36 protein-coding genes and 1 pseudogene are annotated in these 47300 nt (G+C 46.7%); 8 read left to right on the top strand and 29 right to left on the bottom strand.

The window, feature by feature from the left end:
* From AAGC78_RS17865 to AAGC78_RS17845, 5 genes are all read right to left on the bottom strand, one after another.
* A partial coding sequence (locus tag AAGC78_RS17865) for a TonB-dependent receptor (protein ID WP_435785463.1) occupies nt 1–2594 on the bottom strand: 2594 nt, incomplete at its 3' end.
* Nucleotides 2595–3145: 551 nt separating this feature from the next.
* Entirely contained in the window at nt 3146–3676 is a 531-nt protein-coding gene (locus AAGC78_RS17860) for a hypothetical protein (protein ID WP_435785462.1), read from the bottom strand.
* Between the two features lie 242 nt (nt 3677–3918).
* On the bottom strand, nt 3919–5106 hold the full coding sequence (locus AAGC78_RS17855; protein ID WP_435785461.1) for a tetratricopeptide repeat protein: 1188 nt from the start codon (nt 5104–5106) through the stop codon (nt 3919–3921).
* A 40-nt stretch (nt 5107–5146) separates the two neighbouring features.
* A complete protein-coding gene (locus AAGC78_RS17850) occupies nt 5147–5566 on the bottom strand; it encodes an HIT family protein (protein WP_435785460.1) in 420 nt (139 codons plus the stop codon).
* Nucleotides 5567–5608: 42 nt separating this feature from the next.
* Nucleotides 5609–6451, bottom strand: a complete 843-nt coding sequence (locus tag AAGC78_RS17845; RefSeq protein ID WP_435785459.1) for a 4-alpha-glucanotransferase — start codon at nt 6449–6451, stop codon at nt 5609–5611.
* Between the two features lie 684 nt (nt 6452–7135).
* Between AAGC78_RS17845 and AAGC78_RS17840 the strand changes: the two genes are divergently transcribed.
* Nucleotides 7136–8977 (top strand): DEAD/DEAH box helicase, encoded by a 1842-nt coding sequence (locus AAGC78_RS17840; protein WP_435785458.1) that lies wholly within the window; start codon nt 7136–7138, stop codon nt 8975–8977.
* A 116-nt stretch (nt 8978–9093) separates the two neighbouring features.
* Here the strand turns inward: AAGC78_RS17840 and AAGC78_RS17835 are convergent, their stop codons facing one another.
* The 4 genes from AAGC78_RS17835 to rapA form a co-directional block, all read right to left on the bottom strand.
* On the bottom strand, nt 9094–10281 hold the full coding sequence (locus AAGC78_RS17835) for an acyltransferase family protein (protein WP_435785457.1): 1188 nt from the start codon (nt 10279–10281) through the stop codon (nt 9094–9096).
* 332 nt (nt 10282–10613) lie between these two features.
* Nucleotides 10614–11306, bottom strand: a complete 693-nt coding sequence (locus tag AAGC78_RS17830) for a hypothetical protein (protein WP_435785456.1) — start codon at nt 11304–11306, stop codon at nt 10614–10616.
* A gap of 127 nt (nt 11307–11433) precedes the next feature.
* Nucleotides 11434–11715: a hypothetical protein gene (locus AAGC78_RS17825; RefSeq protein WP_435785455.1), complete on the bottom strand. Its 282-nt coding sequence runs from the start codon at nt 11713–11715 to the stop codon at nt 11434–11436.
* Between the two features lie 88 nt (nt 11716–11803).
* Nucleotides 11804–14755 carry an RNA polymerase-associated protein RapA gene (gene rapA / locus AAGC78_RS17820; RefSeq protein ID WP_435785454.1) on the bottom strand — a complete coding sequence of 984 codons (2952 nt, stop codon included), beginning with the start codon at nt 14753–14755 and terminating at the stop codon, nt 11804–11806.
* Between the two features lie 168 nt (nt 14756–14923).
* On the opposite strand from rapA, the gene AAGC78_RS17815 reads away from it, so the two are divergent.
* Nucleotides 14924–15853, top strand: a complete 930-nt coding sequence (locus AAGC78_RS17815; protein ID WP_435785453.1) for a D-hexose-6-phosphate mutarotase — start codon at nt 14924–14926, stop codon at nt 15851–15853.
* 65 nt (nt 15854–15918) lie between these two features.
* Here AAGC78_RS17815 and AAGC78_RS17810 read toward each other — a convergent pair whose 3' ends face one another.
* The 7 genes from AAGC78_RS17810 to AAGC78_RS17780 form a co-directional block, all read right to left on the bottom strand.
* A complete protein-coding gene (locus AAGC78_RS17810; RefSeq protein ID WP_435785452.1) occupies nt 15919–16902 on the bottom strand; it encodes a malate dehydrogenase in 984 nt (327 codons plus the stop codon).
* Nucleotides 16903–17117: 215 nt separating this feature from the next.
* Nucleotides 17118–18584, bottom strand: a complete 1467-nt coding sequence (locus AAGC78_RS17805; protein WP_435785451.1) for a dihydrolipoyl dehydrogenase — start codon at nt 18582–18584, stop codon at nt 17118–17120.
* An 84-nt stretch (nt 18585–18668) separates the two neighbouring features.
* Nucleotides 18669–19766 carry a hypothetical protein gene (locus tag AAGC78_RS17800; RefSeq protein ID WP_435785450.1) on the bottom strand — a complete coding sequence of 366 codons (1098 nt, stop codon included), beginning with the start codon at nt 19764–19766 and terminating at the stop codon, nt 18669–18671.
* 37 nt (nt 19767–19803) lie between these two features.
* A complete protein-coding gene (locus AAGC78_RS17795) occupies nt 19804–20421 on the bottom strand; it encodes a dUTP diphosphatase (protein WP_435785449.1) in 618 nt (205 codons plus the stop codon).
* A gap of 81 nt (nt 20422–20502) precedes the next feature.
* Entirely contained in the window at nt 20503–21294 is a 792-nt protein-coding gene (locus AAGC78_RS17790; protein ID WP_435785448.1) for a TatD family hydrolase, read from the bottom strand.
* A 91-nt stretch (nt 21295–21385) separates the two neighbouring features.
* Entirely contained in the window at nt 21386–21739 is a 354-nt protein-coding gene (locus AAGC78_RS17785) for a PilZ domain-containing protein (protein WP_310070574.1), read from the bottom strand.
* 68 nt (nt 21740–21807) lie between these two features.
* A complete protein-coding gene (locus AAGC78_RS17780) occupies nt 21808–22833 on the bottom strand; it encodes a DNA polymerase III subunit delta' (RefSeq protein ID WP_435785447.1) in 1026 nt (341 codons plus the stop codon).
* 96 nt (nt 22834–22929) lie between these two features.
* Here AAGC78_RS17780 and AAGC78_RS17775 point away from each other — a divergent pair, with 96 nt between their 5' ends.
* Nucleotides 22930–23568, top strand: a complete 639-nt coding sequence (locus AAGC78_RS17775; RefSeq protein ID WP_435785446.1) for a pseudouridine synthase — start codon at nt 22930–22932, stop codon at nt 23566–23568.
* Here the strand turns inward: AAGC78_RS17775 and tmk are convergent.
* Nucleotides 23565–24188 carry a dTMP kinase gene (gene tmk, locus AAGC78_RS17770; protein WP_435785464.1) on the bottom strand — a complete coding sequence of 208 codons (624 nt, stop codon included), beginning with the start codon at nt 24186–24188 and terminating at the stop codon, nt 23565–23567. The two genes, AAGC78_RS17775 and tmk, sit on opposite strands and share 4 nt — an antisense overlap.
* Nucleotides 24189–24299: 111 nt before the next feature.
* Between tmk and AAGC78_RS17765 the strand changes: the two genes are divergently transcribed.
* From AAGC78_RS17765 to AAGC78_RS17755, 3 genes are read left to right on the top strand one after another with little or no spacing between them, the layout of a single operon-like run.
* The gene (locus AAGC78_RS17765; RefSeq protein ID WP_435785445.1) at nt 24300–24794 is read left to right on the top strand and encodes a peptidylprolyl isomerase; all 495 of its coding nucleotides are present in this window, start codon (nt 24300–24302) and stop codon (nt 24792–24794) included.
* 1 nt (nt 24795) lies between these two features.
* On the top strand, nt 24796–25518 hold the full coding sequence (locus tag AAGC78_RS17760; RefSeq protein ID WP_435785444.1) for a UDP-2,3-diacylglucosamine diphosphatase: 723 nt from the start codon (nt 24796–24798) through the stop codon (nt 25516–25518).
* A 52-nt stretch (nt 25519–25570) separates the two neighbouring features.
* Nucleotides 25571–27373 carry a methyltransferase domain-containing protein gene (locus AAGC78_RS17755; protein WP_435785443.1) on the top strand — a complete coding sequence of 601 codons (1803 nt, stop codon included), beginning with the start codon at nt 25571–25573 and terminating at the stop codon, nt 27371–27373.
* Nucleotides 27374–27438: 65 nt separating this feature from the next.
* Here AAGC78_RS17755 and AAGC78_RS17750 read toward each other — a convergent pair whose 3' ends face one another.
* The 7 genes from AAGC78_RS17750 to AAGC78_RS17720 form a co-directional block, all read right to left on the bottom strand.
* Nucleotides 27439–27825, bottom strand: a complete 387-nt coding sequence (locus tag AAGC78_RS17750) for a LiaF transmembrane domain-containing protein (RefSeq protein ID WP_435785442.1) — start codon at nt 27823–27825, stop codon at nt 27439–27441.
* A gap of 69 nt (nt 27826–27894) precedes the next feature.
* The gene (locus AAGC78_RS17745) at nt 27895–30369 is read right to left on the bottom strand and encodes a glycoside hydrolase family 9 protein (protein WP_435785441.1); all 2475 of its coding nucleotides are present in this window, start codon (nt 30367–30369) and stop codon (nt 27895–27897) included.
* Between the two features lie 226 nt (nt 30370–30595).
* The gene (locus AAGC78_RS17740; protein WP_435785440.1) at nt 30596–32491 is read right to left on the bottom strand and encodes a hypothetical protein; all 1896 of its coding nucleotides are present in this window, start codon (nt 32489–32491) and stop codon (nt 30596–30598) included.
* 193 nt (nt 32492–32684) lie between these two features.
* Nucleotides 32685–33428 (bottom strand): hypothetical protein, encoded by a 744-nt coding sequence (locus AAGC78_RS17735; RefSeq protein WP_435785439.1) that lies wholly within the window; start codon nt 33426–33428, stop codon nt 32685–32687.
* A gap of 30 nt (nt 33429–33458) precedes the next feature.
* Nucleotides 33459–34064 (bottom strand): tRNA-(ms[2]io[6]A)-hydroxylase, encoded by a 606-nt coding sequence (locus tag AAGC78_RS17730; RefSeq protein ID WP_435785438.1) that lies wholly within the window; start codon nt 34062–34064, stop codon nt 33459–33461.
* 10 nt (nt 34065–34074) lie between these two features.
* Nucleotides 34075–34557 carry a DUF1289 domain-containing protein gene (locus AAGC78_RS17725; protein ID WP_435785437.1) on the bottom strand — a complete coding sequence of 161 codons (483 nt, stop codon included), beginning with the start codon at nt 34555–34557 and terminating at the stop codon, nt 34075–34077.
* Between the two features lie 62 nt (nt 34558–34619).
* Nucleotides 34620–35750, bottom strand: a complete 1131-nt coding sequence (locus AAGC78_RS17720) for an SMP-30/gluconolactonase/LRE family protein (protein WP_435785436.1) — start codon at nt 35748–35750, stop codon at nt 34620–34622.
* Between the two features lie 209 nt (nt 35751–35959).
* On the opposite strand from AAGC78_RS17720, the gene acnB reads away from it, so the two are divergent.
* On the top strand, nt 35960–38578 hold the full coding sequence (acnB, locus tag AAGC78_RS17715) for a bifunctional aconitate hydratase 2/2-methylisocitrate dehydratase (RefSeq protein WP_435785435.1): 2619 nt from the start codon (nt 35960–35962) through the stop codon (nt 38576–38578).
* 99 nt (nt 38579–38677) lie between these two features.
* On the opposite strand, the gene AAGC78_RS17710 is transcribed toward acnB, so the two are convergent.
* From AAGC78_RS17710 to AAGC78_RS17690, 5 genes are all read right to left on the bottom strand, one after another.
* The gene (locus AAGC78_RS17710; RefSeq protein ID WP_435785434.1) at nt 38678–42202 is read right to left on the bottom strand and encodes a ThuA domain-containing protein; all 3525 of its coding nucleotides are present in this window, start codon (nt 42200–42202) and stop codon (nt 38678–38680) included.
* 226 nt (nt 42203–42428) lie between these two features.
* Complete coding sequence (locus AAGC78_RS17705; RefSeq protein WP_435785433.1) at nt 42429–44621, bottom strand: response regulator; 2193 nt, start codon at nt 44619–44621, stop codon at nt 42429–42431.
* Between the two features lie 45 nt (nt 44622–44666).
* Nucleotides 44667–44864, bottom strand: a complete 198-nt coding sequence (locus AAGC78_RS17700) for a DUF2788 domain-containing protein (protein ID WP_435785432.1) — start codon at nt 44862–44864, stop codon at nt 44667–44669.
* A 170-nt stretch (nt 44865–45034) separates the two neighbouring features.
* Nucleotides 45035–46003, bottom strand: a complete 969-nt coding sequence (locus tag AAGC78_RS17695; protein ID WP_435785431.1) for an FAD-binding protein — start codon at nt 46001–46003, stop codon at nt 45035–45037.
* Nucleotides 46000–46749 carry an electron transfer flavoprotein subunit beta/FixA family protein gene (locus AAGC78_RS17690; RefSeq protein ID WP_435785430.1) on the bottom strand — a complete coding sequence of 250 codons (750 nt, stop codon included), beginning with the start codon at nt 46747–46749 and terminating at the stop codon, nt 46000–46002. Before AAGC78_RS17690 ends, AAGC78_RS17695 begins: the two co-directional genes overlap by 4 nt.
* A gap of 246 nt (nt 46750–46995) precedes the next feature.
* Here AAGC78_RS17690 and AAGC78_RS17685 point away from each other — a divergent pair.
* A pseudogene (locus tag AAGC78_RS17685) lies at nt 46996–47300 on the top strand (hypothetical protein); the annotation flags it as partial.

The following is a 47300-nucleotide window of genomic DNA, read 5'->3' as shown; positions in this document are numbered from 1 at the left end:
GTCCGGTAGTTATAGGCCACACGTAATTGCAGGCCATCTTTATCATAGAAAACGGTTGCGTTTCCGGTGTCACTAATACCTGGTAGCGCAAATCTTTTGACTGAGCCAGCAGCACTAAGAGACGCATCGGTATTCACAAAGGTGTAGTTAGCAGAGAAACCAAAACCATTATGAAACACGTGGGTCCAGTTTATTTCCGCGCCTTCAATAGAGGCCGTCTCACCATTTTGTGGACGACTCACAGTGAAGTTTTTCCATTCAGGATCTTCCACGTCAACAATGCTGTCTAGTGTTTCAGGCAAGCTCATAACCACGATGTAGTCATCGATTTCTTTTTTGTACAGAGCCAACGCAAGCATGTTCGTATCGTCGTAGTAGTACTCAAAAGAGAGATCCAGGTTTTGCGATAAAAATGGCTTGAGATTTGGGTTAGTACCACGCGCAGTACGGACAGAAGTAGTCGTTGTTTGATACGAGGTGTATGGAGCCAAAGCAGTCAATGTTGGACGAGTCAAAGTCTCACTGAATGCAGCGCGAACATAAAAATTATCAGTAACCTCAAGACGTGCATTGAGTGATGGCAACCAATTGTCGTAATCATTTTTCACCTGAATTGCGGTACCAGCTTCATCCGCAAATTGTTGTACCAACCAAGGTGATGGCGGTTTGCCAGGCTCAGCAAGTTCACGCTCAAGACCTACCAATACTTGCGTAGTACCGGATGATGTCAAAGCAGTATCGGTGTAACGAACACCACCGGACAAATGCAATGGCATTGAGAATACTTCAGTATCTGCTGCCGCTTCCAAATAGAAAGAAGTAACATCTTCTTCAACGACAGAAGAGTCGTTAGATTTAACCGCATCCCAACTACTTCCATTTGCGAGGAACGCTGCTTTCGATGCAATACCTGCTGGAGTATCAGCGCGAGTACGACCATCAATGTTTTCTGCCATCCAATTGCGATAAGCAACTGGGTCAATCATATAAACATCACCGTTCAGGCCACCAAATACATTGCCCGGTTTTAAAACACCTTTAATTACAGAGTCAGTATCCATTACTTGCTGGGTTGCAAGACCGTGGTACATACGACGAATTAAATCAGGTGTAGACCAGTATTCAGTTGCTTTTTCTGCAACAGCGTTGCTACCACCAAACTTCACTTTCGACAGGAATGAATCGATTGGAGCCCATTCAAAATCAACTTTAAACTCATGGTTCTTGGCTTTGTTGTAAACACCATCATTTGAATTAATACGCGCGCGCAAATCTTTCATATTTGCGCTGCCCATTTCGGGCGTAATAGCCGCAGGATCTGCATATTCCAAAGAAGGAATTCCACCATTGGAAGTCATGATGTAGCCAGGTCTGTCCAAAAACTCCACAATGTATAAACGATCCAGACCACGGTTATCGTGAATCGCATCAGACATGGAAATATCGGCGATCATTTTCCATTCGTCAGAAATATCCCAAGCCGCGTTAAATCCACCCACGTTTGATTCAGTTGGACGTTCAGTGGTGGTCAACAAATGCGCGTAACCGGTGATGTTGTAACCAGCGTCGTAACCATGGTTGATCACATTGTAGAAACCGTTTTGATCCACCTGATTAACGGGAGACAAGGTCGGCGCCCACATGTAAGAACCTGTGGAGTATTGTGTGGTAGAGGTGTCGTATTTGGAGTGGATGATATCGGCGGTCAGTACAAGATCATCAGTCGCTTGTAATTGCAGCACTAAATTGCCGCCAATACGCTCGCGTGTTTCGTTGGTGATACCGGCGTACAAACTTTGGATACGGTAAGTATCTTCTTCCAAGCCATCACCCGAGTAAGCGTAACCACCTGCCCAGCCTTGTGAAGGATTGGTGAAATTTAAAAAAGGTTCTTCGACGGTTTTAGAGATATGTTCGTTATCAACGCTGAATTTAGCACTGGAACGCTCTTGATAGGTCAACGATGCCAATACACCCAATTTAGCGTCATTAAACGTATTGCTGATAATAAAGGAACCCTGTGGACTGGCGTCCTCGCTATTCTCTTCATACATGCCTTTAAGGCTACCCGCTGCGTGGAAGCCATCAAAATCAAAAGGACGTGCAGTTGCGATATTGATAGTGCCGCCCAAACCGCCCTCTTTCAGGTTGGCACTGGAGGTTTTGAACACATCAACTGTACGCACCAACTCAGAAGCAAGAGTATCAAAGCTGAATGCACGGTCTTCGTTTTCAGTCGCGGGCGAGCGACCGTTGATTAATACCGCAGTAAAGTCTGGGCCAAGGCCACGAACACTTACAAAACGACCTTCACCACCGGAGCGATCAATCGATACACCGGGGATACGCTGTAAGGAGTCAGCGATGTTGTTGTCGGGGAACTTACCTAAATCTTCCGCAGTGATGCTATCGGTCACCAGATCCGAATTACGCTTTTTATCGATAGAGCGCCCCAAGCTCGCCGCGATACCGGTAACGACCACCTCTTCCAACTGTTCATCGGCATCTGTTTCTGCCGCTTGTGCGCTACCCAGCATCAGGGTCGAGGTCATGGCTGCAACCACTGCCAACGACATTTTTGATTTTATGAACATAACAACGTCCTCCTCGGACCTTTTCTTTCTATCTGGTTATATTTTTCTCGTGGGCAGCGTGGTCTTGTATCTGAACCCCTCAACCAAACATCCGGATCTCTCTTTCCAGTGTAGATTGGCTCATCCAGTGAGGTGGGTCAGCTCGATTCTTCCTTCGTAGATCTCTCTAAACCAGCTCGTTTCTCGTGTAATAAACGACCTGATTGAATATCTTTTCAGATACCAGTGGAGCAATAGTCGCCCAAGCCAAATACACCGTCGCTTCACTTTGGCGCGACACCTAAAATGCTCCGGCTCAGTTTCGACATAAAAGCGACCCGTTTTTAATTCATTGATTTATATAGACTTTAATAGGATAAACATAATGAACATGGAGGAAATGAACCTTACTCTTTACGTTTTTTAATGATGGGAGAGCACATCAAGAGGGATAGAGGAATGTGAAAATACCTGAGCTACCAAAAGTCGTACCCGATCTGGAAGCTTCCTTGAGGGAAAAGAGAATTGATGAAAGAAAAAGAGAGGTAGGAATAACAGCTAGCGGATAAAAATTAGTCTTTTAAATACCAGTCATCGCGGTAGGTTTTAACCATATCGGGATAGAGAACCGTCATCACCGTAGCGATTAGCCCATTCACAAAGCCTTCCGGAAAGGTCATCAACACGAACACAATGAAATGCTCTTGCGTTGTCGCTAGCTGGATATCGCTGCCAGTAATGGCAAATAACAGCATTGCGGTTAATCCCAACCACAGGCAACTTACCATCGCACCAAAGAAACCCACACCCCAAAAGTAGGTAAACGGATTTTTAAATTTCCAGCGATCCACCAACCAAAGCACACACCAGGCCCAACCTACCGGTACAGCAACACTCAAACAAAAATCGACAGGTAATGTGCTCAGGTTAAATTGTGCCAGCGCAACATCCCAATCAAGGGTGATGGCATGGAGCGGCACTTGGTAGATCTCCAATGCAAACAGAGCCATAGCACCGATCAAAATAGCCAGGCTCCAGCCAAATACCATAGTTGTTACGGTCATCAGCAACGGGTGGATTGCCAGGGTATCGCGTATCGACACCTGCAACAGCCATAAAAGGGCGAGCGAAAGGATTGTTGCGAATAAAGCATGCTGACGGGGCTGGCTGACCAAAACCTGCCCCCAAGGCGCGTGGCGTATTGCCAACAATAAAGTCGGTACCGCAATACAAATCGCGAACCAAAAAAGAGCCGGAGCCGGAGGGAGTAGTAAATTCATACAGATAGTGTAATCGAGTTTACAGGCCGCCCATTTAAATATGGCGGCCTGTAAACCCTGAGCGATTATTGAGCACCCTTCTCTTTCATGCGCTGAATAGCCGTGTCATAAACTGGGTTATCTTTAAATTGTTTTGCGTAGTTATATTCACGCGCTGCATCGCTCCATTGTCCAGCTGCTTCGTAAATTCTGCCGTTATTGTAATGTGAGCTTGCGCGTACAGTATTTGCCGTACTGCCACTTGCCAAGGCGATAGCTTTACGATTCGCCCAGAGCGCTTCAGCAACGCGATCCGCCTTTTGAAAGGTCAGGCCAAGATTGCTGTATGCCTGGCCATAATTACCGTTAAGTTCGATTGCGGCCTGAAAGTAGCTGATAGCTTCATCGTAATTTTTAGCTTGATAGGCCAATTCACCTTTTGTATTTAACTTTTTGGCAGTCGCTTGGCTAGCTGCATCAGATGTCAGGTTTTGTACGCTGGTGGTGTTAATAACGCCCTGGAATTCTGCAGTCTGCAATCTTTCATGGGAGAGGACTGTTTTAATCGTATTAAAGTCCTGGAATTCACCACCTTCAGTAATAGCGAAAACCGTCCATAAATTTCCAACTTGATTCGTTGGCACATAGTAAGTGCGAATCAATGTTTGGCCGACATACACAAATACCTTTGCACTGCTCTTTGACAGAAACAGACCAGGATTATCGCCATTGGTGTAATCATGCACGGCATAAACATACCGCTCACCATCGTGCTTGCGCTCAAGCGTAATGGTTTCCGGGCCGTAGCTGGTTGTGTCATCTACATCCAGTTGAGCATCTGCTCCGGTCATATTATCAAAGTAAATATGATTGCCTGGATAAACGATATGAGAGTCCAAATCTTCCGGCGATGCGCCCCAGTTAAGCACGATACGCATACCATCAAGATTGGTCATCACCGGACTTACCGCATAGGTCATTCCAGCACAGGGGCATTTCACCACCAAATTCGAATAGCCCGGCGTTTTGACAATTAATAACGCATCAGATGTATCTGCGAATGCAGTGGCCAGTTTTGCCTGACCTTGGGCGTTGGTGGTAGCCGTTACCGATTGCTCCCCATTTTTTTGCAAAATTATTGTTGCGTTAGCAATCTTTTTATCTTTTACCGTCGCACTTAAAATTTGTACATCAACGTCAGCGGCCAACAGGTTACAGGCAGCGCCCATTGTTAAAACCAAAGTAATAGAGCGCAAGAAACTCATTTTTTTCATTGTTATATCCTTAGATAACATTACATTTAAAACACGCAGATTAAACCTGAGCCTCACTGAACCCCTGACCTTGCAGCACGCCGCGGATTTTTTCAGCGGTTTGCTTTAACACATCACCATCAGCATTTTTCGCAAACGCAAAACTCAAATCATCCATTGAGTCCATCGGCACCAAGTGAATGTGGGTGTGCGGAACTTCAAGACCGGCAATCATCAAACCAACGCGGGTAGCCGGATAAGCAACCTTTAATGCATTGCCAATCTTATGGCTGACTTGCATCAGGTGTGATGCTAAATCCAACGGCAAGTCGCTCCACTGGTCAATTTCCTCGCGCGGGATTACCAATACGTGACCTTGACGAATAGGTTGAATCGTCAAGATGGCAACGGCTTTATCATCCTTCCACACAAAATTACCGGGAATCTTTCCTTCCATAATCAACGTAAACACACTTGCCATCACACAATCCTCATTACTGTTAAAACGTTATTGATGAAGAGATTAATAAACTGCAACACCACGCCGCAATAATTCACGCGCAAGTATTTCATCAACTTGATGAATATTTTCATCGCGAAATTCGATATACGCAACCTTGTGCTTTTTGTAGAGTGCATTTTTTTCCAGCTCACCACTTAATACCGCTGCGCGATTAGTATCTTGCGCCAATTGGTCAGCCCAGCATTCAATACACAACTCTGCTTCAGGCACGTAAAAATCCGCCGTTGCGGAATCAAGATCCCACAACAATCGATAATCACGCGCATGCACTACCCGAGCAAGATACAACCAATTATTAATTCGCCGCTGCACGGCATTATTAACGGAATGACCATCGAGCGCCGCTTGCCCGCTCAATCCTTCATCACCCGAGATTTGCAGCAGGGAATTAATCACATCAGGCTCGTCGAGAATGGTTTCAGGCCAGGTCACAAAAGGAATTCCGGATTCTGCCTCTTGTTGCTGCCCACCTAAACCTTTCCCTTTCGCGGTGAGTAACCATCCGCGAATGTGTCTTTTAATCAGTCCCTTCTCTGCTAGTAATAAATTCACCAAGCGCGCAGGGATATCCCATTTGTGCGCGAGATTTGTTGCACTCAGTGGAGCTTCGGGTAACAACTTCAATAAATGGTGATGCTGGATAGACTCAGGCCAGGCAATGTATTCGCCAAATTTGGGATGATTAACATAAACCCCTCCCTCAAATTTGCCCTTCTCGGTCAGCTGCCAATGATTGTCTACCTTCACAATCCAGCCGCCCGTAGTGAGCAAAATAAATAGCTCTTTGCTCTCTTTATTTATCAGACGCGCCAGCGCAGTGGTGGAGATGTGTCGTTCGGCCATATAAGAATCCTTATTAATTGCGCGAGTTTACTCCCCGCCATTCGTTGCGAACAGTCTGTAGATTCATTGCAAGCTTATTCAATTTTATAGCGGAGATGAGGATGGCTTAGTACAAATTTGCGATCAAGATCAAATTTATCTGGCCTTAAAAGTCACAAGCCCCTATAATTCGCGCACTTTCAGTAACCCCTTCTTTGATCGTGAATGTCTTGCGGGGTCATGCTGAACAGACTGGATGTCTGAGGGCTGCCCGACCAATTGTTAGTTCTTGAAGCAGTTGGTAGATATTGACGCTGATCGATTCTGTTTATCAAATCTCTTCAGCTTGCCCCCTAGTATGCAATCGGTTATACGATATGGAGTTTGTGGATTGCATAAACGTCTGCTTGGCAGATGACGCGGGAATTCGTTGACTAAATCGCTTTTTACGCTTGCACTCGTGCCCTGACTCACTGAGTTATTTTCACGCGCAACCGAATTATCTACACACTTAGCGATCCAATCATCGCCCCATTTTTATGTGTTTGCACATTCACTATTGCCGCCATTTTATTGGCAATACTTTTCGCAAATACCCATTAAAAGACTAATAAAAATCGATAACGTAAATAACCCGGTGCGGCACCTTAATTGCTCACGGTAATTGTTTGCGCGCGATTTTTATGACTAAACACAGGTTATTACATGTCTGACCAAATTATGTTTACCGATTTAAACCTTGCTGCGCCCGTATTAAAAGCCATTCAAGCAGTTGGCTACGAAGTGCCCTCCCCCATTCAAGCAGCTGCGATTCCTGTACTGCTTGCTGGTGGCGATATTCTGGGTATGGCGCAAACAGGTACCGGTAAAACTGCAGCCTTCGCGCTGCCATTGCTCTCTAAATTGGATTTGAGCCAAAACGATCCACAAATCCTGGTGCTTGCACCTACCCGTGAATTAGCAATCCAGGTTGCTGAAGCTTTCCAAAAATACGCCGCTGAAATGCCCGGCTTCCATGTACTGCCAATTTATGGCGGTCAGGATATGACTAGCCAGTTGCGTCAATTAAAGCGCGGTGTACACGTTGTTGTAGGTACACCAGGCCGCGTGATGGATCACCTCCGTCGCGGCAGTTTGAATTTGAACAATTTGAAAAGCCTTGTACTCGACGAAGCCGATGAAATGTTGCGCATGGGCTTTATCGATGACGTTGAGTGGATTCTTGAACATACTCCGGCAACACGTCAAACCGCACTTTTCTCAGCGACTATGCCGCGCGAAATTCGCAAAGTGTGCGACAACTATTTGCGCGATGCCAAAGAAATTAAAATCGCCAGCACCCAATCTACCGGCGACAATATTGAACAAGTTTACTGGATGGTTAGCGGCACCAATAAACTGGATGCATTAACACGCATTTTGGAAGTTGAACCCTTCGACGGCATGATTATTTTCGTGCGCACTAAAACTGCCACCGTTGAACTCGCCGAAAAATTGGAAGCACGCGGTTACTCTGCATCTGCATTGAACGGTGATATGAACCAACAATTGCGTGAACGCGCAATTGATCGTTTAAAAACGGGCAAGCTTGATATCGTTATTGCGACTGATGTCGCAGCGCGCGGTATCGACGTAGAGCGTGTGAGCCACGTTGTTAACTACGATATTCCTTACGACAGCGAAGCTTATGTTCACCGTATTGGTCGTACCGGCCGTGCGGGTCGTAGCGGTAAAGCAATTCTGTTTGTTGCGCCACGTGAAAAACGTTTGCTGTACACCATCGAAAAGGCAACTAAAAAGCCAATTACCTTGATGGAATTGCCAAGCGGCGCAACCGTTACCAAGCACCGTATCGATCAGTTTACCCAACAAATTACTGATACCCTGAAAGAACAGGCAGATCTGTCTTTCTTTAATGATTTGCTTGCTGAATACAGCCACGCAAATGATGTATCGCCAGAAGAAATTGCATCTGCCCTTGCCTTCTTATTACAGCGCGAGCGTCCATTGCAAGTGAAATTTACCGATGTAAAACCCGAGCGCGAGCGCAGCAGTCGTGATGACCGTGGTGGTCGTGACCGCGATGATCGTGGCGGCCGTGACGGAGGTCGTGATCGCGGCTCACGTGAAGATCGTCCACGCCGTGAGCGCAATGACGAGAATATGGATCGTTATCGCATTGAGGTGGGTCGCAATCACGAAGCCCGCCCTGGTGATATCGTAGGTGCAATTGCCAACGAAGCTGGTATCGAAAGCCGTTACATCGGCCATATCAAACTGCATGACGAGTTTTCTACTGTTGATCTGCCAACCGGCATTTCAAAAGACGTTCTCGCAAAACTGAAGAAGGTGCGCGTTCGCAATCGTCCATTGGAAATTTCTTTGGATACCGGTCCACGCGGCGGTGATGATTTCCCTGGTCGCGGAAAACCAAAACGCGAATACGGCCCGAGAGACGGCGGTTACAGAGATGGGGGCCGTGACAAGCCACGCTTCGGTGAGCGCGACGGTAAAAAAACCAGCTTCCGCCCGAAAAAGACTGATTAATTAATATGTTTTCTTGTTAAGTGACCAGCTGATTTAGCCAGTCACTTAAACTCCCTTGTCGCCATAGCACGAAAGTGTTTATGGCGATTTTTTTGCCTGAAATTTAATACGTAGAATCAATCCAACGAGGGCTTACGACCCACGTTATCAATCTCAACCACATCTTTTGATGTTTTTGATTCCACTTTCTTTTTCGTTGCCAACAATCTACCCAGCTGAATAAATGGCTTCTCTATATATTTGTAAGTGAATATCGAGAACACAAAGCTACCCACAAACGATAACGCCAATACAAACAGCAGCTTCTCTGTACCGCCGGTGATTCCAAGGTGAATAACCAAAAGTACGGCAGCACCAACAAACATCATGTGAAATAAATAAACGCTGTAGGAGATTTCACCGTAAAAGGATAGAAAATCAAGCACCGGATTTTTGACCGTCCGCTCTTCGGCAAACAAAGCAAAGAAAACGCACACGACTGCCGCGAGACCAAAAAAATTCCATTTATCGGCCACAAACGGTAGCGAAGGAGGAATCTCAATAATCGCGACCTGGACCAAACCCACTGCAAGTATGGTTAGCACAATTGATAACAGGCTCCCCCACAATGGAATACGGTAGCTGTAAAGCTGATAAAGTTTAGCCAGAACCACTCCACCAAAAAATGAAAAACCCATTTTGAAAAGACTGGAATCATTAAACGAAAGCAAATCAGTCTTATAAAGTGCGTAGAGAACGGCACTGAATAGCGCGGGGACAAAAAAGGAGCTAAGCACCCCTCTCATCAAATACACGCAGAAAGGCAGCATTAGGTAATATTGAAATTCAACCGGTAGCGACCAATAAGGTCCCTGGAATAAATATTTAGGGCCAGTGATATTAAAGGTGAGACTTAGATACTGGAGGATATTGATAAAGTTGTATTCTTTTAAAAAATTCGATATCCAGTAGGTCATATCTGAATTGTAATAGTTTCTAAAAATCTCAATAAAAACCATGTAAAACAGCATTGAGATAGCGAATAGCGGCCATATGCGCATAAAGCGTTTAATAAAAAAATCACCAAAGCTACCAAGCGATTTCAAGTTTTGGCTGTTACTGATAAACAAGGTGCAACCACTCAGCGCGAAAAATAAGTAGACAGCAAAATCACCTAAATCCAGCAAGCTTATTGCAAATGAATAGCTTGGCTCATCATTCGCAGAGTAAGCAACGTAAGTCGCACTTTTAACATGTGTAACAATAACCAACATGGCAGCAATAGCACGCAACCACGTTAAAACATTCAAATGGTGTTTAACCATATCTGCACCTACAAATCCCTGCGAGTGAACGCAATTAATTCAGCCGATAAGCTGCATAAAGCAACCATCCAGTTGTTATTACACCTTTAATGTTTCCGTTTTAACACGCCATAGTGATCAGGATCAGGGCACCACGCACCACGCTCGCACACTATTTTGAAATAGAGAGCCAGAAAGATTGTGTATGTGTGATTTGATACAGGCATAAGACGTGAGGCATATAACGAGCCAACTATAACTTAACAACAGATACAATAAAGCTACAAATGCGAGCTGATGATTTAATTGTGAAAGACTAGACGCGCATCTGTCGCGCAAGACGACTTATATGTTTAGTTAGGCTCGCCAAACCGGCGCTTGCCGTTAACATCCATATCCACCCGCTCCAACATCTCTTCACTTTCTGTTTTCCCTCCGCAAGATGTCATGTACCAATTTCTGGCCTCACCGGATTTTACTGACGGAGATCTAAGGCATTTACCGCTACCGAGCTTGACGACAGTTGCACCGGAAGGATCGGTATGTGTTTCCAAGGCACTGTCTTCTACTCGCGCCAACACCGGTTTATTTTCTTCTATAGCGAGTTGCTCTCTCAACCCTGGGTGAAATACATTTCTTGCGATTCCTTGCGTATTATTTTGTGATGGATAATTGCTGCGCCCAATAATCTCATTTAATTCCTGCTGGGTTAAAGGCTCAACTTCTGTAACAAATTCAGGCAATTGTTGCAGTTTGGCAGGCAACAACTCTTGCGAGGTGAAACCAGAACTCAAGGTAAATGACTCAATTGCTCGGACCTTTTCCGGTTCATTTTGGGCTGGGAGGGTAATATAACGGAGCTGGGTAACGCGTGATTCTTTGGCAGGAATAAATCCGGTGCTGCGCAGCAGCCCCCAAAGAACCAGCAAATGGACAATGACCGTAATGGCTATTGCGATCCATCGCGGAGAGCGACTGTGTAAAGTAAGACCAGAAAAAAACCGACCAGATACGGTCGGTTTTTTAATAACAGAAGCAGCCAACATACTTGTAAAGCCCTTGTGATCTGTACAGCCTTTATGACCTGCACAGCCTTTTTAAGAAGTCCCTTCTAGACACAATGGCAGATCAAAAGTTCGCCCACTCTGATAATTTCTCTGGATGGCGAGCTGACTACTCATCAAACATCTGGATCATGTAACCATCTTTCAGTGCTTCGGCCATTGCTTTATCAGCAGCCACCACACGTGGGTCGCCAGTCAGATTGCTCGGCACGAGTTTACGGTTTTCGATATCGATTTCCGTAAAACCGGCACGCATCAAATACAGCTTACATAGATGCTCCGCACCAAATAAGTCTTTAAAGTTGATATAGACAATAAAAGGAACCATTTGGCCCTCTTTAATATCATCGAATGCTTTTTTTGCACGGCCATTGGCAGAGAAGATATACATAATTTTTTACCGTATTAATTAGTCAATTGTGGGGCAATAAACTAAACCCTTACAGGTTAGCTATTGCACCCGCGCCTCAGCACAGAAATTAGATTGTCATAACCACTCGCAACGCATCCAATCGAATTTTGGCTTGCGATAAAAAGTGCTGGCTCGCCGCCAAACGCTGCTGTAAATAATCGATTTCTTCCTGGCGCACATTAGGGTTTACCTCTTTCAAGGCTTTCATGCGCGATAACTCACCATTCAGTTGCTCGCCAACTTTTGCTTGCGCTTCTGCAATTAACTCTTCTTGTTTTGCAGCTGTAATTTCTTCGGCTTTTTGTACCATGGTCGTCAATGTTGGGCGGGCGTGGCGAACCAGATCCTGCGCATTGTTGCGCGGAACTTTTTGCAGCAACTTACTAAGCTGATTGATCCCAAGCACTGCAGACAAATCCTTGCCTTTATCATCCAACAATACGCGCAATAACGATTGCGGCATATAACGGAACAATTGCAATTCAGCTGGCGCTGGGCAATGTAGTACAAACAACGCCTCCAGCATCAAGTTACCAGGCTTTAACGGAGGTAATTTCAAGGTGCAAAATGCGGTGTTACCGAATTCGCTCAACGAAATTAAATCCTGCGCACCGCGTACTAACGGATGCTCCCAGGTCAGGAATTGCATGTCTTCCCGCGATAATGCCTGCTGACGATCATAAGTTACTGTCAATCCATCTTCAGGCAAACCAGGGAATTGCTCGATACGCATGTGATCGCTCGGATGCAATACCAAACTTTTTTCGCTGTGTTTTTCAAAGTCGATACCAAAACTATCAAACACCTGCTCCATATAAATCGGCAGCACGGTGCTTACATCATTCTCAGCTAGCGCATCGACCAGCGCTTCAGCTTGAGCGGGCTTGCAAGAGTTAAGCTCTAGCAAACGGTCGCGCCCTTGCTGCAACTGGGCAACCAGTTCAGCAGAGAACACTCGGGTTCCATCCAATAACTGCGCAAACTTTTCGTCATTGCTATCAACCAATGAAGGTAAAAGCGCGTCAGCAAATTTCACATAAGCTGCCTGCCCAATCGCACAGGTTTTTTCAAACGCATTTAATCCTTGGTGATACCAATCCATTAATTTTTGCTGGGCTGTATCTTCATAGTAAAGAACATGGATATTCACAGTCGCCGTTTGACCGATACGATCAAGACGACCGATACGCTGCTCCAACAAATCTGGATTGGTTGGCAAATCAAACAACACCAAGTCTTGCGCAAATTGGAAGTTACGGCCTTCACTGCCTATCTCAGAGCAGACAAGCACCTGGGCACCGTCTTCAGCCTCGGCAAAATAAGCCGCTGCGCGGTCGCGCTCAATCAGGTTTAAACCTTCATGGAAAACAGCGGTGGTTAACCCTTTTCGCAGACGCAAATATTCTTCGATAGATTGCGCCGAATCAGCGTTCGCACAAATTACCAATACTTTTTTACGGCGATGCTGACGCAGCCATTCAGCAAGCCAAACAACACGTGGATCTTGCAGCCACCAATCAGAATCGGTCTTCTGCTGCCAATATTGTTCAGCGCAGATTTGCGTTGCGAGCGATTGCTCACGCAATGCAATAAGATCTTCGTCATCCAACTCCAGTGCATGTGCCTGCAATTTACGCTCAGGGAAGCCACTAACAGAATTACGTGTATTGCGGAATAAAACACGGCCAGTGCCATGGCGATCTAACAAGTAGTGAATCGCAGTATCAATTGCATCGCCCAGACTTTGGGTTTCAGCTTGTGCCTGCAATTCTTTAATTGTTTCTGTGGGCAAATAAGTATTGAGCGACTTAATCAATGGTGCAGAAATCTTTCCGGCATCTTCGCTGTGCTCTTGCAACAGTGCTTGTACTAATTCATTAAGCGGCTGATAGGCTTTTTGCTCGGCGATAAACTTTTCCAAATCATAATAGCGATCCGGATCAAGCAAACGCAGACGTGCAAAGTGGCTTTCCAAGCCTAGTTGTTCAGGTGTTGCCGTCAGCAATAACAACCCTTTCGATTTTTTCGCCAAACCTTCAATACAGGTATAGGCCTTACTCGGCTTTTTCTCGCTCCATTGAAGATGGTGCGCTTCGTCAACCAACAATAAATCCCACTCAGCCGCAACCGCTTGTTCGTAGCGATAATTATTTTTAGTGAGGAAATCCAACGAGCAAATAATTAATTGTGCAGTTTCAAATGGATTGCTGATATCGCCATGCTGCTCATTTTTTTCTTCAACGTCATCTTCGAAGTCGTCAACATAATCGATAGATTCTTCAACCGAATCCAAACCGACCAATGCATTGCAACGCGCTTCATCGAGCAGTGTGAATGCGAGGTTGAAGCGGCGTAGCATTTCCACCAACCATTGATGCTGCAAGCTAGCTGGGACAACAATCAACGCGCGCTGTACACGGCCGCTCATTAATTGTTGATGCAAAATCAAACCAGCTTCAATGGTTTTGCCCAAGCCAACCTCATCCGCTAATAACACGCGTGGTGCATGACGTTGGGATACTTCGCTAGCGATATAGAGTTGGTGCGGCAACAATTGTACGCGCGGGCCAGCCAAACCAAACATCGGCGACTGGCGATGCAAATTTTGGTAATGCAGGGTTTGGTAGCGCAAAGTGAAATGGTTGTGCTTGTCGATCTGCCCAGCAAACAAACGATCGCGCGGGGTGCTGAATTGCACGAAGCTATCGAGTTCAAACTCGGGAATTGCAACCTCTTCATTTTCTTTCGTGAGGCCGACATACATCAAACAGCCAGCCTGCTCGACAATACTGGTGATCTGGATTTTGGTTCCATCCTGGTGGCGCACTTTTTCGCCCACCTCGTACTTCACGCGACTTACGGGTGCATTGTCCATCGCATAAGTACGACGTTCACCCGCTGCGGGAAAACTCAGCGTCAGGCGACGATTTGCCACATCCAACACAATTCCCAACCCCAAATCCGCTTCAGACTCGCTGATCCAGCGCTGACCAATCACAAACTGCGTTTTACTACTCACTCAAATACCTGCTTTATCTAATATCCGGGCTTTGCCCAGAAAAAATCAAAATTGTCGAAAAGGCGCGCATGATACTGTTTTAAGGCCCACAAAACCAAAAAATTTGGCTGTTAGATTGCATGCTTTTCTATAAAATCCATCCCATTAGTCACATAAATGGTAGCCTCCATGCACATCAATCTTCCCAATGCTGCAAGCACTCTTCGCCTCGAACAACTGGTCGCCAAATCCGGCTTCCTGCGCCTCACCACCAGCAATGAGCAATATCCAGATGCTCCCGGCTCTGGCTTGCCGCTATTAGTGGTAGAGACGAGCCTGTGCAGCGGCGTAATTTCCTTGCAAGGCGCCCATCTGCTTGAGTTCAAAACTACCAACGGCGATCCGTTGTTATGGCTCAGCCCTAATTGCGATTTTACTCCCGGCACCGCCTTGCGTGGCGGCGTCCCACTCTGCTTGCCCTGGTTCGGCGTCAACCAAACTGACCCCACAAAACCAAAACATGGTTTTGGCCGCAATAGTTTTTGGGAATTGGGTAAAGCACAGCTGTTAAGCGATGGCACAGCCGAATTGGAGTTTTTATTTGTCAGCGATGCCAATCAATTGTTCCCTTACGATTTTTCAGCCGAATTACGTATGACACTGGGCAACAGTGCAAAAATCGAACTCACCATCAACAACACCGATACAGATGATTTTGATTGCAGCTGGGCCATGCACAATTATCACCGCATCAGTTCATTAACCGATGTGCGCGTACTGGGCTTGGCAGGCAGAAAATATTTTGACAATTTCGAAGGCTACGCTGAAAAACAACAAACTGGCGATGTGAATTTCCCCGGCCCCGTTGATCGCGTTTATCCCGCAATCGACAATAGCGTCACCATCAAAGGATCACCAACCATTGAAATCACTCACAGCAATTGCCCAAGCGTTGTGGTGTGGAATCCTGGTGCAGAAGCTGCCGGAAAAATCGCGGATATCGGTGAAGGACAAGAGCAGTTTTATATTTGCGTAGAACGCAGCGCTGTACTCGGTGAGAAATGGCATTTGCCTGCCGGCACGAGTAAAAGTGCGTGGATGGAGTTTAAGCAGGTTTAATCAAATCTGCAGACAATAAAAAAGCCGCTGACTGAGCGGCTTTTTTATTTGAAGCATTTTTGCAATTACGCAGGCAGCAATTCTTTTACTGCATCGCGCTCTTCTTGCAATTCTTTTTCAGTCGCTTGCATACGCGCACGAGAGAATTCGTTGATTTCCAAACCTTGTACGATTTCCCAATCGCCGTTTTTGCACACAACAGGGAAAGAGTAGATCAGGCCTTTTTCGATGCCGTAAGAACCGTCGCTGTAAACACCCATGCTGGTCCAATCACCTTCTGGAGTGCCCAGAGCCCAGTCACGGATGTGATTGATTGCAGCGTTAGCAGCAGATGCAGCAGAAGAAGCACCGCGCGCAGCGATAATTGCGGCACCACGTTGTTGTACGGTTGGGATGTAATCTTCTTCGTACCACGCTTGGTCGATCAAGCTCAATGCTGGCTTGCCATCAACCAAAGTGTTGTGCAGGTCAGGATACTGGGTAGATGAGTGGTTGCCCCAGATCAGCGCCTTGGTGATGTTGTTGATGCTGGTGCCGGTTTTGGTCGCCAACTGTGACAATGCACGGTTGTGATCCAAACGGGTCATTGCAGTGAATTGACGTGGGTTGATGTTTGGCGCGTTGCGCTGTGCGATCAACGAGTTGGTGTTAGCAGGGTTGCCCACAACCAATACTTTGATGTCGCGTGATGCGTGATCATCAATCGCTTTACCTTGAACAGAGAAGATAGCAGCGTTAGCAGCCAGCAGGTCTTTACGCTCCATGCCTGGGCCACGTGGACGTGCGCCTACCAGCAATGCGTAGTCGGTGTCTTTGAATGCAACTGCAGGATCATCAGTGGTAACAATGCCAGCCAACAGTGGGAACGCACAGTCATCCAATTCCATCGCTACGCCTTGCAAAGCTTTCAGCGCAGGGGTGATTTCCAATAATTGCAGGATTACTGGTTGATCTTTACCCAACATGTCGCCAGCGGCGATACGGAACAACAGGGAATAACTGATTTGGCCAGCGGCGCCAGTGACGGTAACTCTTACAGGTGCTTTCACGATGAGACTCCATTTATACGGGTGATATTGGAAAGGAACAGAGGTTTGGCATTGTGTGCCGGATTTTGTACTTTAGACGGGAGGGCATTATAGGCATTTGCGGGGAAAATTCACCCTCTTAATGCATCAGGATGAGAAAGACTCGCAAATTTACCCTGCGAGCCTTTCATACATAAAGCAGATTGGTGATTATTAGATCAATTGGTAATTTGCCCTTATGCGCCAGGCCCACAATCCAAACAAGCTTCTGGTGACGGCGCACCTCTATGCAGCTTGTGATTGAGATCGCGCAACGCAGTACGAACCCCCTCCTCCAATACCGGATGATAGAAGGGCAAATTAAGGATTTCGCTCACTGTCATACGCATCTGAATTACCCACGCGAGCTGATGACCAATATGCTCAGCAGCAGGGCCAAACATTTCTGCCCCCAGCAACAAACCAGTACCCTGCTCGCCATAAACGCGCAGCAAACCACGATTTTTATTCATCACTCGCGCGCGACCTTGATCCTCAAAACTTGCTTCACCAATTGCATAGCAGTTGCTGCAGTTTCGCCGGATTTCTTCCAGATTTTGCCCAACGCTCGCAATTTGCGGATCGGTAAACACAATACTTAATGGCGTTCTGCGCAAACCTGCACGTACATCGTCAGGGCTTTTCAATGAACGTCCCGCATTAGCACCAGCAATCCGCCCTTCGTCTGCAGCTTCGTGCAATAACGGAATATCATTCGAGACATCACCAGCAATATAAATCGACGAAGAACCGCACTGCCCTGTGTAACGGCTGTGAAATGGGATACCTTTGTGATCCAACTCGATATCTGCATTTTCCAACGCCAATGCATCAATATTTGGCCGGCGCCCTGTTGCAGCAAGCACAAAATCAAAACGCTCTTCAATCATTCCTTTTTCGCGGTGACGGTATTCAACAATTACCGACTCGCCGTTCGCGTGCACATTATTAATATCAGCATTTAAATCCAGACAAAATTCGTGGTTGAATTCTAAATCAGCATAATGACTAATTGATGGATCTTTAATAAAAGCCAGCTCGCCACTCTTACCAAAAACCGCAACACGTACACCCAATCGACTTAGCGCCTGCCCCAATTCCAAACCAATGACACCGGGACCAAAAATCGCAATCGATTTAGGTAAATTTTTTAACTCAAATAAATCATCACTGATCAACAAACGCTTGCCGACATCTTGCAAAAAATCAGGAATAACGGGCGCAGAACCCGTAGCAATAACAATTCGCTCCGCGCTCATATGCGATACGGAACCATCCGCACTGGTTAATTCCAGTTCGCGGGTGGAGATAAATTTTGCCTGGGCTTTGACTTTGTGTTCGGAGGGAAAATCATTAATAGAATCGACAACAGAACCAACAAATCTATCGCGTTCACTTCTGATACGTTTTAGTACTTCAGAACCATCTATAACCGGTGCCTGATAATCCACTCCAAACACACCATTCTGGCTAGCGTGATGCGCATGATCAGCAGCGGCAATCAACAATTTGCTGGGCATACACCCCACACGCGCACAAGTTGTTCCGTAAACATTCCCTTCAATCAGGACAAGATTATCAGTATATTTTCGCGCTTCGCGGTAAGCGCTCAAACCCGCAGTACCAGCTCCAATGATGGCAATATCAACGTGACGTGTTTTCATTTAATCCTCGTAACCGAAAAACGTCACTTACCATATAAATTAGACCAATTTCATTCGGTGCGACAGCGCACATACATACCCGAATCAAAGCGCTTTTACATCGCTAATCCATGGATACCCCAAATAACCTTTGTGTTGTAGCAATTGAACTCTGCTCTGCGCAGAAACCCCGCGATAAATAAACTCTGGCACACGAATAGAATAATTACCGCAATCACAATTCCAATTTTTTACCACAACATAATATTTGGTGCCGCTGCGACGGCCTTTAGATGTGTACTTTCGAGTTACTGATGCCTCAAAAACCTCTGGCACCACTGAATCCATTTCAATATTAATGTCTCGCATTTCAGTTGCGAAAGATAAAAAAATCCCAAAAGCTCCAATTGTTACCAATTCAATTAATACTATGTGAGCACGCGCACTACGCCCCAACCAATACAAAGAAATCAATGCAAAAATGAATGCCGCAATTAAGCTGTAAATCAAAGCATCATAAACAATCAAAGAGTAATCGACAGTAAAAGGCAGTCTCCCGAATTGAACACGAAAAACCTGTATAACACCATTAATGGCTATACCGGAGCTAATTGCCAGTAATACCGCCGCCTTAATTACAAAAGGATCTTTCCAGCGCGAACCTGAAACCTCGGCAACCTCTTGCACTGAATTACTCAACGCATCGAACGCAGCAACCAATGTTTTGGCAACCTGAGAAATGTTACCTTCGTTGTAATTCGAGCCAGTTTTAAATGTTGCCCACAAGCGACCATTGCGGCAATGAATCTCCCGCCCTTCAAGTTGAGACGCGATGCCATAATTCATGAGTTTTTTTGCGGCAGAGCGAAATTCAGAAGAATTCGCCAGTGCATAATGTAAGGTTTTACTATCCGAAACCAAGTAGATTAAATCGTCAAATGACGCATCTCCAGTTTCAAATTCATTTGCAACCCCAATGCGTTTGAAAAAGCTGTCCAACCGGGATTGCCGCTTTAACGTAAAATTGGCTTTTGGGTGGCAAGTGACCCCAAGGTAGACCCAAGTTAGTTTATTTTTATAGCGATAATGCTTGTATTGCAGTCCAGCCGTAGTACCTTCTGGCGACCAGCGAGATAAATGCCGGCGCCAGAACTCAATACAAATGCAGATTGATATAGTTAAAAAACCAAACAAAAACCACATAGCTATCCCTTAGTCATTATTATCAAACTAATCAGTTTTACTGCTGATAACGCTTCACCAATGCTTGATACAACTCATCTTTGAATTCCGGCTTGGTTGTATCCAAACTTTGTACGGCTTCAACCAAATGTTCATTATCTTCACGGCCATCGTGCCAGTGTTTGCGATAGCTGCCGTCTTTGTAGCCGTGATCCTGACGGAAGAAATTCAATACGTTTTTACCTACATAGCCGCGATAGAGTTGTTCGAAACTCATATCTACACCGGCCATCAAACGAGCAAATAAACCTATGTGAAATTGGCGGTCGCCCAGCGTAGCGGCAACAAATTTTTCCAGATCAAGACGGAAATCTTGTTCGTCGGTGGAAACGATCAGTTCCTTTTCGATTTTGGCAATAATGTCATTCAGCGCAGCGCCGGATTGCAGTTGAATACTTAAGCCGAAGTGCCAGATGTCGATTAATTCAAGTGCAACTTGCTCGGTGTCTGGCGATTGTTTTTTCCACCATTTCCAACCGTAGTGATCCATAAGCTCAGCACACTCAACCCAAATGGCGCGATACCATTCGTAGCCTTGTTGTTGCCAGTTCGCGTTGACTTTGGTGTTCATCGCATCTTGTAGTTCGAGCATAATTTTTATTTGTTGCGCACTCATGGTAAGACCTTATTTGTTGGGCGTGGATTGCAGCGCCCCATTTAGTTTATTTATAGGGCGCAACAAGCAGCGCCCCAACATTTAGACGGGGAGATATTGTTTTGCTTTACTGAATAAACGATAAAAATTTTCGGTTGTTCTTTCGGCAAGTTCTTCCAGCGGAATTCCGCGCACATCGGCAACGAACTGAGCAACCTCGCGTACATATTTTGGCTCGTTAGGTTTGCCGCGATAGGGAATCGGCGCGAGGTACGGCGAGTCAGTTTCCACCAACAAGCGATCAATCGGCATATTGCGCACTACATCGCGGATTTGATCGGCATTTTTGAATGTAACTATGCCCGAAATAGACACGTAATAATTTAAATCCAACGCTGCTTTAGCCATTTCCCAATCTTCGGTAAAACAGTGCAGTACACCACTGTGTTCGAGGCTGCCATGCTCTTTGATCAATGCCAGCGTATCCGCTTTTGCCTCGCGGGTATGAACAACCACAGGCAAACCAATTTGTTTTCCCACACTTAAATGCAGCGCAAAACTTTCGTGTTGAATATCTTTGCTTTCGGTTTCGTAATGGTAATCCAAACCCGTTTCACCCAAAGCAACAACTTTGGATTGCGATGCCCAATTGATTAATTGCGCTTCAGTTGCTGCACCTTCTTTTACATCACAAGGATGAACTCCAACAGAAGCAACCACGCGCGGATGCGCTTGGGCGATATCGATAACTGTTTGGATATTTTCCAAGCTAATACCAATACACAGCATTTGCTGGATACCGCGCTCATGAGCGGCGGCAATAGCAGCGCTCAGGTCGCCGTTGTAGGGATCGAGTTTGATTCGATCAAGGTGGCAGTGGGAGTCGATTAACATGGGCATTTCCAATAACAAGATGCGTACAAGATACAGAAACAACAAAGCCAGGCTTAACCTGGCTTTGCAGAAAACTCAGTGGGAGCAGATTTTACATGGTATGAGTGGGTTTGTCTGAACTCAGCATGCCGGCTAAATAGGTTTCGATCTTGTTGATCGCGGTATTGTCCTGATCGCTAAACTGTACGCCGATTCCAGCCGCGCGGTTACCTTGCGCACCCTTGGGAGTTACCCATACCACTTTACCGGCTACCGGGATTTTCTCCGGCTCATCCATCAGGCTCAACAACATAAACACTTCGTCGCCCAACTTGTAGCTTTTGTTGGTGGGAATAAACATGCCGCCGTTTTTCACAAAGGGCATATAGGCTGCGTAGAGAACAGCTTTATCTTTAATCGTCAGAGAAAGTATGCCGTTACGGGCACCACCGCCAATCGGTTGCATAACAAATCCTGGTTGTTGTTTTATCAGATCACAAACATGAGTGGGTCGAACACTAATAGATTAGCTGACTAGTGTCCAGACGCCATTGCGCGATTCGTGCTTGCGCGCAACAAAGCGCCCCAGTCGAGCAATAATTCCTCTAATAACAATTGCTTATTGGGGTTTGCTCCACTTAATAATTGCCTTTTGGACAACAGAATTTTTTCAATATAGCGATGCAAAAGCGGCAAATTGAGATTGCTCAAGCGATCACGCCACTCCACTGGAGCCTGTTCCATTTGCAAATCTTCGGTGCCAACCCGCCAGCGGGCAATGCTGTGCAGCAAACCAAGAAACCACTCTATAAAACCGTGCACATCACCGCTGTGCCATTGTGCGGCCAGCTCAATGGCTGATATCTGCCCAAGACTCAGGCGAACAAACTGCTGTAACACCTGCTCGCGATGTTCCAATGCATCGCCCTGCAACAGGCTCAGTGCACCGAGTGGCGCGCCACGAGCAGCGACGAGAAGTGTTTCAGCCTTAGCGTTACTCCCCACCAGCAAGGGCGACAACCAATGCAACACTTGCTCCGAGCGAGGCATCGGAAATTTGCGCATCTGGCAGCGGCTGCGGATGGTCGGCAGAACCGAGCTAGGACTGTGGGTGATAAGAATCAGCAGAGTATTGGCTGCCGGCTCTTCAAGGGATTTCAGCAAGGCGTTCGCGGAATTACCATTCATCGCCTCTGCCGGCTCGATAATCACTACCTTATAGCCGCCCTGTTGCGCCGTTTTACTGAGCGACTCAGTCAGCTCCCGCACTTGATCAACCTTGATCGCCTTGCCCTCTTCCTCAGGTTCCAGCCACACCAGATCAGGATGGGTTTGCGCTTTATTCAACTCACAGCCACGGCATTTGCTGCAAGGTGTGCCTTCAATCGGCGATTGACACAACAACAATTGCGCCAATGCATCCGCCAGATGGCGCTTACCGATCCCCTTAGGGCCGGCAATCATCATGGCATGCGGCAGTTTTTGCGCTGCAATCTGCTGCACCAGCTGCTGCCATTCGCTCAATTGCCAAGGGTATGGATGGGCGGGAAAGTCACTCATGACATCACTCAATTAGATCGCACTGAATAAAAGATTGGGCAAGCTTAGCAAATTTGCGATAATCCGCGCCCGCTTAATTCAGCTTCAGGCTTACCGATGACCGATTCCCAGCTCGACATTTTGTACCTCGACGAGGATTTGCTCATTGCCAACAAGCCTGCGGGGCTGCTCTGCGTACCCGGCAAAGGCCCGGAAAAACAGGATTGTCTCTATAATCGCGCACTGAAATTTAACCCCAATGCGCGCGTTGCACACCGTTTGGATCAAGGCACATCTGGAATTGTGATGTTCCCGCTCAATTATCTGACGTTGAAAAACCTGACCCACAAATTCGAAGCGAGGGAAATCCACAAGCGCTATATCGCCGTTGTGGATGGTCTGGTTGCGGAGGATGAGGGAGAGATCAAGTTGCCGCTGATTTGCGACTGGCCAAATCGCCCATTACAGAAAGTCTGTTTCGAGAGCGGCAAAGCAGCCCATACGCGCTATCAGGTGTTGGAGCGGGATTTGGAAAAGAAGATAACTCGTGTACTTCTGGAGCCGGTCAGCGGCAGAACTCATCAGCTGCGCGTCCATATGCTAAGCCTTGGCCACCCTATGTTGGGCGACGGTCTCTACGCCCCTGAAGATGTACTCGCCAAAGCCCCGCGCTTGCTTTTGCATGCCCAAGAGCTGTGGCTGGATCATCCGATTACCGGCGTCGAAGTACGGGTACAAGCGACGCCCGATTTTTAACCAATCAAGCGGTTCAGTACAGTATCGATCTCTGCCTGCACTTCAACCAAGGTCTTACCCGCATCAACCAATGCATAGCGCGCCGGCGCTGTTTCAGCTCGTTGGCGATAAGCCGCGCGTACGCGCTCGAAAAACACAATCGCCTCGCTTTCAAAGCGATCCAATTCACCACGTTGACGAGCGCGATTCAGACCAAGCTCGACATCAATATCGAGGATTAGCGTCAGATCCGGGCGCAAATCGCCCTGAACCAACTGCTCAAGCTGTTCGATAGTGGATTTGCTCAGCCCCCTGCCGCCGCCTTGATAAGCGTAGGTCGCGTCGGTAAAACGATCACTTAACACCCAGGCGCCGCGCGCCAGAGCCGGCTTGACCACTTGCGCCAAATGCTGGGCCCGGGCAGCAAACACCAACAAAAGCTCCGCTGTTTCATCCACGGATTCATCGCGCTTACTGAGCAACAGGCTGCGAATCTCCTCGGCCAATGGTGTGCCACCAGGCTCCCGCGTGACAACGACTTCTAGGCCGCGCGCGCGCAGCCAATCGGCCACAAAAGCCAAATTTGTGCTCTTACCGACACCTTCGGTGCCCTCAATAGTCAGAAACTTACCGCGCTGCATAGCTCTCTCTACTGTTAAATTTACCCATTTACGCATTCCTTCCCTTTGGGGGAGCGCGTATCATACCGGCTTTTTCCAGCACCACCCTCTAAATCTCAAGGGAGATTCACCATGATCACATTACACACTAACTACGGCGATATTGTTATCGAACTGGATTTTGAAAAAGCGCCGAAAACTGCCGCTAACTTTAAGCAATATGTTGAAGAAGGTTTTTACAACGGCACTATTTTTCATCGCGTGATTGATGGTTTCATGGTTCAAGGTGGTGGATTCACCGAAGACTTTGAACAGAAAAAAACCCGCGACCAAATTGAAAATGAAGCTGATAACGGCTTGCAGAATTTGACCGGTACATTGGCAATGGCACGCACTAACGATCCACACAGTGCAACGGCTCAATTCTTTATCAATGTTAAAGACAACAGCTTTTTGAATCACTCTGGTAAAAATGCTTCCGGTTGGGGTTACTGCGTATTTGGCAAAGTGACCGACGGCATGGACGTAGTGAACAAAATTAAAGCAGTGAAAACCGGCAGCAAAGGTTTCCACCAAGACGTACCAAAAGAAGCCGTGATTATTCAAAGCGCGACCATTGCTGAATAATATGCATACGCTTTTCATTTCAGATTTACATCTCCACGAATCACGCCCGCAGATCACGCGGGCGTTTTTTCATTTTTTACGCACTCAGGCAATCGAAGCAGAAGCGCTTTACATCCTCGGCGATTTTTTTGATGTCTGGATTGGCGATGATGATGATGCTCAACTTTTGCAAGAAGTAGCAGATGAATTATTTGCACTGAAAGACAAAGGTGTTGCGATTTATTACCTGCACGGCAATCGCGACTTTTTGCTGGGAACCGACTACGCAAACAAAGCCGGAATGACCTTAATTCCCGACGGCACCGTTATCGATTTATACGGCACGCCGACACTATTGATGCACGGCGACAGTCTCTGCACCAGCGATGTTTCATACCAACAATTCCGCACTATGGTGCGCGGTGCTCCGTGGCAAACACAGTTTCTCGCACAATCAATTGCTGCTCGTCGCGCCATCGCTGCACAATTGCGCGAAAAAAGTGAAAGTATGAACAGTATGAAAGCGGATGATATTCTCGATATCACTCCCGCTGAAGCGCAAACACAAATGGAAGCCGCTCGTGTAACACGCCTGATTCATGGACATACCCATCGCCCGGCACGCCATCCGCTTATCATTAATGAACAACCAGCAGAACGTATTGTTCTTGGCGATTGGCATGATTCCGCATGGTGTATTAAAGCGGATGAAAACGGCGTTGAATTGATTGAATGGAAAATTTAAAAACACAACACCGAACAACATTATAATAAATGTCGCCGCAGGATTAAGTCTCATGACAATTGAAGGCACTCACGACAAACACACGCAGCAACAAAAAAGTCACCCTGAAGCCGACAGACTTTGCCAAGTTGCCAGACAGCAAATGGCTAAGTATGAATACCCCATGGCGATGGCTTCATTTCAGCAAGCCGTAAAAATTTCGGCCACCTGCATTAACGCTTATGTCGGGATGGCTGAATTATTCCAACTCCACGGCAATCGCAATAACGCATTACAGCTACTGAGCCATGCGTTAAAAATTGAACCGAAAAACTCTCTGGTTCGACGTCAAATGACCCCGCTAATTGCTGAACTAACGCCAACCAGCTTTAGCTTGGAATTGGAACGGGATTTAACACACTGCATAAGCGAACCAAGCATAGATCACCAATTGCTTGCGCGAGTGATTGGTGTTCATCTGAGCAACAAATACCTGGCATCAACGCAACTCAGCTCTACGAATACCACTCCAGAATTATTACAATCACTTGCAACTGACTCATTGTTTTTGTTGTATTTAATTCGCTGCATTAACACCAACCCCGGCATTGAGCGTTGGTTAACACAGATTCGTAAGGCTCTCTTACTCGCAACCTTGTTACCCAAAGATCATAATTACACTGAACTCGTATGTGCATTTGCGCTGCAAAGCTTTGCCAATGAATATGTATTTGTCGTTAGTGATGCCGAAGAAAAACAACTGACAATCATTGAAGGTGAAATCCGTTCATCCTCAGCTAATACAAGATTCAAGCTGTTGTTAGCATGCATGTATCGCCCCCTGTTTGATTTTGCAGACCAACACATATCACTTGCGCAGCTGCCAAATACCTATCTTGATCTATTAATAAAACGCACCTTGTCGGATCTACAACAAGAAGAACAATATCGGACGAGTTTTTCCCACATCGGCGAAATCACCTCCAGTAAAGCCGAAAACAGCATCTCCGATAAAGTGCGCAATCAGTATGAAGAAAACCCCTACCCGCGCTGGCAAATTCCACCAGCACCTATGCAAATACCTTTAACGCAAATACTGCGACAGCTACCCGGCGTTAAGCAGCAAAATTTACCTAAGGATAATATATCGGTATTGGTTGCCGGTTGCGGTACTGGCTTTGAGCCGATTGAACTCGCGCGAATGGACAGCAGCGCGCAGATTACAGCGCTGGATTTAAGCAGCAAAAGTCTCGCCTACGCAAAACGAACAGCCGATGAACTGCAGATTTCAAATATTGATTTCATTCAGGGAAATATTCTCGACACAGCTCAATTGAATAAAAAATTTGACCTGATCAATAGCACTGGCGTGCTGCACCATATGGAAAATCCGCAAGCAGGTTGGCAAGTGCTGTGCGGAATTCTAAAATCAGGTGGCGTTATGCGTATCAGCTTGTACAGCGAAATTGCGCGCCGCCGGGTTGTTATCGCTCATCAACGCATTAAAGAGTTAGCGCTTGGCGATTCAAACAAGGATATAAAGACATTTCGCGCTCACGTCTTCTCCCAACCTGCAGGGTCTCCATTAGCAGAGCTTGCCCATAGCGATGATTTTTACAGTTTGAGTGGCTGCCGGGATTTACTGTTCCATGTTCAGGAACATCGTTTCACATTGCTACAACTAAAAACGATCATTGCAGAACTGGGATTGATAGCTGTCGGTTTTGATGCGCCCGCTTGGGCTCGCCAACAATTTCAGCAACAACATCCAAACATTAAAGATGCGCTGGATTTGGTGAAATGGCACGAATTTGAGACTACACATCCAGACACATTTGTTGGCATGTACGCGTTATGGCTACAAAAAGTAGAGTGAGAACAAAAAATAGCCCTGCCGAATCCTTCAGAGCTATTTTTTGAATAGGAACGATTTAACACTAATCAGCTGCGGTTGCGGCTCGTCATCATATACAAACCACCGATGATTACAAAAACCGGCCACCAAGTCCAAAACGATAAATCAAGCAAAAACAATAACGAGACAAAAATAATTGCACCAGCTGAAACCAATGAATTGGCAACAGCAGCACCCATTCCCTCCCTGCGATAAGCGCTAAAAGCCTGCTGTAACGGCCCAATGGCTGCCAGCAAAATAAAAAACGCCCACCAATTGTGGAAGTCCAAAAAGAACAGCTCGAAGCCAAGGTTACGCGCGAGCAGTAAACCGCCAATAACAACAACTGCTATACCCAAAGGTAAGCTGCTTGAAGCCAGGCGGCTTTTTCTCGCGGCTGGAGATGGCAAATCGTTTTCGTTTGGGTTGGACACAATTAACTCCTTTGTTTATCGATGCACCTTGTTGGACATCATAAACCGGAGGATAGATTCACGTACATATCAATGTTTTAAAACGTCTTCCGCGGCATTTACCAAAAAGATATAACTCGCCGCCAGATTAACAACATATTCATTCTCTCCCCAAAAGAACGGCCAGTCTTCGTGATTCTCGGGATAATCAGGTTTTAAAATCAGGATACCTGGAACAATCCCGCCTGAGATAAACGAAAAATCGGCGCGATTCATTCCATAAGCAACTTCTTTTGAGCGAGTTCCGACATTCGATACTAACGATAAGTTGTGCGCTGGATGAGTCCCATACAGGAAGTTCAAACCTTGCAGTACTGACTCACGATCGACTACATCCGGAAATGCTTTGTGGATATAGTAGTTATTGATTGAGTTGCGAATTACCCAACCACTCCCCGCCCAACCACCTTCATTAATCGGTACACCAAACGGATTTTTGCCTTCTGCCGCAACCAAGTCTTTTTGATAGATTTGCGCTGCCGCTTTTACCTGCACTTTAAACCCTTCTGGCATATATGGCATTGCGCGAATAAACCAGGAGGCGGTAAATCCAAACTCTACCTTAGTGAACAATTTTTCGATTGCATTTGCGTACTGCGCGTCGCCGGTCGCGATTAATAATTCCGTCGCCGCTTTTAATTGCTCATGTTCTAATTTTCCACCGGTGGTATTTCCCCAGGTGAAAGTGTCGGGCTTTGGTTTAGCCTGCTCATCCAGCCATACTTTTTTGGCCGTTATCAAACATTCTTTAGCTAATACATCGTTATAACCGGTAAGTGCACGGCTTGCAGCAGCCAGTGCAGCAGCAGAACCATAATTTAATGATGACGACTTACTGGTAAATGCCCAGCGGTCATCAAACTTTCCGCTTTTGAAACCATCGATTTCCAACTCGGATTTTTTGGGATCGTAAATCAAATTATCGGTTTTAGTTATGCCGTCGCCCAAATGATGGTATTGGTCAATATGTGCCTCAACAATACCGGGAATCGCATGCCCCAGAGCGCGGTGCTGCGCAATTAATGCGAGCGTGCCGTGTTCAATTTGTTGCAACACATCCGGTTTACCATCTGCAGTATGCAGATCGACAAATTTACGGGTGTAATCCACGCTCGTTGTGTCACGCTTTAGACCAAAAGTTTCCCACACAGTGACCAATGTATTCACAACATCGTATTGGGTTTGGGTGCGGATATCATAATCACCTGCGTCATACCAACCACCAATATTTAAACCGGGAATATGCTCGCCGGGCTTATATTGTGTATCTGTTGTTGGCCCTTGCGCGTATAAATCAAAATGCTCGTGATTAACCGGTGCCTGCAAGGCATCATCAAGATGAGATGCACCGTGCCATACACGATAAGACTCATTCACTGTTACATGATCCATTTGCACCGGTAAATACATATCCAATGTTGGATGCCATGCATTTTGATAAACCAATTTATCGATACGGAAACTATGGGTATCCTGATCGCCATAGCGAATTACATACAAACCCGGCTCTTGTACTTTACTGAAATCAAACTGACGATATTCGTAGCGCAAATATTTCCCCCAACTTTTGGGTTTTTCGCTCAATACGATTTTACGTGTGCCATCTGCATTGATTTTTATCAGGCTCGCTTTCTGGATTTTTTTATCGCGCGCATCCAATTCAATCACCGCCACTTTTTTCTGCGCAGGATGATAGCCAACTTGCGAATGGGCAATCATTGGCTCTCGCAACCAGTTTTTTTCAGTCGCAGCATCAATTTGCCATTCGATTACCGTGCCGGTTTTATTGGCCGGAATTTTACTGCGCACCACAAACCAACCGTTCTGCGCCTTGCCTCGTCCATCGTAAAGCTCCAAAGGCACACCATTAGTCTGAATACTGATACGACATTTGGAATCTTCTGGCGCAAGCACTAATCTCTGCCCTTGTGCGAGTGCTACAGCATGCGCTTTATCATTAATTTCTTTTAACCCTGTTGGATAAGCAGGGAAGCCGCCCGCTTGATCATCCATCAAAAACGATTTATGAAAATATGCGGATGGTAGAAATTCCAGATTAAAACCCGCTTTCCCCTCAAGGGATTTGGGAAGCGGCTTTGGCAAGTTGACAGTCAGCCGAACACCGGCCGCATTTTTTATCACTTTGATAGAAAAATCGAACTGCTGATCGGGATAATGCAAAAACGCTTCAATGGACTGTTCCGCGCGATTTACTTTGCGCTCCTTGAACATGGGCGTCATATCCCACTGCTCTGGTGTCGCATTCAGGCGCACATCGCCGTTAGTCACAGTGCGCTCACCATGGTGAATCAGCTCGACACCGCTGGTTTTTGAATCGCTAAATAGCCCGTCGTACCAATTGCTAAACACCAGCACGTTAAGACCGGTTTTTTCAAAATAGTCTTTATCGTTAAGGGTAAGATCGTTTTGTGCCTGGACTGGCAAAGTGAGGAAGACAAACAAAATAGCGAGGAGAACCCGCCATTGACCGAGTTGATATGCCATGTGTAACTCCTGATTATTATTAGATAACACTTATAGTCTAATTGCACATAACATACTGGTATACAAGATTTACACTAAATAACGGAGGATAAACGTAACGCTCTTTTCACCATATGTTCACATCTCCGCTCCAACCAACTCTACCTCCTAACAAATTTATTAGCCCATAAAAAAACGCGCACCTTGCGGATGCGCGTTATAAAAAAAGCCGTTGAAAGCGGGAAGATTATTTAGCGCGATTGCGCTTACGCAATCCAACCAGGAACATAAGTGACATTAAAGCCAAACCAAGCGAGCCAGGTTCGGAAACAGTCGCCGCAGTACGATGCAATGTCACATTCAATGAATTGTTAGCTTGGCTAAATTCCCAATTCCAATCGTTACCCAAACCATTAAATAAAAACTTCGAATAGTCGAGACCAACAATACTATTCGACTTCAACACACTGAAAACTTGTCCATCAGTGAAATTATCACCGCTAAAATTCAGTTGAAAAATACTGGAGTCAAGCAAGCTCAACACTCCATGTACATTTAACGAATCCTGCGCGCCGCTATCAAAGAAATCGAGATAAGTTGTACCCGCCAAGCTTACATCTGAAAAAAAATCAAGGCTTCCAGCTCTGTCAGCCGTAGCACCAATTGAAAAACTTGAACCGCTCAGCAAATTAATCGCATCGGCATGCAAGCTACCTGTGCCGCTCAAGTTTTCCAGCGATTGTGCACCGCCAACTGTCCAATTACCGCCTTCAATTTGGATAGATTCAAATTCTTTCGTCACACCAAGTTGGCCAGTACCGGAGCCAGCCAAAATCAATTTATCTTTTCCGCTTCCGCCCTTAACAGCACCTTCGGTGGTGGAACCAGTTGCAACTACCAGCGTATCGTTACCACCGCCCAAATCTATTGCGGTATCGCCAGTGCGGCTGCGAATAGTGCCGGTATTCTGCAGGTAATCATCCCACTCGCCCTGAAATACAATACCAGTTGATTTCGCATCGATGGTGCCATGATTTGTTAATGTGGTTTTTCCAAAAGCAGCACCACCTTCACTATCGTCAATTAAAATTCCGCGATCCGAACTGTAAATTGTCGCACCGGCATAGTTATTAATAGCACCGCCGCCCATCGCAATACCATCGGCGCGATTAAAATCGGTAGGACCATCTTTAACACCACCAGCACCATTTGCTTCGATGCGACCATAATTATCGATGCTACCGATGCGATCAATATCAACACCATCGCCATCACCATCTACCAATGACGCATCGAAATTACCCGAAATAGTCCCGTAGTTAACAACGCTGCCGGTGTTATCCAAATTAATTCCAGAACCGTTATGGCCGCTAATTAATCCACCTACCGCGTTACTTACATTCACCACACCATCACCGGTAATTCCATGGCGACCACCTTCGATAACACCGCCGGTTTGGTTTTTCACAGTGCCACCAAAACTTTGGAAGTCAATTGCTTCGCTGGACAAATTCACTGCGCCTGAAACCAGCCCTGCACCACCGCCGATGATTTTTCCGTAATTGATTACAGTACCGTTACTACCCGGGCGAATTCCGTCAGCGTCTTTAGTGCTAATAACACCCGTTGCTTTGTTAACAATTTCAACCGTGCCATTTTCAATCGCATTAAAATCCAGCGCCTGACCGGAAGCAGAATAAATATAACCAGCGTTATCAACATTTACAGAACCAACAGTGGCAGATGAGAAATTAATGCGCACTGCATCATTGCCACCGAGAATTTGTCCGGTTTCCGAGTTTTTCAACACCAGTGAACGCCCTGCACCACCACTGCTACTGGTATCAATCGCACGACCACCGCTCGTAGTTGCCTGAACCGTACCACGGTTATCAATAGTCACCGTGCCCGCTGTTGCACCAGACCAGGTAATGGTTTTATCCGATGCACTCAAGTTAGCGCCTTGATTAACCACACCGGTTTCATTACCGGTAATGGTCTTTACACCACTTGAATTGGTATTAGCCGCAATCTCAAACGGCACCGCCCAACTTGCAGAAGCGCAGCCAGCCAATACCAAAGCAAGTAAGTTTTTAGAAAATCCAGCAGATGCGAGGCTGGTTTTTGAAGAAGTAGTTTTCATTATTGATTCCCCGGCGTTATCCCAGTTGAGAAATTAGACGCCAAAGAATCGACAATAATTGTTACAAAATGATGAAAATGACTGGGCCGTCAAAAATTAGCCAAACATACGCAAGCGAGAAGACACAATTATTAATTAGAGCACAATGAGTATCACTAACATGACACCAATCAACCTCTGATTAATGTCAAGATCAAGGATGCTTAAAGTTGGCAGGATCTACGATAATATTGAGAGTACTAATTGCATGCCTGTCTCTATTTAACCATTCACAGTTCATTCGCTTTAAAATTTCCATTTCATTCTTGCGAATTGAGACGTGGACAGGATAACTAGCCGAAAACTCTTGATCCTTTTCATACCCGCTCAATTCCTCTCCCAACCAGGAAATGGCCTCTTCGAGCCGCGCCAATGCGGCTGGGTTAAGCTGAAAAAAATACTTCCCTTCGACAGATTCCAGATTTCTCTTTGCTAAAAACAAGATTGAAGTTCGGCAATCATTACTCTTTTTGTAAATCGAAGTATCGAGATCAATAATGAATTTGTCGTAATAAAGGTTTAAATCACTAATTAAGATGAAAGCTCGTCCTTGTGGGCGAATCTCTTGCAACCGATCTCGAGTTTGCTTTGGATATCTCCGCTCGAAATTATCCATTACAAATTCAAGAAATTCGCCCGACACAGATACATCTGAAAAAATGCCATCGTTTTTTGCCTGAGCAAACAACTTAGGGACATTATGCTTATTCAATTCTTTAATCGGACAGTTGTGTTGAAATAAGCTAAAGGCACTTTTGATTTGCGCCTCTATTGCATAGGCGCACATCAAGGCAGCCATTTGCATCTGATTGTTTTCCCATAAAGTTCGCGCAGCAACGTAGTAGTCATACTTTTGCTTAGTCCACATTTCCAACAGTCCATCGTTCTCATTTCTCACAACCAATCAACCTGCCAAGTTTGAAAATTTTTAAAAAACCACTCCTGAATGAAACCGAAACTCCTCATCTGCGCCCTCAATCAAGGTTTTTTCCAGCGCTAGAAATTCTTGCACACGAGCAGAAATATCGGCACCTTCGGCGGCGCGTTTGGCTAGGGTTAAATAATCTTCGTAGTGGCGGGATTCGGATTTTAGGAGGGACAGATAGAAAGTTTTCAGCTCATCATCGAGATAAGGAGCAACTTTGGCGAAGCGTTCGCAGGAGCGGGCTTCGATGATTGCGCCGCAGATGAGGGTGTCTATGTAGCGACCGGGTTCGGAGGTGCGGACTAGTTTGCGCAATTCACCGGCATAGCGGCCGGGAGTGATTTGATCGTAGGAAACTCCCCTCGCCTTCATAATTGCCATTACTTGTTCGTAGTGACGCAACTCTTCGCGTGCGAGGCGGGACATTTTGTTCATCATGTCGAAATCGCCTACGTAGCGGAACATTAAATTGACCGCTGTAGATGCCGCCTTTTTTTCGCAGTTGGCGTGATCAAGTAATAACAGTGCTTGATTGTCCAATGCATTTTTTACCCAGGCGTCCGGGGTTTCACAATGGAGAAATTGCTGGATTTTGGCTAAGGCAGTCATAGGGTAAAAACTATTTTTGTTGATCGAGGGTTTCAGCAGTAACGAAACAAGGTGATATATAGCGTTCGTAGTGCGCACAGGAAAGCGCGTAATAATCCTTATCAATATTATCGCGGATAACCGTTAGCGGAGTGTCTACCCACTTCACTTGCAATGACAATCCGTACAAAGACAAATCCTGAATCTGGCTTGCTCCGGCGCGCAACAAATCAAATGCCCAACAGTATGGATTCTGCTCGGGTTTGAATTGGATTTGCTGGTGTTTAATTTGCGTGAGCAGTAATTTTTCATCATTGACTTGAATCATATTCTGCACAATTTGTGTAAGAAAATGCTCCAGCCGCTGTGCGATCAGCAAACGCTGCTCGTGGGTATAACTGTTCCAGTCGATAACTTCGTGACCAAAGCGTTTGCAACCACGGCAAACGCTATCGCCGATACCGGTAGAACAAATCCCCACACAGGGAGTTTTTACGGGTTTTAATACAAGCATAAAATCATTTTTTAACGCGAGCCATTTCTACAGAAATGGCTCGCTGGTTTTAGTAAGACGGGTTAGTACGCAGAGCCAGTAATTGCCAAGTCAATTTTCCACAGCGAGCCAGCGCCGGTCAGGAAAAGGGTTTTACCTTCTGCACCACCGAACGCAGCGTTAGTGAGATTTGCATCGAACGCAGCTTGCGCAATTTGTTCACCTGCAGGTGTGTACACACGCAAGGTACGCGCAAGATGCTCAGTCACATAAATATTGCCGAGGCAATCTACCGCCATGCCATCAGGGATAACAATATTGGTTACCAAATCTTTTCCAGCTTGCGGCACACCATTAACAATCGGATAAGCGCGCAGCAAACCTTGTTCGCCACCACCGTTAACATAAAGCACATCTTCTGCTGGCGATAACGCAATACCGTTTGGGTTGCGGATGGTGTCATCAACCAAGGTTACTGTGCCATCGGTCGCAACACGATAAACGCCAGTCTTTTCTTGTCCACCCGGTGCGGCTTCACGTTGGAAATCCGGATCAGTGAAATAGATTGTTCCGTCTTTTGCGACAGCTATGTCATTGGGCGAATTAAATACGTTACCGTTGAATTGCTCTGCCACAGAGCTGCGCTCGCCTGTTGCCGGGTTGTAACGCGAGAGACTTTTGTATTTATGGGTTGCTGCGATTAATTGGCCATTGTTATCCACTGCAAGACCGTTACTACCCGAATCATCAATCGCAGTTGTGACCGCACCATTTGCATCCAATTTTTGAATGCGCGATGAAAAACCGTTGGTGAAAACGAAATCGGAAAAATACAGCGAGTCATTGATCCACACAGGACCTTCAAATAAACCCGGCTCGGTACGGGTGGTGTTGGCAGCTTCGATACGAACCGGCGTTAATTCGCCGACTGGGGCAATGCCTTCACAGGCTACCACTGGCGCTGCTGCAGTCGCAGTAGCTGCCGGAGCGGTTGGCTCAGCAGCGACCGGAGCTTCGGTTTTTTTCTGATCACAACCGGCGATACCTGCCAGTAAACCTGCCATCAGGGTGGAAATCAGTAGAGTGCGAGTTGTTTTCATATTGTCCTCATTCTTATTGGCTATGCCATTTTTATCGTTGCCGTAGGGTTTAATTGAATATTCAAATAGGGTCGCCACCTTATCACAATCGACATCATTATCGGCCTTAAGCATCAACCTTAAAATCGTTGCGTTTATGTGCTGCGCATTAACAGCCCGCGTCGCTTGAGGTATACTCTGCACCCGATTTAACGCTCTCTTGCGAGCATCTTTAAGAGCGCTTAATTTTTGAACGCTCTTAGTCATCCATGAAGGCCATGGATAGTCTCCTGAAGCAGAGATCCTGCCGAGGGAGTAAACCCCACACTAATGAGGATAAAACCGTGCTTGAAGCCTATCGTAAACAGGTCGCAGAACGCGCCGCTGAAGGTATTCCACCAAAACCGCTTAACGCCGAACAAGTTGCAGGATTGGTCGAGCTATTAAAGAGTCCCCCCGCTGGTGAAGCTGAAGTATTACTGGATTTGATCACCAACCGCGTTCCGCCCGGCGTTGATGAAGCCGCCTATGTTAAAGCCGCTTTCCTGAGCGCGATTTTGAAAGACGAAGCCTCTTCCCCCCTGATCGATAAGCCTCTCGCGATTAAACTGCTCGGTATGATGCTCGGCGGTTACAACATCGAAACTCTGGTTAACCTGCTTGATGACGCCACCTTGGCACCTTTGGCAGCCAAAGAACTCAAGCACACCCTGTTGATGTTTGACGCATTCCACGATGTGGAAGAGAAAGTAAAAGCGGGCAACCCACACGCGAAAGAACTAATGCAATCCTGGGCTGATGCCGAGTGGTTCACCAGCAAGCCTAAAGTTCCCGAGAGCACCAAGCTCACCGTATTTAAAGTCACCGGCGAAACCAATACCGATGACTTGTCACCAGCACCAGATGCATGGTCACGCCCTGATATCCCGCTGCACTCACTCGCTATGTTCAAAATGGCACGCGATGGCATCACCCCTGACGAGCCAGGCAAAATCGGCCCGATCAAGCAACTCGAAGCGCTTAAAACCAAAGGTTTCCCACTGGTATTTGTGGGCGACGTGGTTGGTACCGGCTCATCACGTAAATCAGCGACCAACTCCGTATTGTGGTTCATCGGTGAAGACATTCCCGGCGTGCCTAACAAGCGTACCGGCGGTGTGTGCATCGGCAGCAAAGTAGCGCCGATTTTCTACAACACCATGGAAGATGCTGGCGCTTTGGTATTCGAAGCACCGGTTGATGACCTGAACATGGGTGATGTGATTGAGATTCGTCCTTACGAGGGCAAAATCCTTAACGGCACCACTGGTGCTGTGATCTCTGAATTCAGCCTCAAATCAGACGTGTTGCTGGACGAAGTTCAAGCTGGTGGCCGCATCCCTCTGATCATCGGTCGCGGCTTGACCACCAAAGCGCGCGCTTCATTGGGCTTGCCAGCAAGCACCTTGTTCCGTTTGCCAGAAGCACCGGCTGATAGCGGCAAGGGCTTTACTCTCGCCCAGAAAATGGTAGGTAAAGCGTGCGGCGTAACCGGTATTCGCCCAGGCACTTACTGCGAACCCTACATGACTACCGTAGGTTCGCAGGACACCACTGGCCCGATGACCCGTGACGAACTGAAGGACTTGGCGTGCCTCGGCTTCTCTGCCGACCTAACCATGCAATCTTTCTGTCACACCGCTGCTTATCCAAAGCCAGTGGATATCGAAACCCAACACACCCTGCCCGACTTCATTATGACTCGTGGCGGTGTTTCCCTACGTCCGGGCGACGGCATCATCCATAGCTGGTTGAACCGTATGTTGCTGCCTGACACCGTAGGTACCGGTGGCGATTCGCACACCCGTTTCCCAATCGGCATATCCTTCCCAGCTGGTTCTGGTTTGGTAGCGTTTGCTGCTGCGACTGGCGTTATGCCACTCGATATGCCTGAATCAGTTCTGGTTCGTTTCAAAGGCGAATTGCAACCAGGCATCACCCTGCGTGACTTGGTAAACGCGATTCCTCTGTACGCTATCAAAGCCGGTTTGCTGACCGTTGAGAAAAAGGGCAAGAAGAACATCTTCTCTGGCCGCATTCTTGAAGTTGAAGGCCTGCCTGATCTGAAAGTAGAACAAGCGTTTGAAATCTCTGACGCATCAGCTGAGCGTTCAGCTGCTGGTTGTACTATCAAGTTGGACAAAGCACCAATCATCGAATACATGACCTCCAACATCACCATGCTGCGCTGGATGATCGAACAAGGTTACGGCGATATCCGCACCCTTGAGCGTCGCGCACAGAAAATGGAAGCTTGGATTGCCAACCCTGAGTTGATGGAAGCTGATGCCGATGCTGAATACGCAGCGATCATCGACATCGACTTGGCGGACATCAAAGAACCAATCCTCGCCTGCCCTAACGATCCGGACGATGTGAAAGTATTGTCAGATGTTGCCGGTGCAAAAATTGATGAAGTGTTCATCGGTTCTTGTATGACCAACATCGGTCACTTCCGCGCTGCCGGTAAGTTGCTGGCATCAACCAAAGAAGAGCTGACTACCCGTCTGTGGATTGCACCGCCCACCAAAATGGACGAGCACCAATTGATGGAAGAAGGCTACTACAGCATTTACGGCGTAAAAGGTGCACGCACCGAAATGCCAGGCTGCTCACTCTGCATGGGTAACCAAGCGCGTGTAGCTGCAAAATCGACTGTGGTATCTACCTCCACCCGTAACTTCCCGAACCGTTTAGGTGAAGGCGCGAACGTGTATTTGGCCTCTGCGGAATTAGCGGCGATTGCAGCTGTAATCGGCAAGTTGCCGACTCCAGATGAATACCAAAGCTACGCCAGCAAAATCAACAGCATGTCTGCTGATATCTACCGTTACCTCAACTTCAATGAAATTGAGAGCTACCAAAACGCCGCCAATGAAGGCAAGCGTATTGCAGCAGTAGAGATTCAAACTGTTGCAGTTTAAGTAGCAAATCGCTCCAATAAAAAAGCCCGCGGAATGCGGGCTTTTTTACATCTGCAATTTGGTTTTGAAATGATTAGCGCAATCCTTTGCGCCGCGATTTTATTTCTCGAAACTAATATCTTGCAAGCGAACTTCCGCCGTTGTTTTTTGCTCTGGCTGTACCTTGATGTACAACTCGGAAAAACCACTGCTGCTCTTAAGCGTAATACTGTCCCGATCATAGGTTTTTAAACCGGATGGTGAAATTGTGCCCGAACCTAGCACTTCACCCTCGGCGTTGTCGCGACGAATCTCTACCAACCATTTGGTTGTTTCTTTGAAAAAGATTGCTCCAATTTTTACCGACTTCACAGAGGTTAAATCGTAGCGACCTATACCAAATCCAGATACGCCTTCGCTACCCAGCACTTTAATCGTTTTGATTTCATTGTAAGTATCTTGCTTGGCTTCTTTGGTTGCCGTAGCCGCATTAAATACACTATCAAAATCCAAACGTGGTGGAATCAATTTTATTTGTTCAGTCACCGCTATCGGAGCCAAATTATTTGCGCCCTTATCCGTGTACTTGGCAGTGAAAACATATGCCTCCCCATTTACGCTATAAGGCTTATTGGAGCCCACTGCCGCCGAATTTTTCTGATGCGATTTAAGATCAACCGAACCTGATAACGCCAATCCTTTTGGTGAATGATCTTCTGCCAAGGACAGCACATAAGTCGCCAATGCTGTACGCTCAGCCTCACTCAGACCAGAGAACGCAGGCATATTCATTTCACCCCAAACACCAGCGCCACCGTTAGCCAGTTTATTCACCAGATACACAAGTGCTTTGGAATCCTTCTGATATTTTTTAGCAACATCACGGAATGCCGGACCAACCATTTTTTCATCCAGCTTATGGCAACCCAGACAGTTATTCGCATCAACCAACGCTTTACCTTGATCAATTAAATTAGCGGCTTGATGCCCAAGCGCTGACTTTTTCTCAGGCTCGACATAAGTAAAGGTAACCAGTGGATTGCCGTTTTCAACCGCAGATATAACGCCATCTTCCTGATCATTAACGGTAAAGGTGTAGTTAAACTGTTTGGTATCAGGCCAGAAAAACGATTGGTTTTGGCTAGTCGAGAAAGCAATCACGGGTGGTTCGTTACCAATTTCAAGCGGAGTAGTGAAAAGTGATTTAGCGCCCTGCACATCTGTTACTGCCAGCTCCAAATTGTATTTACCCGGTTTATCCAATGCGAGATTCAACTCCACCGCATCACCAAGGGCGCGCTCGGGACATGAAGCATCTGCACAATGCAACTTCCAAGCGTAAGTAATTTTATCGCCATCAAGATCAACAGATTTTTTTGCGGATGCATGAACTTTTGCCGGAACACCGAATTGGGTTTTCTCCAACGTAATTTCTGCAACCGGCGGGCGATTACCTGCACCAACGTATTCGATACGAGCTAAGCGCGCATCCGGGTTACCGGTAAACCATGACATTCCGTATTCGAGTACATACAAAGTACCATCAGGCGCAAAGCGTGCATCAATCGGTAATGCGTAATTAATTTGTGGAGCAAAGGGTTCTATTTTTTGTATACGCCCCTGCGCATCAAAACTCACCACCTTCACCCAAGCGCGCATAAAATCGAGAATAAATAATTTATTATCGTAATAAGCAGGATAACGATTTACTGATGCAGGATAAGCTGCCGAGCGATACACATCTGCTACCAGCGCGGTACGACCACCAGTGCCCATTTCAGGAAACACATCCGAAATTCCGTAGGGATAAGCAATAAACGCTGGCTGTGCAGGGGGCAATTGTTTTGCGCCAGTGTTGTTGGGTGAGTTGTTAACAGGATTACTGACATCAACAAAAGCGCCCGGCTTTTTCTCTACGTAATCATACTGATTGTACGCACGGTTTTGACCAATCACTAATGGCCAACCAAAATTGCCTGGAGCAGTTACGCGATTGACTTCATCGTAACCACGCGGACCTTTCTCATCAGAATCATTGCTTGCATCAGGGCCTACGTCGCCGTAGAAAAGTGTGTTAGTAGGTTTATCAAAGGTAATACTGTAGGGGTTGCGCGCGCCCATTACATAAATCTCGGGACGACCTTGAGTTGCATCAGTAAATAAATTGCCTGCCGGAATATCGTAACCACCTTCAGCCTTCGGAATAATACGCAGCACTTTTCCGCGTAAATCATTGGTGTTACCTGCACCGCGCAAGCCATCATTCTTTTTCATATCCTTGCGGAAATCGACTGGTGCATAACCATCCTGATCATGAGGATTGGTGTTATCTCCGGTTGAAAAAAATAACGCACCATTGCTATCAAATTCTAAATCGCCACCGGTATGGCAGCAGTTTTTATCAATCGCATACTGCAGGATTTTTTTCTCACTGGCTGGATCGACTTTGTTATCGCGCCATTGAAAACTTGAAAGCCGTTGATGGAAATTGCCTTCATCGTCCTTAACGGTAAACACAGCAAAGATGCGCTGGTTTTTCGCAAAATCAGGATCTACCGCAACACCAACCAGACCCCATTCCATAAATTTATCGTAACCAACATTTAGTAACTTGCCCGCGTCAGTGGTTTGACCGGTTTTATAATCGACACGATTGAAAGCCCCCGGACGCAATGCAATCAGTGCATCACCATTGGGAAAGAATGCAAGCTTCACCGGCTCGTTTAAATTATCGACAAGGGTTTTCTTGATAAAACGATTATTTTCAGGACGGGATTTGGTGTAATCCAAACGCGGTTTGAAACCGGTGCGATGATTCAACCCAACTGCGTAAGTCATACCGCCGAGCAAATGCTGTAACAAATCCGGGTTGGAAAAAGATTCACTGGTGTGCCCCATACCGGTATAAAACGCGCGACCGCCATCGTAATCGTGATACCACGAAATGGGATGGTCATGGCCGTGCCCACCACCCTGATAGGTCGACTCATCAACCTTCGCAACCACGTTGATAAATTCATACATATCGCGATAGTTGTACCACTCATCTGCAACACTGATTGAATCAGGCAAAGCCTCAGTCGACAGATGTTTTTTATCGACAAAGTTCACTGTCGCTTGCTGGACATTACTTGGCGTGTTGGGGTGATCCTTAAATACCGCGCCTACCAAATTGCGATACCAAAACCAATCGCCTTCCCATTCAGTATCGGCCGCCGCGTGAATCCCGACAAAACCACCACCGGCTTGTATATAGCGCTCCATCGCCAGTTCCTGATTTTCATCAAGCACATTGAGCGTGGTGTTTAAGAAAACAATTGCGTTGTATTGGCTTAATTCGGCATCGGTAAAAAGTGCGGCATCTTCGGATGCAACAACCGTGAACTTATTTTCTTTAGCCAACTTCTCAAACGCAGCGATTCCTGCGGGAATTGAGTCATGGCGCCATCCGGCAGTTTTGCTGAACACCAAAACCTTGGCACCGGCAATACTCTGCTTCTGGCCTGCAGACATAACACTGTCTGCCGAATTTGCCGGTGCAGCAGATTCAGGGGTGCCCTGCCCGCAGGCAGTAAGTAAAAAGAGTGTGGCCAATAGCGGAAGCCATTGCGCCTTTAATATTGATTGTTGACGAAGATTGCCCATTACCAAACCTTTAGCTGTATGTAGAGTGTTTTTTTAGTCGTTGTTGGAGATATTTTTTGGATAGAGGTGATGCACGAACCAAATATTATTAAAACTATAGAACCGGTCCGGTAAAAAAGCACATCCCTGAAAATGAAAATGCCGCTGATAATATCAGCGGCATTTAGCCTATGCCTGCGGGTTTACGCTTATAAACGCTTCTTTTCGCGACTGTTCGAAACCGCACTTAACCGCGCGACTTTTCCAGCCAACGCTGCAAGCGGCTTTCCAAATCATCGTAGCGAATTGGCTTGCTAATATAGTCGTCCATTCCTGCAGCCAAATAGGTATCGTGATCCGTTTCTGTCGCCGTTGCCGTTACTGCCACAATAGGCAAGTGACGCAAGCTGTGAGTAGCGCGCTCGTATACACGAATTTTTTGCGCGGCAACTATGCTCTCTTCCTCTTTCATGTCGTAGTCCATCAACACCAAATCAAAGCGCTCTTTTTCTACGATTTCAACAGCCTCAGAGCCGTCTTGCGCTATTTGCACATAGCAGCCAAGCTTCTTCAGCATTGCACTGATCACCATCTGGTCAACACGATGATCTTCCACCAGCAACACGCGCGGAACAGCGGGCGTGCCCAGTCCGTCGCGCTCAAGCGGTTTGCGCTCTTCATCCAGATTCAGGTTCAGCAGTTTTTGTACTGCTACATCATGTAAACGCTTCCGCATGATGGGTTTTTCAATCACGCAAATCTGTGGATGGCTACGTAAATGCAATTTCATTTCGGGGCTGTCGCTTTGCAAAATACTCATCGCAATAATTTGCTTAACATCGGCGATATCCGGATGCGCAGCAATTTCACGCGAAAGCGCCAAGCCATTCATATTGTTGAGCTTGGTAAAAATCAATACCAAATCAAATGGTTCACCAGCCTTCACCTGCTCTTGCAACTTCGCAACTGCCTGCTGACCAGGTGTAATGACCGTGCTCATTCCCCACGCAGAAATTTCGTCGGCGAGCGCGTTTGCATTGCTATCAGGCAAATCAACTAGAAGCGCCCGCTTGCCACGTAATTTATGCTCAGAACCAAAACGGCGCTCTTCATGGGAAACCACTTGCAACGCGACATTAATAAAAATACGGTTGCCGCGATTTCTATTTTCACGCAGATGGATGCTACCACCCATGCACTCGGCCAGACCTTTACAGATCGACAAGCCGATACCATTCAAATTACTTTCACGTGCTTCTGGGTCGTTTTCACCCGCGACATTTTTTTCGCTATCACTGATGATAACTTGTAACTCGCCAAAGTCATCTTGCTCCTGATGAAAGCGCGCCTCGATGTAGACATGCTCAATACGACTGGCTTTCAAGGTGTGATTGAGTAAGGTTGCAAGAATCTGGTTTAAGCGCGCTACGTCACCTTTAACGCGCAGCGGCATATTCGGATCGAACATGTAATAAAGCTCAATCCCTTGCTGGTGTGCATCGAGGGTAAAATCCTGCACAAACTTTTCCAGCACCCGGCGCACATCAAATTCAACTTCATCCAATACCAAAGTCTTGGTGGTGATCTTGGAAAAGTCGACCACGTTATTCACTAAGTCGATTTGCCGCCCTGTGGCTTTATTGGCGGTGGCCAATAGTTCGCGGTGATGCTCGGATAATTGGCTGTCATCAATCAACGACAAGGTACTCATTACATCGCTAATCGACGAGCGAATTTCTTGCCCCAAATTAACAAGAAACTCATTTTTTAATTCGATCTGCGCTTGCGATGAACGCTTTTCATTTTCCAAACCTTGTGCACGCTCGCGCAAAGAATAATGCGCTTCCAACCGTTCCCAATAAGCGAAAGATGTCACCTTCCCTTGATGGCTGAGCATGACGTAAAACACCAGCATAATACTGCCGTACAAAACACCTTCTGGCGTTCCAAGCAAAATCGCCGTTAATGCCGCCGGTATTTGTCCGATCGCAAGATACAAACTGAGAAAATGTCGGTAAGGCGCAAACACGTTAGAAACGCTGGAGTAAAACACTACCGAATAAAGCCACATCACCAAGGTTTCGCCGCGCATTCCTTGCACCCAAGTCAGGGTTACGAGAATGACACTCCACCAGGCAGCACCGAGACAAGATGCAAAAAAGTATTGGTTACGCCAACGCGCAGGCGCGCGCGCATACAAGCTGTCGAAGCGGAAAAGATAATAGCTGCGAACCAATGTCACCAGTAACAGCCCCGTCACCAAAATGATGGCGAGATCGTGCTCTTTCTCCTGAAATTTACCGAACGCAAGGCATAGGATAAAAACAATAAAATTGAGGATCAGGCCACGACGACTGTACTTGGCAACGCGCGCGTCGGTTTCACGCATGATCGCGCGGTCTTTTTGAACCTTGGTGGCGGGGACAAAAAAATGAAACATAGTGGTTCCAAAGTGGTTCAGATGGTATAGCGATATTTAAATAGCCTAGCCGAGCAAATGGACAAAAACCTCTTTAATCACAAAAACCATGATCGCAAAACCTAGCACCCCAAAAAGTACAAATGTCCCGAACTTGCCGGCTTTGGATTTTTTAGCCAGATCCCACACGATGAAAAACATAAAGATAATCAAACCACCGCCACAGATGTACATCGCCCAGCTTTCAAATTGTTCGATAGTCATTGTTAATAAAGCCTGTAAGTAAAAATGGATGAAGTCGAATGGGGCGGCATTGTACCGAAAACCCAAGCGAAAAACCGTCCAAAAGCAGGATTGATACTTTGAAGTAAGAAGCTAAGGGGAAATAAAAAGGCCGCTCGATTGCGGCCTGTGGGGAAAAGCAGGAGAAAGCGTTAAAGCTGCTCCAATAGTTGGGGGACTGCATCAAATAAATCGGCGACCAGCCCGTAGTCGGCTACTTGAAAAATAGGTGCATCAGGATCTTTATTAATCGCCACTACTACACGTGAGTCGCGCATGCCCGCGATATGCTGCACGGCTCCCGATAGTCCCACTGCAATATATAAATCAGGTGCGACTATTTTGCCCGTTTGGCCAACTTGCAGGTCATTGGCCACAAACCCCGCATCAACAGCCGCGCGCGAGGCACCAACAGCGGCGCCGAGCTTATTGGCAAGCTGGTAAAGCAGCTGGAAGTTTTCGCCATTTTGCATACCGCGCCCGCCGGACACCACTATGCGTGCAGCGGTTAGATCAGGACGATCTGTCGGTGCGATAGCCTGACTGATAAATCGGCTTAATGATCGTGAAGGAGGTGGAATTACAGCCGCTATCGGGGCAGCTACGGCAGATGCATCACCCAGGGTTATCGCGTGAAATGCACTGCCCCGAATGCTTAACAGCTTTATCGGCTGATCCGTTGCCACACAAACCAACGCGCTTCCCGCATAAATTGGCCGTTTGAAGCTGGACGCTGACTCTATCGCAACCACATCGGTGATGGGCTGGATATCCATCAACGCAGCGACACCCGGTATTAAGTTTTTTCCGTAAGTCGTCGCCCCCACAATGATATAAGCATAATCCCGCGCAAGCTCTGCGAGCCAAGGGACAAGGTTTTCTGGCAACTGGTGCTCGCAGCTGTCTGAATCTGCCACCAGCACTTGCCGGATGTCCGGTACGCGGGCAGCCGAAGCCGCCAAATCAGCACAAGCTTTACCAATCACTAATAAATCCACATCCAAAGATGTGAACTCCCTCAGGCGCTTTATCGCCCCCATCACTTTTAGGTTGATATCAGCAAAACCCTTATTGTCCTGCTCCACTAACACCAGTGCCCGCTCATTTTGCACCTGACTCACAGTACATTGGCCTCCTGCCGTAATTTATCGACCAGCTCGGTAATGCTTTCGACTCTGACACCCTGCTTACGCGACTTGGGGGATTCAACAGAAAGGACTTGCAGATGGTTTTTGAGCTCTAGGCCCAGATCCGCCAAGGGAATTACCGCCAAAGGTTTTTGGCGCGCCTTCATTATGTTGGGCATGGTAGGAAAGCGAGGCTGGTTGAGGCGTAGATCCGTGGTGATGACGGCAGGAAGCTTGAGCGCCAACGTTTGCAAGCCAGCATCCAGCTCGCGCGTCACCCAGACTTCATCACCGTTAAGTTCGATCTTCGAGGCAAAAGTCCCCTGAGAGTAACCGCTCAAAGCAGCAAGCATCTGGCCGGTTTGATTGTGATCACCATCAATGGATTGTTTACCTACCAACACCAGCTCCGGCTGCTCTTGTTTAATCAGCGCATGGAGCACTTTAGCTAAACCCAGAGGCTCAAGGGATTCTTCGGTCTGGATATGGATGGCGCGGTCAGCACCTAGCGCCAGAGCGCTGCGCAGTTGCTCCTGCACCGCCACAGACCCGACACTCACAACAACGATTTCATTCGCATATCCCTGCTCTTTCAGGCGCACAGCCTCTTCAACAGCGATCTCACAAAAGGGATTCATGGCCATTTTGGCATTGGCGATATCCATACCACTGCCATCGGAGAGAGGGTGTACACGGACGCTATGGTCCACGACACGTTTGACTGCTACAACAATTTTCAAGACGCTTTCCTTGTGCTTTTTATTTTAGGAGTGAAGTGATTTCCACCTGCATGTTCGTTTGACGATATTGTCATTCAAACACATATCCCAGAGAGCCTCTAGATAACTTATGCGCATTTTCATTAGTAATTAGACAAGATGGCGCGCAAATATTCTTTTTGAGTGAATATCCGCTTATGTACGATACAGTTAGCTTTGCGTAAACTGCCGACTGTCATATTAGCCTCACTGTAGAACGGATCGTTTATGCGAATTACCAAGCTTGCCGCCATCGCTTTTACCTGTATTTTTCTAACTGCCTGTGTTTCATCACTCCTGATTGGCAACCAACTACAAAGCAAATTGATGTGGTCATTCCTAAAACCATTGGTTGGATTTGATCCGAATGAAGTGAATCTATTTGAAACCCCAATGGTAAAAGACCGCATGACGGCAATTTTGGGTGATAAATACGAGCCCACCATGAAGTTGCTGCGCACTGCGCAAGAGATCCAGCAAGAAGGCGCCCTCTTCTATGTCGCCTCGCGGTATGCGCCACCACAGGTTCAGGC

The organism is Cellvibrio sp., from assembly GCF_039207905.1.
Lineage (GTDB): Bacteria > Pseudomonadota > Gammaproteobacteria > Pseudomonadales > Cellvibrionaceae > Cellvibrio.
The sequence above is the reverse complement of the archived record's forward strand: the minus strand, read 5'-3'. Positions and strand labels throughout refer to the sequence as shown.

What these genes read in the sequence shown, in the direction of transcription:
- AAGC78_RS17855 (WP_435785461.1), bottom strand. Translation starts at nt 5,106, where the DNA reads ATGAAAAAAATGAGTTTCTTGCGCTCTATTACTTTGGTTTTAACAATG.
- AAGC78_RS17850 (WP_435785460.1), bottom strand. Translation starts at nt 5,566, where the DNA reads ATGGCAAGTGTGTTTACGTTGATTATGGAAGGAAAGATTCCCGGTAAT.
- AAGC78_RS17845 (WP_435785459.1), bottom strand. Translation starts at nt 6,451, where the DNA reads ATGGCCGAACGACACATCTCCACCACTGCGCTGGCGCGTCTGATAAAT.
- AAGC78_RS17840 (WP_435785458.1), top strand. Translation starts at nt 7,136, where the DNA reads ATGTCTGACCAAATTATGTTTACCGATTTAAACCTTGCTGCGCCCGTA.
- AAGC78_RS17835 (WP_435785457.1), bottom strand. Translation starts at nt 10,281, where the DNA reads ATGGTTAAACACCATTTGAATGTTTTAACGTGGTTGCGTGCTATTGCT.
- AAGC78_RS17830 (WP_435785456.1), bottom strand. Translation starts at nt 11,306, where the DNA reads ATGTTGGCTGCTTCTGTTATTAAAAAACCGACCGTATCTGGTCGGTTT.
- AAGC78_RS17825 (WP_435785455.1), bottom strand. Translation starts at nt 11,715, where the DNA reads ATGTATATCTTCTCTGCCAATGGCCGTGCAAAAAAAGCATTCGATGAT.
- AAGC78_RS17815 (WP_435785453.1), top strand. Translation starts at nt 14,924, where the DNA reads ATGCACATCAATCTTCCCAATGCTGCAAGCACTCTTCGCCTCGAACAA.
- AAGC78_RS17805 (WP_435785451.1), bottom strand. Translation starts at nt 18,584, where the DNA reads ATGAAAACACGTCACGTTGATATTGCCATCATTGGAGCTGGTACTGCG.
- AAGC78_RS17800 (WP_435785450.1), bottom strand. Translation starts at nt 19,766, where the DNA reads ATGTGGTTTTTGTTTGGTTTTTTAACTATATCAATCTGCATTTGTATT.
- AAGC78_RS17795 (WP_435785449.1), bottom strand. Translation starts at nt 20,421, where the DNA reads ATGAGTGCGCAACAAATAAAAATTATGCTCGAACTACAAGATGCGATG.
- AAGC78_RS17790 (WP_435785448.1), bottom strand. Translation starts at nt 21,294, where the DNA reads ATGTTAATCGACTCCCACTGCCACCTTGATCGAATCAAACTCGATCCC.
- AAGC78_RS17785 (WP_310070574.1), bottom strand. Translation starts at nt 21,739, where the DNA reads ATGCAACCGATTGGCGGTGGTGCCCGTAACGGCATACTTTCTCTGACG.
- AAGC78_RS17780 (WP_435785447.1), bottom strand. Translation starts at nt 22,833, where the DNA reads ATGAGTGACTTTCCCGCCCATCCATACCCTTGGCAATTGAGCGAATGG.
- AAGC78_RS17775 (WP_435785446.1), top strand. Translation starts at nt 22,930, where the DNA reads ATGACCGATTCCCAGCTCGACATTTTGTACCTCGACGAGGATTTGCTC.
- tmk (WP_435785464.1), bottom strand. Translation starts at nt 24,188, where the DNA reads ATGCAGCGCGGTAAGTTTCTGACTATTGAGGGCACCGAAGGTGTCGGT.
- AAGC78_RS17765 (WP_435785445.1), top strand. Translation starts at nt 24,300, where the DNA reads ATGATCACATTACACACTAACTACGGCGATATTGTTATCGAACTGGAT.
- AAGC78_RS17760 (WP_435785444.1), top strand. Translation starts at nt 24,796, where the DNA reads ATGCATACGCTTTTCATTTCAGATTTACATCTCCACGAATCACGCCCG.
- AAGC78_RS17755 (WP_435785443.1), top strand. Translation starts at nt 25,571, where the DNA reads ATGACAATTGAAGGCACTCACGACAAACACACGCAGCAACAAAAAAGT.
- AAGC78_RS17745 (WP_435785441.1), bottom strand. Translation starts at nt 30,369, where the DNA reads ATGGCATATCAACTCGGTCAATGGCGGGTTCTCCTCGCTATTTTGTTT.
- AAGC78_RS17740 (WP_435785440.1), bottom strand. Translation starts at nt 32,491, where the DNA reads ATGAAAACTACTTCTTCAAAAACCAGCCTCGCATCTGCTGGATTTTCT.
- AAGC78_RS17730 (WP_435785438.1), bottom strand. Translation starts at nt 34,064, where the DNA reads ATGACTGCCTTAGCCAAAATCCAGCAATTTCTCCATTGTGAAACCCCG.
- AAGC78_RS17725 (WP_435785437.1), bottom strand. Translation starts at nt 34,557, where the DNA reads ATGCTTGTATTAAAACCCGTAAAAACTCCCTGTGTGGGGATTTGTTCT.
- AAGC78_RS17720 (WP_435785436.1), bottom strand. Translation starts at nt 35,750, where the DNA reads ATGCTTAAGGCCGATAATGATGTCGATTGTGATAAGGTGGCGACCCTA.
- AAGC78_RS17710 (WP_435785434.1), bottom strand. Translation starts at nt 42,202, where the DNA reads ATGGGCAATCTTCGTCAACAATCAATATTAAAGGCGCAATGGCTTCCG.
- AAGC78_RS17705 (WP_435785433.1), bottom strand. Translation starts at nt 44,621, where the DNA reads ATGTTTCATTTTTTTGTCCCCGCCACCAAGGTTCAAAAAGACCGCGCG.
- AAGC78_RS17700 (WP_435785432.1), bottom strand. Translation starts at nt 44,864, where the DNA reads ATGACTATCGAACAATTTGAAAGCTGGGCGATGTACATCTGTGGCGGT.